This is a genomic window from Streptomyces sp. NBC_00076 (genome assembly GCF_045041235.1).
GTDB lineage: Bacteria > Actinomycetota > Actinomycetes > Streptomycetales > Streptomycetaceae > Streptomyces.
The window spans coordinates 8,447,407-8,503,654 of record NZ_CP108242.1; the positions used below are offsets into that span (position 1 = coordinate 8,447,407).

52 protein-coding genes and 1 pseudogene (1 of these 53 cut by a window edge) are annotated in these 56,248 nt (G+C 69.6%); 27 read left to right on the forward strand and 26 right to left on the reverse strand.

The window, feature by feature from the left end:
• Both OHA64_RS37875 and OHA64_RS37880 read left to right on the forward strand, forming a co-directional pair.
• Positions 1-1,210: the 3' portion of an SNF2-related protein gene (locus OHA64_RS37875; protein WP_405621096.1), read on the forward strand. The gene continues 1,619 nt to the left of window position 1, outside the view; 1,210 of the gene's 2,829 nt are visible here — the last part of the coding sequence; the start codon falls outside the window, past its left edge; its stop codon occupies positions 1,208-1,210.
• A 587-nt stretch (positions 1,211-1,797) separates the two neighbouring features.
• The gene (locus tag OHA64_RS37880; protein WP_405621098.1) at positions 1,798-3,873 is read left to right on the forward strand and encodes an SWIM zinc finger family protein; all 2,076 of its coding nucleotides are present in this window, start codon (positions 1,798-1,800) and stop codon (positions 3,871-3,873) included.
• Between the two features lie 600 nt (positions 3,874-4,473).
• On the opposite strand, the gene OHA64_RS37885 is transcribed toward OHA64_RS37880, so the two are convergent.
• From OHA64_RS37885 to OHA64_RS37895, 3 genes are read right to left on the reverse strand one after another with little or no spacing between them, the layout of a single operon-like run.
• Complete coding sequence (locus OHA64_RS37885) at positions 4,474-5,133, reverse strand: contact-dependent growth inhibition system immunity protein (RefSeq protein ID WP_405621100.1); 660 nt, start codon at positions 5,131-5,133, stop codon at positions 4,474-4,476.
• 27 nt (positions 5,134-5,160) lie between these two features.
• On the reverse strand, positions 5,161-6,438 hold the full coding sequence (locus OHA64_RS37890) for an RNase A-like domain-containing protein (protein ID WP_405621102.1): 1,278 nt from the start codon (positions 6,436-6,438) through the stop codon (positions 5,161-5,163).
• Positions 6,435-6,806, reverse strand: coding sequence for a WXG100 family type VII secretion target (locus OHA64_RS37895; RefSeq protein WP_405621104.1), 372 nt, complete (start codon positions 6,804-6,806; stop codon positions 6,435-6,437). The genes OHA64_RS37890 and OHA64_RS37895 overlap by 4 nt, the downstream gene beginning before the upstream one ends.
• Before the next feature lie 888 nt (positions 6,807-7,694).
• Between OHA64_RS37895 and OHA64_RS37900 the strand changes: the two genes are divergently transcribed.
• From OHA64_RS37900 to OHA64_RS37910, 3 genes are all read left to right on the forward strand, one after another.
• Positions 7,695-8,786, forward strand: a complete 1,092-nt coding sequence (locus tag OHA64_RS37900; RefSeq protein ID WP_405621106.1) for a transposase — start codon at positions 7,695-7,697, stop codon at positions 8,784-8,786.
• A 283-nt stretch (positions 8,787-9,069) separates the two neighbouring features.
• A complete protein-coding gene (locus OHA64_RS37905) occupies positions 9,070-9,561 on the forward strand; it encodes a nucleotidyltransferase domain-containing protein (RefSeq protein ID WP_405624278.1) in 492 nt (163 codons plus the stop codon).
• A gap of 316 nt (positions 9,562-9,877) precedes the next feature.
• Positions 9,878-10,378 carry a GNAT family N-acetyltransferase gene (locus tag OHA64_RS37910; RefSeq protein WP_405621108.1) on the forward strand — a complete coding sequence of 167 codons (501 nt, stop codon included), beginning with the start codon at positions 9,878-9,880 and terminating at the stop codon, positions 10,376-10,378.
• An 844-nt stretch (positions 10,379-11,222) separates the two neighbouring features.
• On the opposite strand, the gene OHA64_RS37915 is transcribed toward OHA64_RS37910, so the two are convergent.
• The 3 genes from OHA64_RS37915 to OHA64_RS37925 all read right to left on the reverse strand — a co-directional run bounded on the left by OHA64_RS37915 (position 11,223) and on the right by OHA64_RS37925 (position 13,516).
• Entirely contained in the window at positions 11,223-11,804 is a 582-nt protein-coding gene (locus OHA64_RS37915) for a GNAT family N-acetyltransferase (RefSeq protein ID WP_405621110.1), read from the reverse strand.
• Complete coding sequence (gene tsaD / locus OHA64_RS37920; RefSeq protein WP_405621112.1) at positions 11,804-12,865, reverse strand: tRNA (adenosine(37)-N6)-threonylcarbamoyltransferase complex transferase subunit TsaD; 1,062 nt, start codon at positions 12,863-12,865, stop codon at positions 11,804-11,806. The genes OHA64_RS37915 and tsaD overlap by 1 nt, the downstream gene beginning before the upstream one ends.
• A 198-nt stretch (positions 12,866-13,063) precedes the next feature.
• Entirely contained in the window at positions 13,064-13,516 is a 453-nt protein-coding gene (locus tag OHA64_RS37925; protein ID WP_405621114.1) for a Fur family transcriptional regulator, read from the reverse strand.
• A gap of 180 nt (positions 13,517-13,696) precedes the next feature.
• Between OHA64_RS37925 and OHA64_RS37930 the strand changes: the two genes are divergently transcribed.
• On the forward strand, positions 13,697-14,338 hold the full coding sequence (locus OHA64_RS37930) for a superoxide dismutase (protein WP_405621116.1): 642 nt from the start codon (positions 13,697-13,699) through the stop codon (positions 14,336-14,338).
• Positions 14,339-14,383: 45 nt separating this feature from the next.
• Here OHA64_RS37930 and OHA64_RS37935 read toward each other — a convergent pair whose 3' ends face one another.
• The 5 genes from OHA64_RS37935 to OHA64_RS37955 are packed head-to-tail and all read right to left on the reverse strand — an operon-like array spanning position 14,384 to position 19,621.
• A complete protein-coding gene (locus OHA64_RS37935) occupies positions 14,384-15,163 on the reverse strand; it encodes an ABC transporter ATP-binding protein (protein ID WP_405621118.1) in 780 nt (259 codons plus the stop codon).
• A complete protein-coding gene (locus tag OHA64_RS37940; RefSeq protein WP_405624280.1) occupies positions 15,156-16,094 on the reverse strand; it encodes an ABC transporter ATP-binding protein in 939 nt (312 codons plus the stop codon). The genes OHA64_RS37935 and OHA64_RS37940 overlap by 8 nt, the downstream gene beginning before the upstream one ends.
• Positions 16,095-16,150: 56 nt before the next feature.
• Positions 16,151-17,056 (reverse strand): ABC transporter permease, encoded by a 906-nt coding sequence (locus OHA64_RS37945; protein ID WP_405621120.1) that lies wholly within the window; start codon positions 17,054-17,056, stop codon positions 16,151-16,153.
• Positions 17,046-18,014 carry an ABC transporter permease gene (locus OHA64_RS37950; RefSeq protein ID WP_405621122.1) on the reverse strand — a complete coding sequence of 323 codons (969 nt, stop codon included), beginning with the start codon at positions 18,012-18,014 and terminating at the stop codon, positions 17,046-17,048. The genes OHA64_RS37945 and OHA64_RS37950 overlap by 11 nt, the downstream gene beginning before the upstream one ends.
• A 20-nt stretch (positions 18,015-18,034) precedes the next feature.
• Positions 18,035-19,621, reverse strand: a complete 1,587-nt coding sequence (locus OHA64_RS37955; protein ID WP_405621124.1) for an ABC transporter substrate-binding protein — start codon at positions 19,619-19,621, stop codon at positions 18,035-18,037.
• Between the two features lie 504 nt (positions 19,622-20,125).
• Here OHA64_RS37955 and OHA64_RS37960 point away from each other — a divergent pair.
• The 5 genes from OHA64_RS37960 (at position 20,126) to OHA64_RS37980 (ending at position 25,045) form a co-directional block, all read left to right on the forward strand.
• Entirely contained in the window at positions 20,126-20,392 is a 267-nt protein-coding gene (locus OHA64_RS37960; protein ID WP_405621126.1) for a hypothetical protein, read from the forward strand.
• On the forward strand, positions 20,392-22,671 hold the full coding sequence (locus OHA64_RS37965) for a heavy metal translocating P-type ATPase (protein WP_405621128.1): 2,280 nt from the start codon (positions 20,392-20,394) through the stop codon (positions 22,669-22,671). Before OHA64_RS37960 ends, OHA64_RS37965 begins: the two co-directional genes overlap by 1 nt.
• 44 nt (positions 22,672-22,715) lie before the next feature.
• Complete coding sequence (locus OHA64_RS37970; RefSeq protein WP_405624281.1) at positions 22,716-23,231, forward strand: copper chaperone PCu(A)C; 516 nt, start codon at positions 22,716-22,718, stop codon at positions 23,229-23,231.
• A 152-nt stretch (positions 23,232-23,383) separates the two neighbouring features.
• On the forward strand, positions 23,384-24,049 hold the full coding sequence (locus tag OHA64_RS37975; protein ID WP_405621129.1) for a hypothetical protein: 666 nt from the start codon (positions 23,384-23,386) through the stop codon (positions 24,047-24,049).
• A gap of 309 nt (positions 24,050-24,358) precedes the next feature.
• Positions 24,359-25,045: a sigma-70 family RNA polymerase sigma factor gene (locus OHA64_RS37980; protein WP_405621131.1), complete on the forward strand. Its 687-nt coding sequence runs from the start codon at positions 24,359-24,361 to the stop codon at positions 25,043-25,045.
• Between the two features lie 154 nt (positions 25,046-25,199).
• Here the strand turns inward: OHA64_RS37980 and OHA64_RS37985 are convergent, their stop codons facing one another.
• On the reverse strand, positions 25,200-25,673 hold the full coding sequence (locus OHA64_RS37985) for a copper chaperone PCu(A)C (RefSeq protein WP_405621133.1): 474 nt from the start codon (positions 25,671-25,673) through the stop codon (positions 25,200-25,202).
• A gap of 890 nt (positions 25,674-26,563) precedes the next feature.
• Between OHA64_RS37985 and OHA64_RS37990 the strand changes: the two genes are divergently transcribed.
• From OHA64_RS37990 to OHA64_RS38045, 12 genes are all read left to right on the forward strand, one after another.
• Positions 26,564-27,316 (forward strand): aspartyl/asparaginyl beta-hydroxylase domain-containing protein, encoded by a 753-nt coding sequence (locus tag OHA64_RS37990; RefSeq protein WP_405621135.1) that lies wholly within the window; start codon positions 26,564-26,566, stop codon positions 27,314-27,316.
• 242 nt (positions 27,317-27,558) lie between these two features.
• Positions 27,559-29,034: an MFS transporter gene (locus tag OHA64_RS37995; protein WP_405621137.1), complete on the forward strand. Its 1,476-nt coding sequence runs from the start codon at positions 27,559-27,561 to the stop codon at positions 29,032-29,034.
• Between the two features lie 129 nt (positions 29,035-29,163).
• A complete protein-coding gene (locus tag OHA64_RS38000; RefSeq protein ID WP_405621139.1) occupies positions 29,164-30,231 on the forward strand; it encodes a beta-ketoacyl-ACP synthase III in 1,068 nt (355 codons plus the stop codon).
• Positions 30,228-30,467, forward strand: a complete 240-nt coding sequence (locus OHA64_RS38005) for an acyl carrier protein (protein WP_405621141.1) — start codon at positions 30,228-30,230, stop codon at positions 30,465-30,467. Before OHA64_RS38000 ends, OHA64_RS38005 begins: the two co-directional genes overlap by 4 nt.
• Positions 30,468-30,529: 62 nt before the next feature.
• Positions 30,530-31,420 (forward strand): TauD/TfdA dioxygenase family protein, encoded by an 891-nt coding sequence (locus tag OHA64_RS38010; protein ID WP_405621143.1) that lies wholly within the window; start codon positions 30,530-30,532, stop codon positions 31,418-31,420.
• Positions 31,417-31,914: an FcoT family thioesterase gene (locus tag OHA64_RS38015; RefSeq protein ID WP_405621145.1), complete on the forward strand. Its 498-nt coding sequence runs from the start codon at positions 31,417-31,419 to the stop codon at positions 31,912-31,914. The genes OHA64_RS38010 and OHA64_RS38015 overlap by 4 nt, the downstream gene beginning before the upstream one ends.
• 38 nt (positions 31,915-31,952) lie before the next feature.
• Positions 31,953-33,521: a long-chain-fatty-acid--CoA ligase gene (locus tag OHA64_RS38020; protein WP_405621147.1), complete on the forward strand. Its 1,569-nt coding sequence runs from the start codon at positions 31,953-31,955 to the stop codon at positions 33,519-33,521.
• A 44-nt stretch (positions 33,522-33,565) separates the two neighbouring features.
• On the forward strand, positions 33,566-33,826 hold the full coding sequence (locus OHA64_RS38025; protein WP_405621149.1) for a phosphopantetheine-binding protein: 261 nt from the start codon (positions 33,566-33,568) through the stop codon (positions 33,824-33,826).
• On the forward strand, positions 33,813-38,219 hold the full coding sequence (locus OHA64_RS38030) for an amino acid adenylation domain-containing protein (RefSeq protein WP_405621151.1): 4,407 nt from the start codon (positions 33,813-33,815) through the stop codon (positions 38,217-38,219). Before OHA64_RS38025 ends, OHA64_RS38030 begins: the two co-directional genes overlap by 14 nt.
• Positions 38,220-38,313: 94 nt before the next feature.
• Entirely contained in the window at positions 38,314-39,354 is a 1,041-nt protein-coding gene (locus OHA64_RS38035; RefSeq protein WP_405621153.1) for an ABC transporter substrate-binding protein, read from the forward strand.
• 65 nt (positions 39,355-39,419) lie between these two features.
• Positions 39,420-40,394 (forward strand): FecCD family ABC transporter permease, encoded by a 975-nt coding sequence (locus OHA64_RS38040; RefSeq protein ID WP_405624283.1) that lies wholly within the window; start codon positions 39,420-39,422, stop codon positions 40,392-40,394.
• On the forward strand, positions 40,391-41,203 hold the full coding sequence (locus tag OHA64_RS38045; protein ID WP_405621155.1) for an ABC transporter ATP-binding protein: 813 nt from the start codon (positions 40,391-40,393) through the stop codon (positions 41,201-41,203). The genes OHA64_RS38040 and OHA64_RS38045 overlap by 4 nt, the downstream gene beginning before the upstream one ends.
• Positions 41,204-41,235: 32 nt before the next feature.
• Here the strand turns inward: OHA64_RS38045 and OHA64_RS38050 are convergent, their stop codons facing one another.
• The 4 genes from OHA64_RS38050 to OHA64_RS38065 form a co-directional block, all read right to left on the reverse strand.
• Positions 41,236-41,835: a DJ-1/PfpI family protein gene (locus OHA64_RS38050; RefSeq protein ID WP_405621157.1), complete on the reverse strand. Its 600-nt coding sequence runs from the start codon at positions 41,833-41,835 to the stop codon at positions 41,236-41,238.
• A 7-nt stretch (positions 41,836-41,842) separates the two neighbouring features.
• Positions 41,843-42,067, reverse strand: coding sequence for a hypothetical protein (locus OHA64_RS38055; RefSeq protein WP_405621159.1), 225 nt, complete (start codon positions 42,065-42,067; stop codon positions 41,843-41,845).
• A 199-nt stretch (positions 42,068-42,266) separates the two neighbouring features.
• Positions 42,267-42,656, reverse strand: coding sequence for a hypothetical protein (locus tag OHA64_RS38060; RefSeq protein ID WP_405621161.1), 390 nt, complete (start codon positions 42,654-42,656; stop codon positions 42,267-42,269).
• Positions 42,653-43,129, reverse strand: coding sequence for a hypothetical protein (locus tag OHA64_RS38065; RefSeq protein WP_405621162.1), 477 nt, complete (start codon positions 43,127-43,129; stop codon positions 42,653-42,655). Before OHA64_RS38065 ends, OHA64_RS38060 begins: the two co-directional genes overlap by 4 nt.
• Before the next feature lie 314 nt (positions 43,130-43,443).
• Here OHA64_RS38065 and OHA64_RS38070 point away from each other — a divergent pair, with 314 nt between their 5' ends.
• Positions 43,444-43,671 (forward strand): heavy-metal-associated domain-containing protein, encoded by a 228-nt coding sequence (locus OHA64_RS38070; protein ID WP_327725007.1) that lies wholly within the window; start codon positions 43,444-43,446, stop codon positions 43,669-43,671.
• Positions 43,672-43,793: 122 nt separating this feature from the next.
• Positions 43,794-44,528, forward strand: a complete 735-nt coding sequence (locus tag OHA64_RS38075; RefSeq protein ID WP_405621165.1) for a DUF1775 domain-containing protein — start codon at positions 43,794-43,796, stop codon at positions 44,526-44,528.
• Between the two features lie 494 nt (positions 44,529-45,022).
• Here OHA64_RS38075 and OHA64_RS38080 read toward each other — a convergent pair.
• From OHA64_RS38080 to OHA64_RS38100, 5 genes and pseudogenes are all read right to left on the reverse strand, one after another.
• Positions 45,023-45,325 (reverse strand): annotated as a pseudogene (locus OHA64_RS38080) (PP2C family protein-serine/threonine phosphatase); the annotation flags it as partial.
• A gap of 36 nt (positions 45,326-45,361) precedes the next feature.
• The gene (locus tag OHA64_RS38085; protein WP_405621167.1) at positions 45,362-46,534 is read right to left on the reverse strand and encodes an ROK family protein; all 1,173 of its coding nucleotides are present in this window, start codon (positions 46,532-46,534) and stop codon (positions 45,362-45,364) included.
• 226 nt (positions 46,535-46,760) lie between these two features.
• Positions 46,761-46,895 carry a hypothetical protein gene (locus OHA64_RS38090; protein WP_405621169.1) on the reverse strand — a complete coding sequence of 45 codons (135 nt, stop codon included), beginning with the start codon at positions 46,893-46,895 and terminating at the stop codon, positions 46,761-46,763.
• Between the two features lie 146 nt (positions 46,896-47,041).
• Positions 47,042-48,121, reverse strand: coding sequence for a phosphotransferase (locus OHA64_RS38095; RefSeq protein WP_405621171.1), 1,080 nt, complete (start codon positions 48,119-48,121; stop codon positions 47,042-47,044).
• 27 nt (positions 48,122-48,148) lie between these two features.
• Positions 48,149-49,498 (reverse strand): aspartate aminotransferase family protein, encoded by a 1,350-nt coding sequence (locus tag OHA64_RS38100; protein WP_405621173.1) that lies wholly within the window; start codon positions 49,496-49,498, stop codon positions 48,149-48,151.
• An 893-nt stretch (positions 49,499-50,391) separates the two neighbouring features.
• Here OHA64_RS38100 and OHA64_RS38105 point away from each other — a divergent pair.
• On the forward strand, positions 50,392-50,955 hold the full coding sequence (locus tag OHA64_RS38105) for a hypothetical protein (RefSeq protein ID WP_405621175.1): 564 nt from the start codon (positions 50,392-50,394) through the stop codon (positions 50,953-50,955).
• A gap of 232 nt (positions 50,956-51,187) precedes the next feature.
• Here OHA64_RS38105 and OHA64_RS38110 read toward each other — a convergent pair whose 3' ends face one another.
• The 3 genes from OHA64_RS38110 to OHA64_RS38120 are packed head-to-tail and all read right to left on the reverse strand — an operon-like array spanning position 51,188 to position 54,072.
• Complete coding sequence (locus OHA64_RS38110) at positions 51,188-51,847, reverse strand: HisA/HisF-related TIM barrel protein (protein WP_405621177.1); 660 nt, start codon at positions 51,845-51,847, stop codon at positions 51,188-51,190.
• Positions 51,848-51,892: 45 nt separating this feature from the next.
• Positions 51,893-52,882: a 4-hydroxythreonine-4-phosphate dehydrogenase PdxA gene (gene pdxA / locus OHA64_RS38115; protein ID WP_405621179.1), complete on the reverse strand. Its 990-nt coding sequence runs from the start codon at positions 52,880-52,882 to the stop codon at positions 51,893-51,895.
• Positions 52,879-54,072, reverse strand: a complete 1,194-nt coding sequence (locus OHA64_RS38120; RefSeq protein ID WP_405621181.1) for a four-carbon acid sugar kinase family protein — start codon at positions 54,070-54,072, stop codon at positions 52,879-52,881. Before OHA64_RS38120 ends, pdxA begins: the two co-directional genes overlap by 4 nt.
• A 111-nt stretch (positions 54,073-54,183) precedes the next feature.
• Between OHA64_RS38120 and OHA64_RS38125 the strand changes: the two genes are divergently transcribed.
• Positions 54,184-55,086: a LysR substrate-binding domain-containing protein gene (locus OHA64_RS38125; RefSeq protein WP_405621183.1), complete on the forward strand. Its 903-nt coding sequence runs from the start codon at positions 54,184-54,186 to the stop codon at positions 55,084-55,086.
• Between the two features lie 402 nt (positions 55,087-55,488).
• Here the strand turns inward: OHA64_RS38125 and OHA64_RS38130 are convergent, their stop codons facing one another.
• Entirely contained in the window at positions 55,489-55,638 is a 150-nt protein-coding gene (locus tag OHA64_RS38130; RefSeq protein WP_405621185.1) for a hypothetical protein, read from the reverse strand.
• A gap of 64 nt (positions 55,639-55,702) precedes the next feature.
• Entirely contained in the window at positions 55,703-56,008 is a 306-nt protein-coding gene (locus tag OHA64_RS38135; RefSeq protein ID WP_405621187.1) for a hypothetical protein, read from the reverse strand.
• Positions 56,009-56,248: the final 240 nt, after the last annotated feature.

A 56,248-nucleotide genomic window follows, 5' to 3' on the forward strand; every position in this document is an offset into this window, starting at 1 on the left:
CACCCGGTTCGCGCCCGGCGTCCCCGTCCGCCGCTTCCACGGCCCGGACCGCAGCCTGGACGACCTCGATGCCGGCGGCTTCGTCCTCACCACATACGGCACCATGAGGTCCACGGCGCCACGACTGGTCGAGCAGCGCTGGGGCATGGTCGTCGCCGACGAGGCACAACACGTCAAGAACCCGTACTCGGCCACGGCGAAGGCCCTGCGCACGATCCCGTCCCCCGCACGCGTGGCCCTGACCGGCACACCGGTCGAGAACAACCTCTCCGAACTGTGGGCGCTGCTGGACTGGACGACACCCGGACTCCTCGGCCCCCTGAAGTCCTTCCGTGCCCGGCACGCCCGCGCGGTGGAGAACGGCGAGGACGAGGAGGCGGTCGCCCGGCTTGCCCGCCTGGTGCGCCCCTTCCTCCTGCGCCGCAAGAAGTCCGACCCCGGCATCGTCCCCGAGCTGCCCCCCAAGACCGAGACCGACCACCCCGTCCCGCTCACCCGCGAACAGGCCGCGCTGTACGAGGCGGTGGTCCGCGAGTCCCTGCTGGCCATCGAGACGGCGCAGGGCATCGCCCGCCGGGGCATGGTGCTGAAGCTGCTGGGCGCGCTGAAGCAGATCTGCGACCACCCCGCGCTGTACCTGAAGGAGGACGTCCCGCCGACGGCCGGTGATCGGCTCGCCGCCCGCTCCGGCAAGCTGGCCCTGCTGGACGAACTGCTGGACACGTTGCTGGCCGAGGACGGCTCGGCGCTCGTCTTCACGCAGTACGTGGGGATGGCCCGGCTGATCAGCTCCCACCTGGCCGCCCGAGCGGTCCCCGTCGACCTCCTGCACGGCGGCACACCGGTGCCGGAGCGCGAACGCATGGTGGACCGCTTCCAGAGCGGGGCGACTCCGGTCCTGGTGCTGTCGCTGAAGGCGGCCGGCACGGGTCTGAACCTCACCCGCGCGGGACATGTCGTCCACTTCGACCGCTGGTGGAACCCCGCCGTCGAGGAACAGGCCACCGACCGCGCCTACCGCATCGGCCAGACCCAGCCGGTTCAGGTCCACCGTCTCATCACCGAGGGCACGGTCGAGGACCGCATCGCGGAGATGCTGGAGGCCAAGCGAGCCCTCGCCGACGCGATCCTCGGCTCCGGCGAGTCGGCCCTCACGGAACTGACCGACCGCGAGCTCACCGACCTGGTCTCGCTCCGGAGAACGTCATGATGTCCGGCCCCGCCGACGCGGCGCGCCGGGCCCTGCGGGAGGCGCGGGAGAACGCCGACCGGGAGACGGCGGCGCACACCGACGGGTCGTCGACACCGTTCGCAGGGGACGAGGAACCGGCGGTGCACGAGGGGGCGACGGCTCTGGGGGTGCCGGGGGTGCGGGGAGTGCCTGGGGCTCCGGGGGTGCCGGGGGTGCCGGGGATGTCTGGGCCGTCCGGACGGTGTTCGGCGTCGGGGGAGCCTGCGGCGCCCGAAGCCGCGGAGGCGTCCGACGGGGCCGAGGTGACCGAGGCGGCTGAACTGACCGAGGTGGCGACCCCGACCGACGAATCCGGTGCGGGCAACAACATCACGGCGTCCGAGACGCCAGTCGAAGCCGCGAAGCCCGAAGGGCCCGCCGGTCCTGTCGGTCCTGTCGGTCCTGCCGGACCCGGCGGTCCTGCCGGACCCGGCGGTCCTGCCGGACCCGGCGGTCCCGGGAAGCCCTCATCGTCCCGAGCCCGTCCCGCAGACGCCGCGCGCGCGGCCCTCCGACAGGCCGTTGCCGCTCGACGCGATGCGGGTCCGGCCGCAGAGGAACATCCAGTGGCGAAGGACGCCGTCGGCGGGGCGACGGACGGCACCGGGGGTACAGCACAGCCCCGCCCCGAGGCATCAGAGGCGTCAGAGACATCCGAGGTGCCAGAGGTGGAGGCCGAGGCCGAAGGGTCCCGGCCACGGGACGCGCGCCCCGCGGATGTCGTGCGCGAGGCATTGCGCGCCGCGCGCAGTGAGGCTCGGCAGGCTCATGGCGATGCGATGCCTTCCGAGCGCAAGGCCGCACGCTTCCGGGGCGATACCGCGCGCCGACCGGGGCGAACCTCGGCCACCGGCCGGGCACGTACAGGCGCGGCCGAGGCCGAACAGGTCGCCGAGCAGCGAGCGCGCGACATACGGGCGCTGCTGGCAGACGCTTTCCGGATGCCCGACACCGCGGACCCGGGGGAGGAGGACTCCGGTGTTGACTCCGGTGGCGACTCCGGCTCGGGGTCGGCGGGTTCGCCCGCCGGAGCGCAGGGACCGGACGCCGACGGCGACTGCGGTGACGGCTCTCGTTCGCCGTGGGCGGGTTCGCATCGTGGGATGCAGGCGTCCGAGGGCTTCCGGCTGTCCGACACCGCGGCCTCACCGAAGCCGGACCGCGACGGTGACCCCGGTACGAGGCAGGCAGGTCCGCCCGCCGGAACGCCGACGCCTGACCCGATCACCGGAAACACCGACGCCGCCCGCACCAGTCCGACCCCAGGCCCGCCTCCGTCGCCCGCAAGCACGGCTTCCTCGCCCCCGCCTCCGTCGCCCGCAAGCACGGCTTCCTCGCCCCCGCCCGCCCCACCCCGCCATCCCCGCTCCATGGCGGCCCCCGCCCGTGACAACGAACTGCGGCGTACGTTCCCCGCGTTCCCGCCCCGGCCCTCGGACGGCGCCGGGTTCGCCGAGACCTGGTGGGGCAACGCCTGGGTAGCCGCGCTGGAAGAGGGCGCGCTGGACGCCAAACGGCTGGCGCGGGGTCGTGCGTACGCCGAGCAGGGGCACGTGGACGCCATCACGGTCACGCCGGGGCTCGTGCTCGCCTACGTGCAGGGCAGCCGCCCCAGGCCGTACCGCGTCCAGGTACGGCTGCGCACGCTCGACGACGCCGACTGGGACAGTTTCCTGCACCGAGCCGCCGCACGCTCCGCGGACATCGCCGCGCTCCTCGACAAGGAGATGCCCCACACCCTGGCCGACGCCGACGTGCCGCTGCTCCCGGGCCCGGGCGACCTGGACCCCCGTTGCAGCTGCCCCGACTCCGGTCACCCCTGCAAACACGCCGCCGCCCTCTGCTATCAGACCGCCCGTCTGCTGGACGCAGATCCCTTCGTCCTGCTTCTGCTGCGCGGACGCGGCGAACGCGGACTGCTCGACGCCCTGTCCCGTCTCAGCGCCGCCAGCGCGGCCCGCGCCGCCCAGGAACAGGGACCGGCACCCGTGCCCGGCGTGCGGGCCACGGAAGCCCTCGCGCCCCGTCGCCTCCCGCCGCTTCCGATGCCGCCGCCGGTGCCCCCGCACCCGGGCCAGCCGCCGGTGTACCCCGCGACCTCCGGCGGCCCGGACCCCTTCGCCCTGGACCAACTGGCGACCGACGCGGCGGCCAGAGCCCACGCGATGCTCGCCACCGGCCGTGACCCGGTCGGCGACCTGACCCTGTGGCAGGACGCCGTACGACTCGCCGCGGCCCGCCCCGGTTCCGGGCTCACCGCGGGCACCCGCACCCTCTACTCCTCGCTGGCCACCGCCGCCGGCCGCGCTCCCGCCGACCTGGCACGCGCGGTCGCCGCCTGGCGTCAGGGCGGCCTGGAAGGACTCAGCGTCCTCGAAGAGCCCTGGGACCCGCCGGCCGGCCGCTTCGACCGGGCCCGCCCGCTCCTCCTCGCCGCCGATCTCCCGGCCTTCCGGCCCTGGCACAACCACCTCACCCACCCCCGCGGCCACGTCCAGCTCCGCCTGGGCCGCGACGGACTCTGGTACGCCTACGAATCGGAACCGGGTCACGACGACTGGTGGCCCCGTGGCACCCCCGACCTGGACCCGGTCGGCGCCTTGACGGGCCTGGGAGCACCGGGCGAACTCGGCGAACTCTGAGACGGATGCCGCCGTCACCTCGACCCCTTTGTCCGGCATTCGGTGAAGGCGGTGTGAGAGTTTCCCGGCGATGTCCGGGGGGCGGGTGTGAGGACTGGGGGCCCAGGGGCCGGAAGGCAAGAAGCGGCGGTTAGCGTGGAGCGGTGAGCGAGACGAAGACCCCTGCCCTCCAGTACCGGTTCGACGGCCCGGACGACGCCCCGGTGCTCATCCTCGGCCCGTCGCTCGGCACGACGTGGCACAGGTAGTCGGAACCGTCTTCTGACGTCCACGTGGTCCGAAACGATGCCGGTTGCGTAGGCGGGGTCCTTGCGGTCCGGGTGCGTCGATGGTGTTCGTGACACGCGTGTGACAGGACAGGCGATGCAGAACCCCGGTTGGCGCGCGTCAGCCGGGGCTCTGGGGGACACGGCGGTGGGCGCGTTCGCGGTTGTGCGCTCCGTTCGGTTGCAAGCCCTCGCGAGGGCGGAACAGGGAGCGACGGACGCTGGCGGGTGACGGGCCCGCCTGGCCAGCGGTGACTTGAGCGGATCATGGGGGGTAGAGATCCGTTGGGGGGCGAGTACCGGGGCACCACGCTGACGGCCGCGCCGGGCGGGATCAGGCGGCAGTGTGGTGAGTGAGGATGTCCCTGATGTCGATGAGCCACTGGCGCAGCGGAACTCCCTTTGGAGGCGCGATGCGCAGACCGAGTACACGGGCGGCTTCGGTCAGGTCGTCGTCGTTCGGGTTGGCTGCGATGAACGCGTCGATGTCCGTGGCCGCGGCTCGGTGGTCCTCCGGGGACTCCAGGGCCAGGTAGTCGTCGACGGCCTCAGCGTGCGACTGGTATTCGGCGGAGAAGTCCTGGTGGAAGTAGGACCCCAGAAGGTGGGCGAGTGCGGGGAACCGCTCACGCCACTCCCAGACAGTCTGCGGGCGGTGGGTGGAACCGTCGGCCGGCGGCTTCGCGAGGAAGTGGCTGAGGTGATGGCGGATGACCCGCAGGCAGTCCTCGACGCTCACGCCTGACGGCGGTTCGATGTGCGGAAGGAGGTCGACGTCGTCGGCTACCTCGTCGCTGAACAGGCCGACGGCAAGCAGATCGTCGAGCTCGCGTACTGCGGCTTCCGCACGCTGGGGTTTGGCCGCGACGACACGCAGGTACGAGGTGAGCGCTGCGCCGGGTGCTTCCATCGTGTCGTCGAATGTGTTGCCGCTCCATTCGTACGCCTGCAGGAGGTTGTGCAGTTCCGTGAAGCGGTCGTGGATGGGCGCCATGGGCTGTGGACCTGTCTGGTTGCGGTCTTACGAGGTGGCTTCGGGGTAGGAGGTCAGGACGCGGTAGCCCAGAGGGACGGTCGGGTCCTTCTTGAGGACGACTTTCGCCCCCGTCACCCATTCTGGGGGCAGTCCGTTCTTGAAGTGGGTGCGGGACAAGCTCATTCCGGTGGGCTCTCCCAGCTCGGCCGAGAAGTCCTTCTTCCCCGCCGGCTTTCCGTTGTTCAACCAGTCCTCGATCTGCTTCTGCCGCTTGAGGACTACCGCCTGGGTGTGCTTCTGGGCCGAGGCGTGGTCGATGTACCGGGAGGCGGCGTCCAGTTCGGGGTCCCCGCGCAGGCGGGCCCGGAGGTCCCGGGTGGTGACCTCGACGTGACGGGCGCCGGTATGCGCGCCGTTCTTGCCTTCGTCCGCTGCGAGGTCTGTCGTGTACTTCGGCTTCTGCGCACCCTTGCGTTTGTTGCGTGGCCAGGCGTTGGGTTCGCCGTCGCCCTTCATGAGCAGGCCGAGGTCGTCGGCACTTGCCGTCAGTCCGCCGGGCAGTGCGACCTGGGGTTCGAGCCCGGGGACGCGGACGCCACCCAGCAGTTCTGTCCATCCGCCGGCGCCCCGCACGGCCCTCACGGTGGCGCCCGCGCCACCGAAAGCGCCGCCGGTGAGGGCTCCGTAGAGCGTGGCTTGGCGTGCCTCGTCAAGGCTGAGGCCGTTGCTCTCGCCCAGGGCGATGGACATCGGCTGGGTGAGGGCCAGGTCGACGGTGACAGACTCGATGCCCGCGAAGGCGGCGGTGGCGAGGGTCGTAGCGGCGATGGTGGCGATCTCGGTGGAGACGGTGACGCCGAGGGTCGCGGCGAGTTCCACGATGGTGGCGGTGGCCGCCGCCGCGGCGGCCTCGGAGATGCCGAAGGTGGAGACGGCCAGTGCCGTGCCGGCGATGATCGTCGCGCCGACGATCTCCAGCTCGTGCTCCAGGCGCTTGACGGCGGCATGGACGACGTCGGCGTACTTGTCCAGCGCTTTGGCCATGTCACGGGCGCCGTCGATCACGTCCTGGAGCCAGCCGTGGCCGTCGTAGTAGTAGCGACGCCAATACGGGTCGTCGAAGGCGGAGATCGCCTCGCCCTTGTTGTGCTCGATGATGCCGCGGGCGGACTTGTTCGCCGCGGCCGTCACCTCTTCGATGTCGTCGGCGAAGTCTCGCCACGCCTTGGCCGCGTCGCGCAGCCCACCCTCGTCGGCATCCGGCCACCACATGCCGGTGACGTCCTGGACGATCTCCTTGGCCTTGTCGGCGGCACCACTCACTGCTGGGCGCCGTTTCCGTCGTGCGGGGTGGCCTTGATCTTGCTGAACATCGAGCGGACGAGTTCTTCGTTGTCGATGTGGCCGTCCGCCATGTCCGTCATCGCCTTGTGGATGCTGGCCAGGCCCTGGGCGAGGATGTCGGAGGCGTTCTCGATCTTCTTCACGTTCGGGCCGTACGCCTTGTGGAAGGCGTGGCCCTGATCGTCGTCGCCCCACGGCGAACCGGCCGCCGACAGTGCCAGTTTGAGCTTGGTCAGGGCCTTGGCGAGATCGGTGCTGTGCGTGTGGAAATGCGGGGCCGTCTTCTTCAGCTCGGCGATCTTGATGTCGAGTATCTCGCCGTCGCCGCCACTGCCCTTGTCGCCCATGGTGTTGCCCCCCGTCCCCTCAGTTGGCTCACCAGCCCAAAAACCCTAAGTGGAGGGCAGGTTCCGCAGCTGAGAGCAGCGTCAAGCGGCAGTAAAGATCCGTTCAAGATTCCGCAGGGCAGGGCGGAGGGCGGGGCCGAGAGAGCAAACAGGCTCCGCCGGTGACGAGCCCCGTTCCCCTGAACCCGCACCCGAGCGCCCACCCGGATGACTCGGCCTTCCGTGATCCGGTGGCGCTGGCCGCGTCGTTGGCGGGGCAGGCGCCGCTGGCTGGTCCATGACCGGCTTGAAGCCCGGCGCGAGGAGATGATCTGCGTCCGGTGGCACGGCACCTTGGTGGCGACTGGCAGGCGAATGCGGGGTCGTCGGGGCCTGTCGCTCCGGGCTTGATCGGACCATCGCGGCGCCGCCATAGCAGGCCGCGCTCTCACCTTGGCGTCGTGAACCTGGTTTTGAACGCGCCGCTTGTCTGCTTGCGCTGTTGTGGCCGGTTGGGATCAGGTTCCGGGGTGTTGCGTGAGGGGGATTGAGCATCTTCTGCGGCCCCTGGGCGCGGGGGAGATGGCAGCGGGAGGATGGGCGGGTGCTGTCCCGGGCCCAGGGCCTGACTCATGATATTTCTGACCGAAGTGTCCCGCTGTCACAGTGTCGGCCGTTGGCCGGGGATGGTGCGTTGTCGGTACCGGACTGGCGGGGCGTGTCCCGATAGGGGCCTGCCGATCGCTGTGGCGTCCTCACGATTCTGACCGCCCGACGCGGTCCGGTACCGGCAACGCACCATGTCATAAGACCGGGAAGGGATCGAGTATGGCGAATTCGACCACGTCCAGTACGTCGCCTGCTCCGAAGTCTCGCCGTCGCCGCCCTGCGGGGGAAGTGGTGTTGGGAGTGGATGCACATCGTGATGCCCATGTGGCTTCGGTGCTTTCCTTGACGGGGGCAGTCCTGGCCACCGACGAGTTCCGTGCCACCGCTGCCGGATATCGGGATCTGCTGAAGTGGGCCAGGAGGTCGGGAGCCGTGAGGCGGGCCGGGGTGGAGGGGACCGGCTCCTACGGGGCATCCCTGTCGCGCTATCTGCTGGCCCAGGGCGTGGACGTGTTTGATGTGAACTGGATGGACCGGGCGGATCGCCGTCGGCGCGGCAAATCGGATCCGCTCGATGCCCAGAACGCGGCGCGAGCCGTATTGAGCGGGCGGGCCTGCGCGCGGGCCAAATCGGGCGACGGGCCGGTGCAGATCGCCAGGATGTACAAACTCACGAAGGCGTCGGCTGTCAAAGCCCGAACCCAGACCATCAACCAGCTCAAGGCCGTTCTCGTCATCGCCGATCCCGCCTTTGGAGAAGAGCTGGTCGGCCTGGGCAATGCCGAACTCTTCCGTACCTGTGCACGGTTCACCGACGTGAGCGGTCGCGAGGATGTCGGCGAAGAGTCGGTGCTGCAGGCCACTCGGATCACGCTGGGTCTGCTGGCTCACCGGATCGGGCAGCTCTCCGAGCAGATCCGGGATGTGGACGCTCGTCTGGCTCGCCTCGTGAAATGTCATGCCCCGCAGCTGCTCGATGTGGTGGGGATCGGTCCGGACACGGCCGTCGCCTTGCTGATCACGGTGGGGGACAATCCGGAACGCCTGGACAGTGAGGCGTCCTTCGCCGCTTTGTGCGGGGTCAGTCCTGTCGAGCGTTCCTCGGGACGCCGGCAGTTCCGCGCCGTCAGGCAAATGCCGCGCTCCATCGCATCGTGTTCACCCGGCTGCGGGTTGATCCGCGCACTCAGGTCTACTACGAGCGTCGGATCAAGGAGGGCAAGACCCGGCGTGAAATCGTCCGTTGCCTCAAGCGCTATGCGGCCCGGGAGGTCTTCCACCTGGTCAAACAGCTGCAACCAGCACCCCGCCATAGGGGCTGTGACACCTGAGGACCCCGTCGGCTTGCTCCGGCGCGGGTCCGGCGTAGACGGGGCCGCGTCCGTACGCTGATGGCAGGCGAGCCACGGGCATGCGCTGTCCCCCCGTCATAGGGGCGTCTGGGAGGTCGTCTCAGCTACCGCTTCACGGGTTCCGGGGACGCGTCTCGTCGATCATGTCGGGGTCGGTGGGCCCTGAGCTGGCTCCGTCAGGATGCTGAGACGCTGGCCTCCAGCGTTCTCAGTGAAGGTGGCAGTTTCCTTGTTGGCTCGGGAGGACGGTCCTGACCGGGCTTGGCAGCCGTTGAGGAATTCGTTCGCTGTCCCAGGTGATCGGCTCTAGCCTGCGTCGCGTGATGACGGCTGAAGACGTGTTGTCTGTCCTGGCCCTGCTGCGACGGGCAGAGGTAGAGGTCTGGATCGGTGGAGGATGGGGGATCGATGCTCTGATCGGCGAACAGACCCGAGACCATCGCGACTTGGACCTGATGCACCGGCAGGACCAGGAGGCTGCTGTGGTGGCAGCTCTCTTTGAGGCGGGTTTCGTGGAGAGCCTGAGCTGGAGGCCCATTCGATTCGTCGTCACGGCTCCGGATGGCCGTGAGATCGACCTTCATCCTCTCGTCTTTGGAGGTGACGGCTCGGCGGTGCAGGCGTCACCCGAACCGGAACGTCCTTTCGCCTATCCCCCCTCGTGCTTCGTGACGGGGACCATTGAGGGGATGGATGTCCCGTGTCTGTCTGCCGAGCAGCAGGTCTACTTCCATCAGGGATACGAGCCCACGGACCGCGATCGACATGACATGGCTCAACTACGCCGAGTCTTCGGGGTCGCCACCCACTTCTGAGGAGCCAGATGTATTGCCCTGTGAGTTTGGGGACGCGGCCGGCGGGTGGTTTGCTGCGAGGGCGTCCGCTCGGGTCGAGGACGTGTGTCCGGTGCGGGAGTTCCCCTCGTACCGCGGGCAGCTGAATTATCCGGCCTGTACTGGTCGGCGACGGTGGGCACTCACGACGGCTACGAATTCAACCCGCTTCCTTTTGATGCGTCCCGCTGACCTGCGTGAACTGGATTTGGTGAGGTGCGTGGGCTCGGTTGAGACAGACCACAGCTGTCCGTCTCAGTTGCTCCGGCTCGGGGAGGGGCGTCGATAGAGTGTCGTCATGCCGTATTCGCCGATGACGCTTCAACTCGATACCGCTCGGCTGACGTTGCGTCCGTGGACCGAGGCTGATGTCGACGCCCATCGTGTGCTCGTAGCCGAACGGGGTGGTGGCATGCCGTCGATCGAGGACAACCGGCGGATGATAGAGGATCAGCGCGCTGCGTCGGCACTGACAGGGATTGCTCTGCTGCCCGTCATCCGCCGCGATGTGGGCGACTTCATCGGGTATTGCGGGCTCACTGTCGGTCGAGCTTCGGTTGACGAGCCGGAGATCGCCTATGAGCTGTTCCGGCGCGTGCACGGACAGGGCTATGCCACCGAGGCGGCGTCCGCGGTGCTCGACGCGGCGATCGCGACTGGGCGGAAACGGCTCTGGTCGACGGTGCGTCCCTGGAACGCGCCATCGTTTCGCGTCCTCGAAAAGCTTGGGTTCCAGCGCGACCACGTCTCGACCGAAGACAGTGGCGAACTGGTGTGGCTCACCCGTTCCCTGCCGTAGGAGACGCGCTGCGGTAAGTTCGAAGTGGCTCCGCCTGTCCGACGGCGCGGACGTGACGGTTCTTTGCTGCGGAACGCGAGGGCTTCGAGGACGCGCTCAGCGACTACGAGTACGACCTGGTGGCCCTGGCTCCCTCCACCGGCGTACGCGTGATGCGCCACGGCGAATACCCTCCGCCCCGCGGCACCTGCGTCAGCCTTGGCGACCATCGTTACCTCTACACGACCGGATACGTGCCGTCACTCGGCCGCTACCCGCACGGGCACGTGGCGGCACCGGTTCAGATCACCGACCATGTTCGCGACTCCAGCGCCCGGGACCTGCTCCGCGAGGTCCTGCTGCTGACGAAAATGAACTGGAACTCCGCGCGCTTCGCCGAACGGCTACCTGTCACGGTGCGATTTCGCCGGCGAAGTCGGAGCCACCCTGCGCGACCTTCCGGACACGTACGAACCCGAAGCGCGGTACGCGTTCTACATGTAGGTGCGGATCCGGGTGACCCACTGTTGCCGCTCATTCCGCGAGATTCTTGTGGCGAGGGTGTGCCCACGACAGAGTGCTGAGGCCCTCTGGACTGCAGGTCGGCGACGACATTGGGGAGCGGTCGCGAGAGTGCCGCTGAGAATGGCGAAGTCGGACGATGCTCTACGCGAGTCGAGACTCGGTGGGGAGGAAGTCGGGCCGGTGTTCATCGTCTCTTCGGCCGCGTGGGAGGGCAGTGCGATGCGTCCGGCCTGGCGGGCGGGGGAGACGACGAGGGTGCTGGAGGGTGTCACGTCCAGGTGGCTGCTCTTGAGACGCGGCGGCGGATCTCGGCGGTGCGCAAGACGGGACTCGGTGATGTCTACAGGGGCAGGGCGGCCAGGGAACGGGCCGGGTGGCCGGGGCCGAGGAAGACGGCGATGCCCTTGCCGTCGGGGGAGGGGTGGGTGGCCTGGGTCCAGCCCTGGTTGCGGTAGAAGGACATGGCTCGCGGTGACTGGATCGAGGTGAGTAGCCAGGAGCGGCCGTCGGGAGCGTCCTCGGCTACGGTCCTTAGGAGGTCGGCGGCGAGACCGGTGCCCCGGGCGTCGGCATGGACGGCCAGCTCGTCTATCTCGCGGGCCCCGCACAGCCAGTCGACGGTGCGTTCGGGGCCGAGACCCGCGCCGGCCTGGGGGTAACAGCGGTCGGTGGGGAAGGGGGCGAGGGTGGTCCAGGCGGTGGCGAAGCCGATGACCTGCGGACCAGTGGTCTCCATCGCGGCGAAGGCGAGCGCGGCGGTGAAGCCCGGCCGCTGTACGTTGGGCACCAAGCGCTCCATGAACTCGGCCGCCTTCGCCTCGTCCTCGTTCCAGGGCGGGGCGCAGAAGGCGTCGACGTAGACGGCGTACAGGGCGTCGGAGTGAGCGAGGAGATCAGCGCCCTTGAAGAGCCGGATGGTCATCACACCGCCACCGCCCTCGTGATGGTCGCGACGGGATGCAGGGCCGCGTACTCCAGGGGCGCCGACGTGTTGATGGACACGTCCAGCGGCGCGGGCTCGGCTCCGGCGTGTACGAGGAGGTCGCCGACGGCGGCGATCATCGCGCCGTTGTCCGTGCACAGCCTGAGGGGCGGCACGCGCAGCGTGATGCCGGCGGCGCGGCAGCGTTCCTCGGCCAGCGACTGCACCCGCGAGTTCGCGGCGACTGCGCCGACCACGACCAGCGTGCCGGCCCCGTGTTCGACGCAGGCGGCGACCGCCTTGCGGGTCAGTACGTCGGCGATGGCCTCCTGGAGTGAGGCGGCCCCGCCGGCGACCGGCAGTTCCCGGCCGACATGTCCTTCGGCCCAGCGGGCGGCGGCCGTCTTCAGTCCGGAGAAGGAGAAGTCGTACGAGCCGGGTAGCGGGCGAGGAAGGGGGACGGCCCTCGTATCTCCCGTGCGCGCTGCCCGGTCGATGGCCGGACCGCCCGGGTACGACAGTCCGAAGACCCGCGCGACCTTGTCGAAGCACTCTCCGGCGGCGTCGTCGAGGGTGTCGCCGAGGTGGGTGATCGGGTCGCGGGCCAGGTCGCGGACGAGGATGAGGGAGGTGTGGCCGCCGGAGACGATCAGGACCATGGAGGGGTCGGGCAGCGGACCGTGCTCCAAGGTGTCGGCGGCGACGTGCCCGGCGAGGTGGTGCACACCGTACAGCGGGACCCCGAGCGCGTACGCGATGCCCTTGGCCCCGGCGAGCCCGAACTGGAGCGCGCCCGGCAGGCCCGGTCCGGTGGTGACTGCGACCGCGCCGATGTCGGACAGCGCGAGTCCCGCCTGGTTCACCCGCTGGATGACAGGGCGTACGGAGTGGACGTGGGCGCGGGCGGCGATCTCGGGGACGACGCCGCTGTAGCGGGCGTGTTCGTCCATGCTCGACGCGATCGCGTGGCCGAGCAGCCGGCCGTCCCGGACGAGACCCGCGCCGGTCTCGTCACAGGACGACTCGATGCCCAGCACGATCGGGGATGCCGTGCGTCCCATGCCCACCTCTTCTCCCTCTCTTCCTGCACTGGAAAAGTTGTTGCAAGTAGTGTGCAATAAGGCGCGGGTGATGTGTACCCGAGCGCGCGAAGGCGGCTGGTCGAATCCCAACGCCGCTGCCGACGCGTCACGGGTGCGGGGCGTCGTCCCGCCTGACAGCGTCCGTTCCAGGGCGGCGCCCCGCACCCCTTCAGGCGGTCATCCATAGCAGCTGGCGCATCGGCCGTAGACCAGCAGTGATCTCGAGGAGTCGGGCCGCAGCCCGGTCAGCTCCTCGATGCTTCTCGTCGCCTCCGCCAGGTGCTCGCTCGCGAGCGCCGCGACGTGCCCGCACTGCTGACACGCCGTGTGATGGTGAGGATCCCCGGTGCTGCCGTATCGCGTCGGGCCGGGGCCGTGCACCGCGTGCGTCAGGCCGGCCACCGTGAGGGTCTCCAGGGTTCGGTACACCGTGGTCGGGTGCACGGCACCCCCGGGGCACGTCAGTTGCTCGCAGACCTCCGTGACGGGCAGATGGAGATCCGACGCGGAAAGCAGGGTCGGTACGCGCAACCGGCTCGGCGTGCACCTCGGTCCGTGTCGGCGCAGCAGCGCCCGAGGCCCCTGCGGAGTCGTCGTGTCGTGGTGCGTTGCCTGCGGGGACCTGCTCACACCGTCGTCCTTCTCGCGGCCGGCGATGGGTCTTCGGGTGTGAACGGGCCCGCCCGCCCGCCGGCCGCCGCTCCGCGATACCGCAGAGGTCCTAGGTCCAATGCCTGATCGAAAAGATATCGCTACTACTGCTAGCGTGCAGCTGCACACTATTCGCAATAACGTCGGAGGACGTTGGACATGGCGGTTTACACGCTCCCGGAGCTTCCGTACGACTACACGGCGTTGGCGCCGGTGATCAGCCCCGAGATCATCGAGCTGCACCACGACAAGCACCACGCGGCGTACGTCAAGGGGGCGAACGACACGCTGGAGCAGCTCGCGGAGGCGCGGGACAAGGAGACGTGGGGGTCGATCAACGGCCTGGAGAAGAACCTGGCCTTCCACCTCTCCGGCCACATCCTGCACTCCATCTACTGGCAGAACATGACCGGCGACGGCGGTGGCGAGCCCCTGGAGAAGGACGGTGTGGGCGAGTTGGCCGACGCGATCGCCGAGTCCTTCGGCTCCTTCGCCGGCTTCAAGGCGCAGCTGACCAAGGCGTCGGCGACGACGCAGGGCTCCGGCTGGGGCGTGCTGGCGTACGAGCCGCTCAGCGGGCGCCTCATCGTCGAGCAGGTCTACGACCACCAGGGCAACGTCGGCCAGGGCTCGACCCCGATCCTCGTCTTCGACGCCTGGGAGCACGCCTTCTACCTCCAGTACAAGAACCAGAAGGTCGACTTCATCGACGCCATGTGGGCCGTCGTCAACTGGCAGGACGTGGCTCGGCGTTACGCCGCCGCCAAGGAGCGCGGCGACAGCCTGCTGCTCGCGCCGTGACGCCGTAGTCGCGTCCGCACAGACGTCCTGCTCGTGATCGTCTTCTCAACCTTCACTCGCAGGCGGCACAACGAAGGGCTCCCGCAAGGACGTGACTTGTGGGAGCCCTTCCGTCGTCGGTGGGGTCCGGCCGGTGACGTCGTTCCAGTGGAGCGTGCGGTCGCACCAGCGGTCCAGGAGGATCTGGTCGTGGCCCACGGCCAGCAGGGCGGCGCCGGTGGTGGCGCGGTAGTCCTCGACGGCCGTCACCAGCGCGGCGGTGGTGGACGCGTCCAGCATCGCGGTCATCTCGTCGCAGATCAGCCAGCGCGGGCGCAGGGCCATGGCCCGGGCGAGGCAGGCGCGTTGGAGCTGGCCGTCGCTGACCTCGTGGGGTCGGCGGCCGAGGAGATCCGGCGTCAGGCCGACGGTCGTGGCCAGTTCGGCCACCCGGTCCGGTATCTCCTCGCGGCGGCCGGTGGCGCGCAGGGGTTCGGTGATCAGTTCGGTGAGCCGCAGCCGGGGGTCGGCGGAGAGCCTGGGCTGCTGGAAGACGACGCCGAAGGCGGTGCGGTGGGTGCGCGGGGCGCGGTGGCGCCAGCGTCGTACGGGTTCACCGTCGAGGATGAGGTCGCCGGAGTCGGGGCGGTGCAGCAGGGCTGCGACCCGGGCGAGCGTGGACTTGCCGCAGCCGCTGGGGCCGAGGAGACCGACCGCCTCACCGGGGGCGACGGCCAGGGAGGCGCCTCGTACCACCGGGGACTTCCTGTCGTATCCGGCGGTGATGGCGCGCAGTTCAAGCGCGGATGTCCCCTGGCCAAGCTCAGATGTCCATTGGTCAAGCACGGATGTCCTCCTCCGGTCTGGCACGGATGCCCTCCGGCACGTGCGGATGGTGGCAGGCGACCGTGCCGGTGATCGGTGGCAGGGCGGCGCAGGCGTTGGTGACCCGCTCGCAGCGCGGGGCGAAGGCGCAGCCGTCGGGGAGGTCGCCGAGTTCGGGCGGCATGCCCGGGATGGGGACGAAGTCGCGGTCGGGGAGGGCGCGCAGGAGACCGCGGCTGTAGGGGTGGCGGGGGCCGGTGGCGCCGAAGAAGGCGTCCGCGTCGGCGAGTTCGACGATGCGGCCCGCGTACATCACGGCTACGCGGTCGGCGACGCGTTCGGCGGCGGCCAGGTCGTGGGTGATCATCAGCAGGGCGCGTCCGCTCCCGCCGTCGACGTGACGTCGTAGCTCGTCCACGGTGTGCTCCACCAGGTCGCGGTCGAGCCCGGTGGTGGGCTCGTCGGCGAGCAGCAGGGGCGTGTCACCGACGAGGGCGAGTGCGGTGGCGGCTCGCTGGGCGAGTCCGCCGGAGAGCTGGTGCGGGTGGCGGTCGAGATGGCCGAGGGGAAACGCGGCGCGTACGGCGGCCGACTCGGTCGCGGCCCGTACGGCGGCACGCCCGCGAACGCCGGTCAACGCGCTGATGGTCTCCGCCAGTTGGGCCCTGACAGTCCGTACCGGCGTGAGATGCGCGGCGGGGCTCTGCGGGATGAGCCCGATCAGGCGGCCCCGCACGGTCCGGGCGAGGGTCCGCTCGTCGGCGGAGACCAGATCCAGGTCACCGAGGCTCGCCCGGCCCGTGGCCTGGGCGTTGGCGGGAAGGAGGCCGAGGAGGGCGGAGGCGAGGACGGACTTGCCGCAGCCGCTCTCACCCACCAGGGCCAGGCACTCGCCCGCCGTCACGTCGAAGTGCGCGTCGGTGACGGCGGCGATCCGGCGCCCGCCCGGCATCAGGAAACGCACCGACAGCCCGCGTACAGAGAGGACGGGAGGTCGCTCAGCGGGAGTCACAGCATCAGCTCCGATCGGCGACGGGGGTTGATCCGCTCCCGCCAGGCGCCGGCGAGACCGGCGATGGCGAGCGTGGGCACGATGATGAACAGCCCGGGGAAGAGGGTCGGCCACCACTGACCGGCGAGCAGGGAGCCCCGGGCGCTCTGGATGAGGGTGCCGAGGCTGGGCGTATGGGTGGGCAGGCCGAGTCCGAGGAAGGACAGGGCGGACTCGTGCCACATGGCGTGCGGCACCATCAGTACGGCGGCCAGCGCCGCCTGGGGCAGCACGGCGGGCAGCAGATGCCGTACCACCACCCGCCACCTCGACGCACCCCCGGAGACGGCGGCGTCGATGTACGGTCGCGAGCGCAGGGAGAGCACCTCGGCGCGCACGATCCGGGCGGTCGACAGCCAGTGGGTGAGTGCGACCGAGACCACCACCGGCCAGACACCGGGCCGGAACATCGCCACGATGAAGATGCCCATCAGCAGATGGGGCACGGACGAGAACGTGTCGACCAGCCGCATGACGAGGCGGTCGACCCAGCCGCCCAGTGCCCCGGCGGTGGCCCCGACGGCCGTACCGATCACGGTCGCCGTGAGAGCCGCCGCGACCCCGACCAGCAGGGAGACCCGCAGGCCGTAGACGCAGCGCAGGAGCAGGTCGCGCCCGAGGTCGTCGGTGCCGAAGGGGTGCGACCAGCTCGGTGGCAGCAGTTTCGCGGCCAGGTCGACGGCTTGCTGGTCGAGCCGCACCAGTGGCGGTACGAGGAGCACGGCGAGGACGGTCACAGCCACCAGCACCGCCGAGACGCGCACGCGCGCCGCCCGGGTGGAACGGCGGTTGGTGCCGTACGACCGCCAGGCTGTCTTGGCAGGGGAGGAGGTACGGGAGTCGGCCGGGGAATCACATGTCACTGAACTTCACCCTCGGGTCGAAGAGGCCGTAGAGCAGGTCCGCGAGCAGGTTCCCGACGAGTACGGCGGCGGTGGCCAGGGTGGTCAGGGCGGCGAGCAGCGGGAAGTCGACGGCGGTGGCCGCCTCCACCGTGGCCGCCGCGATGCCCGGCCAGCTGAAGACGCTCTCCACCAGCAGGGCACCGGTGATGAGTTCGGGCACGCGGGAGCCGACCAGGGTGAGGACCGGCAGCAGTCCGGAGCGCAGGGCGTGGCCGAGCAGGACGGTCTGCTCGCTCAACCCCCTTGCCCGGGCCCCGCGTACGGGGTCCTCGGCTAGCGCGTCGCCGACGCCCTGGCGTACGTAGAGGGCGAACCAGGGGAGTTGGGAGAGCGCGAGCACCCCGGCGGGCAGCACGAGATGGCTCGCCACCTGGCCCGCGGTGACCTGCTCGCTGGCGGTGTCGGTGAGACCGCCGGCCGGGAGTACACCCCACTGGAGGGCGAACAGCCAGATCACGAGCAGGGCGACCCAGAAGACGGGGGCGGCTTCCAGGGAGTAGGAGAGCGAGGTGACGGCCCGGTCCACCAGGGACCCGGGGCGGCGGGCGGCGAGCACTCCGAGGACCGTGCCGGTCAGCACGGCCGCCACGAAGGCGACCGCGCACAACAGGCTGGACCAGACGAGGCGTTCGCCGATGACCTCGGCGACCGGCTGCCGCATTACGCTCGACTGCCCGAGGTCACCGCCGAGCGCGGAGGTCAGCCAGTCCCACCACCGAGAGGTGAACGGCCGGTCCACGCCGAGGTTCTCACGCAGCCGCTCCAGGGTCTGCTCGTCGGCGCCGAGGGCGGCCGTGCCCGCGTACGCCTTGACCGGGTCGAAGGGGGAGGCGGCGGCGACCGCGAAGACGCCGAAGGTGACGACGAGGAGGACGGGGACGGCGAACAGGGCCCGCCGTCCCGCCAGTCGTGCCATCGCTCCCCAGGGGAGTCGGGTCACTTCTTCGGCTGCCAGGTTTCGAGGTTCCACCACGGGCCGCTGGCGAAGCCGTGCTCGTGCGGTTCGACCTGCGTGGTCAGACCGTTCCAGCGGTCGGCGAGTACGTAGACGTGGTCGATGTGGGTGAGGAAGGTGTAGCCGGGGTCCTTCACCAGCTCACGCTGGAGCGTGTCGTAGGCGGCCTCGCGTGCGGCCCGGTCCTGGCTGCGGCGGCCGGTGTCGAGCGCCTTGTCCACGGCCGTGTTGTCGTAACGGCCCATGTTGTTGAAGCCGTCCCCGGCGAGGGAGGAGTGCAGCAGGGTGTAGAGACCGAAGTCGGGGTCGCCGTTGCTGCCGAAGCCCGCGAGGACCGCGTCGTCCTTCATCCGCGGCTCGATGACCTCCCAGGTGGCGCTCTCCACCTTCACCTCGATACCGGCCTTCTTGGCGTCGGAGGCGTAGGCGAGGGCGTGGTCCTGGCGGACCTTGTCGCCCGAGGGATAGAGGAGGGTGAAGGAGGCTCGTCGGCCGTCCTTGGCACGGATGCCGCCGTCACCGGCCCTCCAGCCCGCCCGGTCCAGGATCCGCTCGGCCTTGGCGAGGTCCTGCTCGCGCTCGATTCCCTGGGCGAACCAGGGGTCGTCGACCGGCAGCGGCCCGTACGCCGGCCGCCCGGCCCCGTCGAGGATCTTGTCGACCATGGCCTGCCGGTCCACGGCGGCGTCGAGAGCCTGCCGGACGGCTCGGTCGCCGGTGACCTTGTTCTCCTGGGGAAGGGTGACGGTACGGAAGTCGTACGTCTTCGCGTCGTACGTCTTCCTCGCCTTGTCGTCCTTGAAGGTGGAGGCCAGGTTGGGCGGCAGTACTGCCCCGTCGAGGTCGCCCGAGCGCATCCGGGTGGCACGCACGTCGTCGTCCTCGATGACCGCCATCGTCACCTTCTTCACCTTCGGCGCGCCGCCCCAGTAGTTGGGGTTGGCCTTGAAGGTGAGCTTCTCGCCCTTGCTCCAGGAGGCGAGGAGGTACGGGCCGGTGCCGATGGGCTCGGTGTTGAAGGAGCCGGTGTTGGGGTCCTGTTTGCCGGCGATGTGCTCGGGGACGACGGGCAGGACCGTGCGGCCCGCGAACGGCGCGTACGGGTACTTGAGGGTGAAGACGACCTTGTCGTCGCCGTCCGCACGCACCTCCTTGATGGTGTCCAGTTCGCTGCGGGCGGTGTTGTTCGTCTTCTCGTCGAGGATCGTCTCGTACGTGAAGACCACATCGGCGGCGGTCAGCGGCTCACCGTCACTGAACTCCACGCCGTCGCGCAGGGTGTAGGTGTACGTGAGGCCGTCGCCGGCGACCTCGGGCAGCGCCTTCGCCAGGGCCGGTCTGAGCTTCAGGTCGGCGTCCAGGGCGAGCAGCCCGTCGAAGATCTTCGAGTTGCCGTCCTTGCCGTAGCCGAGCAGCGGACTGAGGGTGTCCGGCTCGGACGCCACCCCGATCACGACGGAGTCGGCCGAGGCGCTGTCGCCACCGGTGTCGCCGGGGGCCGAGCAGGCGGCGACACCGGTGAGTATCGCCGCAGCGGTTGCGGCTGTCCGTATCCGTCGGACCGTCATGGACCTCACACCCTTATTGCTGATGAAACGCTGTTGCATATTAATTGCAGATAAGGGTTACCCGGGTCGTCCCGAGGTCAGTCCGGCACGGCCAACGGGACTACGGAGGGCGCGCGCAGTGGAACCGTGACTGCCGCGTCGGCGAGGCCGAAGTCTCCGACAGCTCCGAGGAGACCGTGGCCTGGCCCACAGTGATTCCACGGCCCGCGGGCTCGGCGCCGCAGGGTTGGCCGCGGGCGTGCTGGGCCTGGTGGCGGCGGTGTTCGCCCTCGCACGGAGTCGCTCCGCCGGATCACGGGCCGGGTGAGTCGACTGGTGGCCCTGCCGATGACGACCGTCGACAGGGGCGCCAGTCGTCCGTCGGCGTGGCCTGCGGGGCGGTCGCCTCTCATGTGACGTGAGACACATGGGCGCTTCGGAACTCGGCCACCGGCTGCTCCGACTACTCCATCGGTACGGCGCGATCCGAACGACGCCCTACGACGTGACCTGGAGACGCGGTTGATGGACGAGTCCCGGCAGGCCTCCTTACCCGGTGTGGCCGCGCTCCTGCGGAAAACGACCCCGCCGCCCGCCCTCTGCGGCTTTCTCCTGCTGTTGGCCTTGATCTTCACGGCGTCCTACGCCGTCGGAGCCGCCGCCGGGCCCGTCGCGCCCGGCATGCACGGCACGGGCACAGGCACGAGCGGCGGCGCCGGCGAAGGGGCGGAAGACATGGGCGACATGGGGAGCATGGGCGGTATGGACGGCACGCACGAGGGAGGCCGGTGATGAGCGCGGAGCCGGTGACCGCCCTGGTGACCACCGATCTGACCGTCGGCGGTATGACCTGCGCGGCCTGTGTGAACCGGGTCGAGAAGAAGCTCGGCAAGCTGGAGGGGGTCACGGCGACCGTCAATCTGGCCACCGGGCGGGCCCGGGTGAGTCATCCGGCGGACATCAGTCCCGACGAACTCGTCGCGAACGTGGAGAGGGCCGGCTACACGGCGGCCCTGCCCGAGCCGCCCAAGAGCAAGAGTGAGGGGCAGGAGCCTGCGGACGGTGACGAGTCCCAGGACATGAGGCTGGAGCGTGACCGGCTGGTTGTCACGGCCCTGCTCGCGGTGCCCGTGCTCGTGCTGTCGATGGTGCCCGATCTTCAGTTCCGCAACTGGCAGTGGCTGTGCTTCGCCCTCACCGCGCCCGTCGCCGTGTGGGGTTCCTGGCCCTTCCATGTGCGGGCGGTACGAGGGCTGCGCCACTCCGCGGCGACCATGGACACCCTGGTGTCGCTGGGCGTGATGGCCTCCTTCTCCTGGTCGGCGTACGCGCTCTTCCTCGGGGGAGCGGGCGATCCCGGGATGCGGATGCCGTTCACACTTGTGCCCTCCGCCTCGGACGGGGTCGCGCACATCTATCTCGAAGCGGCCGTCGGTGTACCGCTGTTCGTGCTGGCGGGGCGGTTCCTGGAGGCGCGGGCCCGGCGCGGGACCGGGGCGGCGCTGAGGTCGCTGGCCCGGCTGGCCGCCAAGGAGGTGTCGATCCACGACACGGACGGCACCGAACGGCTCGTCCCCATCGAGGAGTTGACGGCGGGGCAGGTCTTCGTCGTGCGGCCGGGGGAGCGGGTGGCCACCGACGGTGAGGTGATGGAGGGCAGTTCCGCCGTGGATCTGTCCCTGGTAACGGGAGAGAGCGAGCCGGTCGAGGTCGGGCCGGGGTCGGCCGTCGTCGGCGGCGCCGTCAACGCCGGTGGGCTGCTGCTCGTACGGGCCATCGCTGTGGGCGCCGACACGCAACTCGCGCGCATCACCCGCCTGGTCACCGAGGCGCAGGCCGGCAAGGCGCGCGCCCAGCGGCTGGCCGACACCGTGGCCGGGGTCTTCGTGCCCGTCGTGCTGGCGCTGGCCGCCACCACGTTCGGGTTCTGGCTGGGTGCCGGGGCCGACCCGCAGGCGGCCATCACCGCGTGTGTGGCCGTTCTGGTCGTGGCCTGTCCGTGTGCGCTGGGTCTCGCGACGCCGACCGCGCTGATGGCGGCGACCGGGCGGGGTGCCCAGTTGGGTGTGCTCGTCACCGGGCCGCAGTCGTTGGAGGGGCTGCAGCACATTGACACTGTCGTCCTGGACAAGACCGGCACCCTCACCACCGGGCACATGAGTGTCGCGAAGGTCACCGCCGTACCGGACGGGCTCGGGCGCGATGCCATTCTGCGGCTGGCGGGGGCTGTCGAGCAGGGCTCGGAGCATCCGCTCGGCCGGGCCGTGGCCACCTATGCCCGGCGGGGGTCGGACGAGCGGCGGCTGCCGGAGGTGAGCGGGTTCGTCGCTCTGCCCGGGCGCGGAGTGAGCGGCCGGGTCGAGGGACGGCTCGTCGAAGTGCTCGCCCCGGACGACGAGTTGCCCACCGCGCTCGCGGACGCGCTGGCGACGGCCGAGGTCGCAGCCCGTACCCCCGTGGTGGTACGGGTGGACGGCACGGTCGAGGCCCTGATCGAGATCGGCGACGTCGTCCGGCCCGGCAGCTATCGGGCCGTCGAGCGACTGCGCAAGCTCGGAGTGCGGCCGGTCCTCGCCACCGGTGACCGCGAGGCGCCCGCCCAGGCCGTCGCGTCCGCGCTGGGCATCGAGGAGGTGCACGCCCGCCGTACCCCCGAGGACAAGGCCGATCTCGTACTGGACCTCCAGGAGCAGGGGTATCGCGTCGCGGTCGTCGGTGACGGGGTGAACGATGCCGCCGCGCTGGCCGGCGGCGACCTCGGGATCGCCATGGGCACCGGTACGGACGTGGCCATCGGAGCGGCCGACGTCACGCTCGTGCGCGGTGACATCGAGGCCCTCGCAGACGCGATCCTGCTCGCCCGGCGCACGCTGGGCACCATTCGCGTCAACCTCGTCTGGGCGTTCGGCTACAACGTCGTCACCGTGCCGCTCGCCATGGTCGGCCTGCTCAATCCGATGGTCGCCGCCGCTGCCATGTCGGCCAGCTCCGTGCTGGTCGTCGCCAACAGCCTGCGGCTGCGCACCTGGCAGCCCTCGCCCGCGGCCCCGACCCGGAGACGTACCCGATGACCAGCAGCTTCTCGGCCGCCCCCGCCCACCCGGAAGCACCCCCGATGACCGACCAGACCCTCTGGCGGCCCACGCGCAGGCGGCTCACCGACTCGCTGCTCACCGCCCTGGCCCCCGTCGTCGCCTGCGTCCTCGCCCTCGGCGGCCTGAGCCTGTGGGCCGTGTACGGCAACGCCGGAACCCCGGCCCGTATCGCCGTCACCGACGGCCGGGTGTTCCTGCCCACCGGCGACATCCCGGAGACGGCGGCCTTCTTCCGGATCACCAACAGCGGGGGCTCGGACGACCGGCTGCTGAAGGTGATCGCCGCCGAGGTCGACGGTGCCACCAGGCTCAGCCGCCACCGTATGGTCACCGCCAACACGGCATCCGACCAGACGGTGGCCTCGGTCGCCGTCCCGGCCGGTGGCACCCTCGCCATGTCTCCGACCGGCATCGTCGTGATCCTTCCGGCGAACGCGGACTGGAAGGCCGGCGACCTCGTCGACTTCACGCTGCACTTCGAGCACAGCGGGGCCGTGCGGGCCCTCGCGGTCGTGGACCGTCCGGGCGGGGCCTGACCTCCCCATCCTTGTGACGTCGGCCGGTACGTTCGTCGAGTTCCGGCACGATGGTGTGGTCCATATCACTGGCTCGGAGTTGAGTCATGGGGCCGGGTGTTGTGCGTACCCATCTGTGACGGGCGGAGCCCGGATGCGAGGATGAGGCCCTCATGACTGCTGGGTGGTGTGCGCGCACGGTACGGGCCGCGGTGTTCGCGGCCGTCTGTGTGCTGCTCGCCGCCCTCGGTCACGTACTGATGTCGGGCTCCACCGTGCCCTGGTGGACCCTGGCCGCCGGTCTCGTCGGCACGTGCGCCGTCGGCTGGTGTCTGGCGGGCCGCGAACGCGGGGTCCCGCTGGTGGTGTCCGTCGTCGTGCTCGCCCAGGGCGCGCTCCACTCGGCCTTCTCGCTGGTCCAGTCGGCGGGTTCGGCGGACTCCATGCCCTCCATGGGCTCTGTGTCCACGGATGCGATGGACATGGGCCCGATGGGTGCCATGGGGACGGGCCACTCGGCGGACGCCGGGCACCTCGGTCATGTGGCGCATGACATGGGCGGCGGCTCGTCGTCGTTCGGCATGCTTGCCGCCCACGCTCTGGCCGCTCTGCTGACCGGCTTGTGGCTGGGCCACGGCGAACGGGCCGCGTTTCGTGTGCTGCGGGCCGTCGCGGGATGGCTGGCCGCTCCGCTGCGACTGCCACTCGCCCTGAACACCCCGCCGCCGCACTGGCCGCGCCCGCGGCCGATGAGCGAGCGGGCGGAGCGGGTGCCGCGGCTGACGCTCGCCCACACGATCATCTCTCGGGGTCCTCCGGCCGGGACCGCTGTCGTCTGAGACAGCCGGTTCCCCGAGGCAGCCCCTTCCCCTCCGCACGAGCGCCGCGACGTCGGTGCCCCGGGGTGGGGACAGGGACAGGTCTTCGGATCAGGGTCGTTCACGTCGCAAGGCGTACGGCCCCATCCCACTTCCACCCCGTTCCGGGAAGTTTCCGCGATGGCGCACCACGCGCTCTGCGCGGCAGGTGTGCCGGCGTGCGGTCGAGTCCACCGCCGTGCCCCTGCCCGGCCGCGTATGCCGCTGTGTCAGTGTGCGGTCGCGTGCGTCACCGTGCCGGGTCCCGGACAACCCGAGAAGGACACACAGGTGATCACTCCTGTCCTGCCCGCCCCGCGCGCGATACGCGATGAGAGGCATCAGCGAGCATCGCGCGACGAGTCTTCCACCGCCTGGGCACTGGCCGCCCGTGGCGGTGACCCCGAAGCCGTCGACCGGTTCGTGCGAGCACTGCGTCCCGATGTCGTCCGCTACATCACCCACCTCTCCGCCGACCGTCAGCTCGCCGACGACCTCGCGCAGGACACGTTCCTGCGGGCGCTCGGCAGCCTGCACCGGTTCGAGGGCCGCTCCTCGGCACGCACCTGGCTTCTGTCCATCGCCCGCCGCACGGTGGCCGACAACCTGCGGTACGCCGCCGCGCGGCCTCGCCTGGTCGACGCGGACGACTGGACGATCTCGGCCGAGCGGGCACGGCCGACCGGGCTGCCCGGCTTCGACGAGGGCGTGGCCCTGCTCGACCTGCTGGACGCGCTGCCCGCAGAGCGCCGTCAGGCGTTCGTCCTCACCCAGCTGGCGGGGCTGCCCTACGAGGAGGCCGCCGAGATCAGTGGCTGTCCTGTCGGGACGATCCGCTCGCGGGTGGCTCGGGCCCGGGCGACCCTGATCGAGCTTCTCGCCCAGGCGGATGCCGGCGGGGACGCCGGTACCGGGGGTGGTGGCGGCGGTGGTGGCGGTCCCGAGGAACCGCGCGTTCCCGTCGCCGTGGCCGCATGACCGCGTGAGGGAAGGGTGCCGGTGCTCGCCCCTCGCGGGGGACGTCGGCACCCCTGCCGGTCCTCCGGCTGCCCCTGGTCTCCGGGGCTCACCCCACACTCTCGGTCACCGTCGCCCGGACGACTACCCTTCCGCTCTGCCGGAACCACAAGGTCTACGGCACCCACTGCCCGGCCTTCAGTACGGGCGGATCCAGGATCACGACCCCGAGTCCGCCCGGCGCCATGCGCACGGTGCCGCCCGCCGGGACGTCGACGGCCCAGGCCGGCTCCGTACGACCCGTCCCGGTCCGGCGGACGGTCCGGCGGACGACGCTGACGCCCAGTTCCGTCGACTCGGCGTACAGCAGGGTGTCCTTCGACGAACCGGTGTTGCGGATCTCGAAGTACGCGGCGGTCGAGTCGGAGCGTGCGGGTGCCGCGACGATGCGCGCGTAGCCGACCGTGACCATGGGCGGCGCGTCCCCGGCCGCACCGGTCGCGGTATAGGCCACCAGCAGTGCCAGCGCGCCGAAGGAGGCGCCCAACGGCGCCGCCACGGCCCGCAGTACGTTCGCTGATCGGGCCGCGCGGGACGGCGGGACGATTCCGGATGGTGTGCTCCGCGACCGGCGCGTCATGCGTGTCATGTGCATCGGGCTTCTCGGCTTCATGTGTCAGTGGTCGGGGCGTGGGACAAGGTGGTTCCCGGTCCGTGCGGAGGTGGCCGGTTCCTTGCCGTGGCGGCGGGGAAGAAACTCCCCCGAAGCCCGGATCGAACGTGTTTGCGGAACTGCGTGGCCGCGGCCGGCAAGGGGTGGTCACGTGCTGGGGCCTGTGCGAGAGCCGAGGGAAGAACCGTCGCGGGGATGGCCGTGGGAAGAAGAGACTGCAGCCCGGTCCGCACACCGTTGGACAGGCGTCGGTGGGGCCTGGCCCCTGACATCCGCCACCCTGGCCGTGGTGGCGGGCGGTTACGCCTGGCTGGGCTCCGTGTTCGGCGGCCTTCTGGGTGCCCTGGTGGGCTGCGCGGTTGGCCTGGTGCTGAGCGGGTTGCTCTCTCTGTTCGTGGAGTCGGTCGTCTCGGGGCCGCGGCCCGCGCATCGCAGGGTCCGTGCCACGGCGGAAGCCGGGACGCCGCTCGAACGAGAGAGCACGTGAACGACGCGCTGTGCGAGCACGGGAACTCCATGGCCCGACGGCACGACTACCTGTACATGCGGCCGGCCGGGGCAGAGGTCACTTTCGCAGGCTGCCCTGCCCCAACACGTCCGCGCCCGTCTGACATCACGGTCCGGGGCTCCCAACTGCTGCTGTCTCAAAGGAAATTGACCCGAAGTCACGGGAACTCAAGCCCTGCCGCGGCCGACTACTAGTCCGACAGTGCAGCTCAACACCCGCTGGGCCACCCGCGCCGCCAGGTCGTCGGTGGGGCGGGGTGCGGAACTTCGGGCGAAGGTGGTTCAGTGCGGGTGATACGAAGACGTCAGCCTCGTGATCGCGGATCTCTGGCCTTGGGTGCGGGGCCCCGGAGTGCCGCGTGACGCCGGAAATAGAGAGCGCCTTCGCCGCGATCAGAGCCGAGTACGGTGCGGAGTCGGTCACGCGGGTCGAGCAGATGCTGGAGCCGGGCGGGAGCGCACGGCATCCGCTGCAGAAGGCAGCCAAGTGGATCATGCCGGGACTCTCTCCGACTCCCTGGCACGATCCCTACGCCTACGCCGAACTCGCCCCCGTCGTCCACGCACTGGAGGGCGGTCATCAGGCGATCAAGAAGGAGCTGAACGCCGCGTGGGAAGCGCGTCGGGAGGCGTTCTCGGACTACGAGCACTATCTGACACGGCAGGAGAACTGGCAGGCCCTCTATCTGTTCCGCAAAGGCGGTCTCGTAACGGAGTCGGCCGCCACGGCGCCCACCGCCTATCAGGTGCTGAAGGACGTCGTCGTCGACACGGAGAAGATTTGCCCTCTCCTTGAATCCCATTTCTCCACCCTGTTGCCGGGCGCCGTCGTCGAACCCCACTGCGACCTGTGGAACTTCAGCATCAATCTGCATCTCGCCGTCGACATTCCGGACGGGTGCAGCATCACGGTCGCCGGGGAGACGCGGTACTGGGAAGAGGGCAAGTGCCTGCTCTTCGACTACTCCTTCGAGCACGAGGCGCGCAACGAGGGCGTCCGCCCACGAACATGCCTGCTCATCGACCTCTGGCACCCGGAGACCACCACTCCCGAACGCCGGGCGCTGGTCGCCCTCATCACCGAGATCCGGCGGCTCATGGGGGAAGACTGACGGCGATAGGAAATTCCCTGAGACCCGGAATACCTCTACTTCCAGGCCCGGCGGTCTGCGGCTGCCGGAAAACGGTGCTGCCCTGATATCCAATGGAAAGGCAATGCCTGTCGAGAATTTGGCCGTTCCCAAGCCCGGTGCATGCTGCTACGGTGGCTGACTGAAAACGATCAGATGCTTGAATTTCCTTCGCGCAAATTGCGGAAATTCCTGATGCTCTGATTCAGAGGGGGTGATCGAGAATGTCTGTGAAAGAGTCGACAGGGCCGGAAGAGCCCGTGGAGGCGGTGGCGAATCCGCTCCGAAAGTCGCTGGGGCTTCCGCTGTTCGTTCTGGCGCTGGGGCAGCTCGTCATCTCGCTCGACTACAACATCGTGTACGTCGCGCTGCCCGACATCGGCGCGGGGCTGGGATTCTCCGACCACGACCTGCAGTGGGTGGTGAGCGCCTACGTCGTGGCCACTGCTGGCTTCCTGCTGCTGGGGGGCCGAGCCGCCGACCTGCTCGGCCGGCGCCGGATGTTCGTCCTCGCGGCGCTGCTGTACGCGGGGTCGTCCCTCGTGGGCGGCCTGTCCGAGTCGCCCGGTGTGCTGGTAGCCGTCAGGGGGATCCAGGGCATCGGCGGCTCCTTGCTGTTCCCGGCGATGCTGTCCCTGATCAACACCCTGTACGACGAGGGGCCGGACCGGAACCGGGCCCTGGCGGTGTGGGGTGCCGCGGGCGCCGGCGGGCTCTGCTTCGGGTCCCTGCTCGGCGGGGTCCTGGTGGAGGCGTTCGGCTGGTCCTCGGTGTTCTTCGTCAACGTGCCCGTCGCGGGTGCCCTCGCGGTGGCCGGGTGGCTGCTTTTCCCTGCGGACGGGCCTTGGGACCGTTCGCGGCACTTCGACATGGCGGGTGCGCTGACCGCGACGGGCGGGATCACGCTTCTGGTGTTCCTGCTGGTGCAGGCCCCGGCGCAGGGCTGGGGCACGCCCACCGTCCTCACCAGCGCGACGCTGGCCGTCGTACTGCTGACGCTCTTCGCCCTCGTGGAGCGGCGATCGCGCGAACCGCTCGTACCGGCAAGGCTCTTCGCCCACCGTCGCCTGCTCGCGGCCATGGGGGTGACCGCCCTGTTCAGCGCCACGTTCAGTTCGGTGCCGTACTTCCTCACCCTGTACTTCCAGACCGTCCACGGTTACAGCGCGGTCGCGACCGGGCTCGCGTTCCTCGTGCCCGCCGTGGTGGTCGCGGTCGGTACCCAGGCCGGTGAACGGGCCGTGTCCGCCTTCGGGGTGCGCCGGATGCTGGTGGGTGGCATGGTGCTGGGCGCCGCCGGAGCCGGGGCGCTCGGCCTGGCGATCACCGCGGACGGCTCGTATCCGGCACTGCTGCCGGGGATCCTGCTGCTGGGCCTCGGCCAGGGGGCGGCGTGGACGGGGATGTGGATCGCCGCGTCCGCCGGGGTCGCCCCCGGTGACCAGGGCATCGCCTCCGGAATGGCGTCCACCAGCCTGCAGGTGGGCGGCGCCGTGGGCCTCGCCGTACTCGTCGCCCTCGCCGGCGGCGTCGGACAGAACGCGTCCGGCCCCGGGCTCCTCGACGGCATCCGCACCGCCGTCTTCGTCATCGCGGGCGGCATCGGCTGCGGGGCACTCGCGCTGTTCGTCCTGCGCGGGGCGGCCGGGAGCACCGGGGCCACCGGGGCTGTTGAGGCCGAGGGGGCCAGCGGCGCCTAGGTCCCCCTGCTCCTCCTGCCCCTCTCCTCCATACCCGCCCCCTCCCTGCTCCCTCTCTTTTCTCGCGACCTCTCTTCCGTCCCGTGTCCGGGCTGCCCGGCCGTCCTCCGTCATGCCAGGAGAACCTCCATGTCCACTGCCGTCGCCGGTCCTTGTGTTCCTCCGGCCGCCGTCCTGTGCGGGCTGGCCGGATGGGTGCCGTCCCGTGTGGTGACCAACGAGCACCTCGCGCGGCGGCTCGACACCGACGACGGGTGGATCCGTACCCGGACCGGAATCCGCCGACGGCACGTCGTCGACGCCGGGCAGGCGACCTCCGACCTGGCCGTCGAAGCAGGCCGCAGGGCACTCGCCTCGGCCTCGGTGAGCAGGGTCGACGCGGTCGTCGTCGCCACGACGACCCCGGACCACACCTGCCCGGCCACCGCGCCCGCGGTCGCCGCGCGGCTCGGGCTGACGGGAGCGGCCGCCTTCGACATCGGGGCGGTGTGCACGGGGTTCGTCTACGGACTCGCCTCGGCCGCCGGCCTCATCGCGGCCGGTGTCGCCGAACGGGTCCTGCTCATCGGCGCCGACACCTACTCCACGATCGTGGACCCGCTGGACCGGGCCAACGCGATCATCTTCGGAGACGGCGCCGGAGCGGTCGTCCTGCGTGCCGGGCATCCCGACGAGCCCGGCGCGGTCGGCCACTTCGACCTCGGCAGCGACGGCGCCCACGAGGACCTGGTCGCGGCCGGCGGTTCCCGACAGCGTTCCCTGCCGGGCGAACCCAGCCGCGAGGAACGGCACTTCGCGATGCGCGGCAAGGAGGTCTACCGCCACGCGGTGACCCGCATGGCGGAGTCGGCGCGCGCCACGCTGTCCCGGGCCGGCTGGAAGATCGACGACGTCGACCACTTCGTCCCGCATCAGGCCAACCTGCGGATCCTGCACTCGGTGGCCGACGACCTCGGTCTCCCGCGCGAGCGCTGCGTGACCCATGTCGACTCGGTCGGCAACACGGGTGCCGCGTCCATCCCGCTCGCCTTGGCCGACGCGGCGGCCGGACAGCAGATCCGGCCCGGCGACCGGCTGCTTCTCACCGCCTTCGGAGGTGGCCTCACCTGGGGCGCCTGCCTCCTGACCTGGCCCGCGCTGCCCGCGCCGGCCCCTGCGTACATCCCGGACGACCAAGGAGAACGGACGACGTCATGAGCACCACGTACGAGCAACTGGTCGAGATCCTCGCGAGGTTGCACGACGCCCCCGCCGACCGGATCCGCCCCGAGGCGACCCTCGGCGAACTGGACGTCGACTCGCTGACGACGGTCGAGATCAGTATCCGCATCGAACGCGATCTCGGTGTGGCGGTCGGCGACGACGAACTTCAACCCGAGCTCACCCTCGACGACCTCGCTGGACTCGTGGACGCGCGCCGGACGACCGTCTGAGGCCGCCTGAAGCGACCTGATTCCACCTGATTCCACCTGAACTCGCGGAAGGAACCACAGGAATGCAGATCAAGGAACAGCCCTGCGACGCGATGGGCGCGACGGTCGAGGGCTTCGACCACGTCACCGCGACCGACGCCGACATCACGGCACTCAAGAGCACTGTCTACACCAAGAAGATCGCTGTCCTGAAGGGCCAGCACCTCACTCCCCAGGAGTTCCTCGCGCTCGGCAAACGCCTGGGCCGACCGGAGACCTATTACGAGCCGATGTACAAGCACCCGGAGGTCCCGGAGATATTCGTCTCCTCCAACGTGCCGAAGGACGGGAAGCAGATCGGTGTACCGAAGACGGGAAAGTTTTGGCACGCCGACTACCAGTTCATGCCGGACCCCTTCGGTATCACGCTGATCCACCCCCAGGTCATTCCGGAGAAGAACCGAGGTACTTACTTCATCGACATGGGCCGGGCGTACGACCGGCTGCCCGATGACCTCAAGAAGGACATCGCGGGGACGTACTGCAGGCACTCGGTGCGCAAGTACTTCAAGATCCGGCCGCACGACGTCTACCGCCCCCTCTCGGAGATAATCCAGGAGGTCGAGCGGAAAACCCCGGCGGTCCGTCAGCCGACCACCTTCACCCACCCGATGACCGGCGAGACGGTCCTCTACATCAGCGAGGGCTTCACCGTCGGCATCGAGGACGAGGACGGCACCCCGCTCGACGAGGAGCTGCTCAAGCGGCTGTTCGACGCCACCGGCCAGCTCGACGAGACCTTCGAGGACGACGGCATCCACCTCCAGGGCTTCGAACAGGGCGACCTGCTGGTCTGGGACAACCGCAGCCTCATCCACCGCGCCCGGCACACGACCACGCCCGAGCCGACCGTTTCCTTCCGCGTCACCGTGCACGACGAGCGCAAGCTGCATGACGGGATCAGAGCTGTATGACCGACGAGCCGCTGCTCGACCGCGTGCTGCAGCCCTACAAATGGCACTGCAGGTACCTGCGTTCGGTGGAAGTGACCGACCAGGACGGACGGTCCGTCGCCCGCTGTGAATTCGCGATACCCGAGTCGTGCTACATCGACGACACCGGTCATCTGAATTCCGTGGAGGTGAACATCTGCTACAACCAGATGATGTACTACCTAGTCGCGAAGTCCGTGAAGGAAGGATGGGGGTCGGGGTTCGAATCCTGGACGCTGGACGACTTCTGGAAACACCAGCTCCCGGACATCCTGATCGCTCGCTTCACCTCCAACTTCCGGAGACCGGTCAACCCCCGCGCATTCTCCGGGGAGATGGAATTCCGTTCCGTCACCCGTCGTGCCCCGGCCGGCGGCAGCCCGTTCCTGCACGCCGACACCGCTTTCCGCTACTGGGACGCCGACTCGGGCCGGTGCGACGGCGAGGCGACCCTGGCGTTCGTCAACGTCCCCTGAGCGTCCCCTGAACGTCCCTGACCCGAGGCGAGAGATCCATGACCATGGACAGGCTCCACCACCCACAGCTCCAGACCCTCGTCCAGACCGCGAGCTTCCACGCGGAGCACCAGCCCACCACCCGCGCGGTTCTCTGCGAGGGCCGCACGCTGACGTACGGGCAACTGCACCGCGAGAGCAACCGCGTCGCCCACGCCATCCAGGCAGCTGGACTCACCCCCGGCGACCGGGTCGCGTACCTGGGCAAGGAGTCCGAGCACTACTACGAGATCCTCTTCGGCTGCGCCAAGAGCGGCACCGTCCTCGTCCCCGTCAACTGGCGGCTCACCGCGCCCGAGGTCAGCCACATCCTCCAGGACTCCGGCACCCGACTGCTGTTCCTGGAGGACGAGTTCGCGCCGATCGTCGAGAAGATGCCGACCGCGCCACCGGAGACGATCGTGGCGCTCGGCGAGCGTTTCACCGCCTGGAAGGCGGCCCGCCCCGACACCGACCCGACGACACCGGACGACGCCACCCCCGACACCCCGGTCGCCCAGCTCTACACCAGCGGTACCACCGGACCGCCCAAGGGCGTCGTGCTGGCCCACCGCAGCTTCTTCGCGATCCGTGACGCCCTGGCGAGCGAGGGCCTGGACTGGATCGACTGGCGTGCCGGGGACGTCGCGCTGATCGGCATCCCCGGATTCCACATCGGCGGCCTGTGGTGGGCGACGCAGAACTTCAACGCCGGTACGACCGTAGTCGCGATGCGTGCCTTCGCCGCCCGCCAGGCCGTCGACCTCATCCGCGACCTCGGTATCACCACCGCCTGTGTGGTCCCGGCGATGCTCCGCATGATGCTGACCGAACCCGGGGTCGGCGCGAAGGACTTCACCACCCTGCGCAAGACGGTCTACGGCGGCTCCCCGATCTCCGAGGCGCTGCTGGAGGAGAGCCTCGCCGTCCTGGAGTGCGAGTTCGCCCAGATCTACGGCCTCACCGAGACCGGCAACACCGCCGTATGCCTGCCGCCCGCCGCCCACGTTCCGGGTGGCACCCTCATGCAGGCCGCCGGCCGCCCGTATCCGGGGGTGCGGGGCAAGGTGATCGACGGGGAAGGGCGTGAACTGCCGCCGGGCGCGGTCGGGGAGGTGTGTCTGGCCACGCCCGCGCACATGGTCGAGTACTGGGGGCTGCACGAGAAGACCGCCGAGACCCTCGTCGACGGCTGGATCCACACCGGGGACGCCGGCTACATCGACGAGGACGGCTACATCTTCATCCGCGACCGGATCAAGGACGCCATCCTCGTCGCCGGGGAGAACGTGTACCCGGCCGAGATCGAGAACGTCCTGGAAGGTCACCCGAGCGTGGCCGAGGCAGTCGTCGTCGGCGCCCCCGACGAACGCTGGGGCGAGTACGTGCACGCCTTCGTCGTCCCTGTTCCCGGGCAGGAGCCCAGCCGCCGCGACCTGCACACCTTCCTCGTCCCGCAGTTGGCGAGCTTCAAGCTGCCCGCCCGCTACGAGTTCATCGACAGCGTCCCGCGCAACCCCAGCGGCAAGATCCTGCGCCGCGAACTGCGCGACCGCTTCTGGGGCGACTCCGCACGCAAGGTCAACTGACCGCTTTCGAAGCCCGGTTGAGAGCGCTACTGAGAGAGAACGACATGCCTGCTCCCCTCACGCTGGAGGACTTCCGCGCGGACCTGGCGGAGTTCCTGTACCTGCGGCCCGACGAGGTCGACCTTGAAGAGAACCCCCTCTACGCCGGACTGGACTCCCTTCGCATCGTCACCCTCATCGAGCGATGGCGGGAGACCGGAGTGGACGTGACCTTCATCGAACTCGCCGAGTGCACCTCGTTCGCCCAGTGGTGGCAGCTGCTCTCCGCACGTCACAAGGGAGCGGACCACCATGCCGGCGCGTGACGACGAGACCGAGATACGCCGTCCGCTGCTGGCCGCCCAGGAAGGCATCTGGACCGGCCAGCAGCTCGACGCGGACAGCCCCGCGTACAACACGGCCGAGTACGTGCACATCCACGGACCGGTGGAACCGGCCGTCTTCGACGCGGCCCTGCGGCACGTGGTCGCGGAGACGGAGGCCCTGAACGTCGCTTTCGTCGTCGACGACCAGGGGCACCCCTGGCAGGTGGACGCCCCGGCCGGCGACTGGCGCCCGCACTCGGCGGACCTCACCGCCGAGCCCGACCCGCACGCGGCGGCCCTGGCCTGGATGGACGAGGACATGGCCTGTCCCGTCGACCTCACGCGCGGCCCCGTCTTCGGCCACGCCCTGCTGCGGATCGCACCGGAGCAGTACCTCTGGTACCACCGCGTGCACCACATCGCCCTCGACGGCTTCGGCCTGTCGCTGGTCGCCCGCCGGGTCGCCGAGGTCTACACGGCCCTGACTGCGGGCGAGCCGGTGGGGGAGGGCGGATTCGGCACCCTGGCCTCGGTGCGGGACGAGGAGCGTGCCTACCGGGAGTCGCCCCGCTTCGCCAAGGACCGTGCCTACTGGGCGGACCGGTACGCGGACCGGCCGCCGGTGGCGACCCCGGCAGGCCGTACGGCCCTGCCCACGCGCACCTTCCACCGGCGGGTGGCCGACCTCGACGCGGCACGGACGGAGACCCTGCGCGCCGCCGCCCGTGACCTCAAGGTCACCTGGTCCGAGATTCTGCTGGCCGTCACCGCGGCCCAGCTGCACCACGTCACCGGGGCCCCGGAGATCGTCCTCAGCCTGCCGGCGATGGGACGCCTCGGCTCCGTATCGCTGCGCGTCCCCTGCATGGTCCGCAACATCCTGCCCCTGCGCATCCCCGTCACCGCCTCGGACAGCCTGCGCGACCTCGCACCCCGGATCTCCCGCGAACTCCGCGCCGGACTCCCGCACCAGCGCTACCGCTACGAACAACTGCGGCGCGACCTCAGACTCCTCGGCGGACAGCGCCGCCTGTCCGGGCCGGGCGTCAACATCATGCCCTTCGAGTACGACCTGCGGTTCGCCGGGCACCGCAGCACGGTCCACAACGTCTCCGCCGGCCCCGTCGACGACCTCTCCGTCAACGTCTACGACCGCTCCGAGGGCGCGGGACTGCGTATCGCCGTGGACGCCAATCCCGACCTCTACACCGAGGCGGAGGTCGCCGCGCTCCAGGAAGGGCTGCTCTCCCTGCTGGAGGAGGCCGTCGCCGCCCCCGACCGGGCGCTCGGTGACCTGCGTGCCCGCGAGGCCGTACCCGTTCCCGTGCTGGACGGGGGGCCGCTGCCGGGCCCGGCGCGGCCGGTGCTCGGCCTGATCGCCGACCACGCCGCCCGGCGCGGTGGTGCCGTCGCCGTCGAGCACGACGGACGCGGCATCACGTACGCGCAGCTCTACGGCTCGGCACGTGAGGTGGCCCGCCGCCTGGCCGCCCGACAGGTGGGCCGTGGTGACCTGGTGGCCGTCGCCCTGCCGCGCGGCATCGAGGCCGTGACCGCCATCCTCGGTGTGCTGCTGTCCGGTGCTGCCTACAGTCCGCTCGACCCGACGGCACCTCCGGCGCGCAGGGCGGAACTGCTGGACGACGCCCGGCCCGCGCTCGTCCTGACGACCGGCGCCCGCGCCGACGACTTCGGGGACCGAGCCGCACTCGTACTGGAGGAGCAGGGCCCCGAGCAGGGGATCCCGCAGCCAGGGGCACCCGGGCCGCCGATTACGCGGCAGCTGACGGCACCCGAGCAGGTCCCCCTACATTTGACGGCACCCGATGCCGTCCCTCGACAACCGACGGCACCCGGGCCGGAGGACCTCGCCTACGTCCTGCACACCTCCGGTTCCACCGGCCGCCCCAAGGGCGTCGAGATCGGCCACCGCGCCCTCGCCCATTTCGTCGCCGGCGCGACCCACCGCTACGGCCTCCACCACGCGGACCGTGTCCTTCAGTTCGCGCCCCTGCACTTCGACACCAGCGTCGAGGAAATCTTCCTCACCCTGTGCGCGGGCGCCACCCTCGTCGTCCGCACCGACGACATGACCGACTCGCTCCCCGGCTTCCTGAACGCCTGCGCCCGGCTGCGGATCAGCTTCCTCGATCTGCCCACGGCCTACTGGCACGAACTCGCCTACGCCGTCTCCACCGGCTCCGCCGCACTGCCCGCCGGGGTACACACCGTCGTCATCGGCGGCGAGGCGGCCCTCCCCGAGCGCGTCGACCGCTGGCGCAAGGCAGTCGGTACGTCGGTGCGGCTGCTGAACACCTACGGTCCGACCGAGGCCACCGTGGTCGCCACCGTCGCCGACCTGCACGACCCCTCCCTCGCGCCGGGAGACGTCCCCATCGGGCTGCCGCTTCCCGGCACCCGTGCCGCGGTCGTCGACGGCGAACTCCATCTCCTGGGTGACAACCTGGCCTCCGGCTACCGGGGAGACCGCGCCCCGGACGCCACCCGCTTCGCTCCCCTCGACCGCCTCTCCGGCGCACCGCGCGCCTACCGCACCGGAGACCTCGTACGCATCGGCGACGACGGGCAGCTGCGTCACCTGGGCCGGTCGGACACCGAGTTCAAGATCAGCGGACATCGGGTCCACCCCGTCGAGGTCGAGAGCGCCCTCCTGACGCACCCGGGAGTCCGCGATGCCGTCGTCGTGGGCCAGGTGCTGGACGACGGGACGCGGCGCCTGGTCGCGTACGTCGTCCCGGACGGACCCGCTCCGGACGCGGCCCTGATGCGGGACCACTTGAGAGCGACACTCCCCGCCGCGATGATCCCGTCGGCCTTGGAGTTCCTGGACCGCCTGCCCCGGACCAGCTCGGGGAAGACCGACAGGAAGACGCTGGCCACCCCTGGCAAGCAGCGAGTGACGATCCACAGCACCCTGGAGGGCACCATCTCGGCCGCCTGGCAACAGGTGCTCGGCGTGGCCACCGTCTCCGCACGGGACGACGTCTTCGACCTGGGCGCCCAGTCGCTCCAGGCCATCCAGGTCGCCAACCGCCTGGGCGTCGAACTACGCCGTGACATCAAGGTCGCCTGGCTCTTCCAACACCCCACCCCCGCCGAGCTAGCGGGATTCCTGGAACAGCAGGCGCGGCCCACCGCACCTGGTGGCCTCCCGGAGTCGCTCCTCGCCGACACCGTCCTCGCTCCGGACATCCGCCCCGGCGACGGCCCTCGAACGGCGCCCGGCGCACCCGACCGGATTCTGCTCACCGGCGCCACCGGCTTCGTCGGCGTACACCTGCTCGCGGAGCTCCTGGCCACCACCGGCCCGGAGATCGTCTGCCTCGTCCGCGCCCCGGGCCCCGCCGAGGCCACCGCCGGCCTCCACCAGGCCCTGGAGACCCACCTGATCCACCTCCCGGACGGGGCGCACACACGCATCACGGCGGTCCCAGCCGACCTTGCGCGCCCCCGCCTCGGCCTGGACGAGGAGACGTTCGCCGAACTCGCCCGCACCTGCGGCGCGATTCTCCACAACGCCGCGACCGTCAGCATCATGCGCGACTACGCCACCCTCCGCGCCGCCAACACAGAGTCCACCAGGGACCTGCTGCGCCTGGCGGCCGTACGGTCGACACCCCTGCACTTCGTGTCGACCCTCTCCGTCGCCCCGCCCCTCGCCCTCAGCCCGGAAGTCCCGGAGACGTTCCTCCCGCCCCATTCCGGACTGCGGTACGGCTACCAGCAGTCGAAGTGGGCCGCCGAGCGCCTGCTGGAACAGGCCGCCGAGCGGGGCCTGCCGGTGACCGTGCACCGGCTCGGCCGGATCGTCGGCCCGCGCACCACCGGTTACGTGAACGAGCGGGACTTCCTGTGGAGCGTGCTGCGCGCCGGGGTCCCCGCGGGCATCGTTCCCGAGCTGTTCGAGGAGGAGACCTGGACGCCGGTCGACCAGGTCGCCCAGGCTCTCGTCCACCTCTGCCTCGGACAGCGCCCGCCGAGCGCGACCGTCTTCAACCACGCCACCACGGCCCCGGTGCGGCTGAGCGACCTCTACGACTGGCTGGAGGAATACGGCTACCGGCTGCGGCGCCTACCACTGCCCCAGTGGCGAGCCGAATTGCCAGGCTCCTCCGTCGATTCGGATGCGGCGGCGACCACGCTCGCCTTCTTCGACTCCTGGGACACGGACGCCGACGGCACGAGCGGACCCGACCTGCGCCTGGGACGCGTCCGATCCGACAACGTCGTGAACGGTCTCCACAGCAGCGGCATGACCTGCCCGCCTGTCGACCGGGACCTCGTCTTCCGCTACCTCGACCACTGCGTCACCACCGGAAAACTGCCCGCCCCGGTCAGGGGAAAGGTTCATCTCGCCCTGCCTGCAAAGTAGTTGGGCACCTACGGGAACTCACGCGCACATTCCCCCGACTACTGCAACAGAACCTGTACTCACTGCATGAGCACCTCGCAGCAAGGAGCCCCGCATGTCGAAGACACGGCCGGTCGCCGTCGCCCTGGCCGGCGCCCTCTGTCTGGTCACCACGGCCTGCGCCGAGTCGACCGAGCAGACCGGCGCCACCGGCGACAAGGCGTCCGCCGCCGCGGCGACGTCGGGCTACCCGGTGACCCTCGACAACTGCGGAGTGTCCGAGAAGTTCACCAAGGCGCCCAGCCGGGTCGTCGTCATGAACGGCGCCTCGGTCGCCGAGGTCTCCACCCTGCTCTCACTCGGCCTCGAAGACACCATCGTCGCCAACCAGCAGACCTACGGGATGTCCGAGGTCGAGGGCCGCGCCGAAGCCATCAAGAAGCTGCCCACCGGCGACGTCAAGCTCAACGACGCCTATGACATCCCGCGCGAGGCGATGATCGGACTGCGCCCCGACCTGGTGCTGTCCACGACGTCGTACGGCTTCGACGAGAAGAACGGCTTCGCCACCCGCGAGCAACTCAAGGACGTGGGGGCCAACACCTACGTCTCCCCGCAGGGCTGCGACCAGGACACCTCGAAGATGACCATCGCGGACAGCTACACGCTGCTGCGCGACATGGGCAGGATCTTCGACAAGAGCGACGAGGCCGAGAAGCTGATCGCCGCGTCGGAGAAGAGCATCGCCGACGTCTCCACCAAGGTGAAGAGTGAGAAGCAGCCCAAAGTCATGGTCCTGTTCTCCAACATGGCCATGGGCGGCAACGACTTCAGCTCGGTCGTCGCCAAGGGCATCTACAACGACATCCTCGCCAAGGCCGGCGGCACCAACGCCTTCGAGAACGCGTCCAAGACCTCCTTCGCCGACCTGAGCAAGGAGAAGGTGGCCGCCACCGACGTCGACGCCCTCGTCGTCATCGGCTACAACGACCCGAACCCGGCGGCCTACGCCAAGAAACTGCTGAAGGAGTTCCCCCAGTGGCCGGCCGCGAAGAACAAGAAGTACGTGGCGCTGTCGGACTCGATGTACCTCGGCCCGAGCAACGACCTGGCGGTCGAGAAGATCGCCGAGATGCTGCACCCCGACAAGGTCTGAACGGGCTGAACGGTCTGAGGCTGTCCCTCGCCGTCGGTGCCCTGTCCGTCGTGCTCGTCGCCGTCATGGTGGTGGCGGTCAGCATCGGCGCGGTCAACATCCCGGTCGGCGACGTGTGGCGAGTCCTCCTGCACCACGTCACCGGACAGGGGGCTACCGGCGACCCGGCGCTGGACCAGATCGTATGGACGTTCCGGGCACCCCGCGTGGCCCTTGCCGCCCTGGTCGGCGCGGGCCTGGCCGTCACCGGAGCGGTCCTGCAGACCCTGGTCTCCAACCCGCTCGCCGACCCTGTCGTCCTCGGCTTCTCCTACGGCGCCTCCCTGGGCGCCGTGCTGGTCATCACCCTCGGCGGGGCCACGCTCGCGGGCCTCGGCGGTCTCGGTGTGTCGGGCGCGGCCTTCGTCGGCGCGCTGACGGCCGGGCTCCTCGCCTTCGCCCTGGGACAGCGTGGGGGCCGACTGGCCCCCACCCGGCTGGTCCTGGCTGGGGTCATCGTCGGCTACGTCTTCCTCTCACTGACCAGCTTCGTCCAGCTGATGGCGACGCCCACCGAACTGCGCACCGTGATGTTCTGGATGCTCGGTAGCGTGGCCGGCGCCCAGTGGGACCAACTGCCTGCCGTCACCGTGGTGGTCCTGACCAGCACTGTCGTCCTGACCCTGTTCGGACGGCGCCTCAACGCGCTGCTGGCCGGGGACGAGTCCGCCACCGCGCTCGGCGTGGACGTCAGCCGGCTGCGCGGCATTCTGCTGATCATCAGCGCGCTGCTCACCGGCACCGTCATCGCCGTTGCCGGCGGCATCGGCTTCGTCGGCCTGATGATCCCCCACCTGGTCCGCCTCACCGTCGGCGCCGACCACCGCAGACTGCTGCCCCTGACGGCGCTGCTAGGCGCCGTCTACCTGGTCCTCGTGGACCTGCTCTCCCGCACCCTCAACCGCCCCAACGAACTGCCGCTGGGCATCCTCACCGTCCTGCTCGGCGCCCCCTTCTTCCTTTGGCTACTGCGCCGTAACAAGGGCATGGACACCGTATGAAACTGACCGTCGACCAGCTCCACATCACCCTGGACCGCAAGCCGATCCTCCGGGCGGTCGACCTGGAGGCCGGCAAGGGAGACATCGTCGGGCTCGTGGGCCCCAACGGCAGCGGCAAGTCCACCCTGCTCCGCACGGTCTACCGCTCACTGCGCCCGACCGAAGGAGTGGTCAGGGTGGGCGGCGACGACGTGTGGGAGTTGTCCACGCGCACCGCCGCCCGCCGCACAGCGGCCGTCCTCCAGGACGCCGGCACCACCAGCGGCCTGACGGTCACCGAGATCGTCGCCCTCGGCCGCACACCCCACCACGGCCTCATGGGCCGGGACGGTACCGAGGACCGCGAGGCGGTGGCGGAGGCGGTGGCCCGCTGCGGAGTCGGCCCCTTCGCGGAACGCGACTACGCGACCCTCTCCGGCGGCGAACGCCAGCGCGTCCTCCTGGCCCGCGCCCTCGCCCAGCGTCCGCAACTCCTCGTCCTGGACGAGCTCACCAACCACCTGGACATCCGCGCCCGCTTCGAGCTCCTGGACCTGATCCGCTCCACCGGGATCACCACTCTGGCCGTCCTGCACGACCTCGATCTCGCCGCCCGGCTCTGCGATCACCTCGTGGTACTCCACGAGGGCGCGGTGGCCGCGGCGGGACCCGTGCTGGAGGTCCTGACCCCGGACCTCCTCCGCGACGTCTTCGGCGTACGGGGCACCACGGAACGGCACGCCGACGGCGTCGTCCGCATCACCTACGCCGCTCGACCGCTCGCCCTCGACAGGGAGCCCGAGCCGGAGCCTGCGGCCGCCGAGCGGTAACTACTCTCATCCGCCGTGCGGACCAGGCCCGTTCAGGAGGCTTCGTGCTGGATGCCGTGCCGGGTCTGCTCCCGCTCCTCGTCCGAGCCGAACCGGCCGACCAGGTGCAGCGCCATGTCGATGCCGGCCGACACACCGGCGGACGTGACGATGTCACCGTCGTCGACGTACCGGACGTCCGCGTGCACGTCGATCGAGCCGTCGACCTTCGCGAGCTTGTCGAGGTAGTCCCGGTGAGTTGTCGCAGCCCGGTCGGCCAGCAGTCCAGCGGCCGCGAGAACCAGAGAACCTGTGCAGACGCTCGCCAGGACGGTTCCCCGCTGGTGAAGTTCCCGCAGCCAGGACAGGTGCGGTTCGTCCTTCACCAGCGCGCGGGTGCCGCTGCCTCCGGGATGGACCAGCAGATCGAGCGGCGGTGCGGTGGACAGGCCGTGTTCCGCGACGACGCGGAGTCCTTTGGCGCACCGCACCACACCAGGCTCGGCCGAGGGCCTGAGGGTCAGGAGCCGGACCGGCCGGGTCGCGATGTGATCCGCCCAGAACCCCAGTACCTCCCAGGGACCGGCGACGTCGAGTTCCTCGACGTCCTCGAAGAGGAGGACGCCGACGGTCAGGGTGTCTTCCACGGGCATACCGGCGTCAGACCGTGACGGCGGTCGTGGTCAGCCGGTCCAGGGCGCCTGCCTTGGCCTGGGCCACGAGGTCGGCGAACTGCTCCTCGCTCATCTGCACCTGCTGCCCGAAGTCGTCGGTGATGCGTACCCGCTTCTCCACGGGCGCCTCCGGGTCCACGAAGAGCTGGGGACATCCGCAGTCGCAGTCCCCGCAGAAGGTCGCGATCGGTTCAGGGGTCGCATCAGCCATCTGTGTCACCTCGTCGCTGCCACCGCGCCGGACGGTCCGGCACGTCAACGATGCCCGGTGGTGGACTGCCGTGAAACGGAGCCAACACATGAGAAATGCACGCGAGTTGGCGGGAACTGGCCAAGTGTTCTCAACGACTCCTTGAGTGCGCGATGCGTACGGGAGCATCCGCTCGGACGGATGCGGTGCTCCGGCCCGGCTAGAGCCGCTCATGTGATGCAGGCGAGGCCCTCTTCCTTCGACGGCTGGACAGCGGGCGTACGGGCTCCGGCTCGCACGGATTCGGAGAGATCAGCGAGCGCAGCTGTTCCAGGCAGGCCCGTGGGCCGAGCTGTGCCAGTGCCAGCCGGCCGAACTCTGCTCGGTCTGCCTGCATTGTGATCAGGCAATGCCGGACGTCCCGGTCCGTGGCGTGGGCAGCGGTGGTCACGTAGCCATTCAGCACGATGGACTGGATCACGCCTTCGGTGTCGGAGCTGAAGACCTCGTGGACGGTCCGAAGAGCGGTTTGCGCCACAACCGACGTGTACAGCTCCTCGCGTTCATCTGCCGGACTTGGGACGGGCTCGATCTCGTCGCGCGTCTTCACGTACCGGTAGGCCCGAGCCGCGGGATCACGTCCGCCGGCGGCAGGTCGATCTCGACCAGCAAGTCCCCGGTGTCCGCCCGGAACAAGGCTCCATACGCTTTCGGGAAGCCGTGCGGATACACAGAGGCGGCCAAGACCTGGGTGACGAACCACTCGACAGCCTCGACGTCTCGGTCTCGGTAGGCACTTTCACGCTTGGCAAGAGCGGCGTTCGACTGCGCACTCTGCTCGGTACGCGTCTTTTCGGTGTCTGCGCCGTACAGAACCGCTGCTCTGTCGAACCGTTTGCGGGTGGCCTCAGCCTGCGCCCTGAGCCGATCGAAGGTCAGTGGCTGCCATTCCAGTACGGATGAGCGCAGAAGCCCTGCCAGTTGCTCGATCTCGTACTCGGCCAAGCTGGTACGAGTATTCGCCTCTTGGGCCCGTGCCACTTCATACGCGAGCTTCTCCTCGCGAGTCCTCCGCTTGGTCATCTCCCGTTCCCCTGCCTGTCGCCCGGGTTGCTGTGCGTATGGATCGCTCCCGCTCACCATTGTTCCCCCGGCTCAGCACGTGACCGTCGAGTCGAACAGCAGTATCCCGTACAGGCTGATGGCATCAGCCTGTACGGGCGTTCGTCCGAGGGAGACGGAGGGCGGAGGTGCGGTACGCGGCCGAGTAGCGCCGGCCACCGGCTGAACGACGGCTGTGAACATGGCGGAGTCTCGGGCCGTATCTCGTGCCACACCCCAGCGTGCGCAAGCCCCAGGAACACACGCGCTGGGAACCGAGGACAGGAGCATCCGCCATGGCTGAGAAGATCTTCACTGTGTCCGGAATGAGCTGCGGTCACTGCGCGGCGAGCGTCACCGAAGAGGTAACGCAGGTACTCGGTGTCACGGGCGTTGACGTCGACGTCCGGTCGGGCCTGGTGACCGTACGCGGAGAGTCGGTCGACGACCAGGCCGTACGGGCGTCGATCGTCGAGGCGGGCTACGAGGTCGCGGAGGTCGTACGGCAGCAGGCTGCGGCCTGAGCCGGACGGCCGGGCCCGTTTGTTGCAGATCCCGGTCGCGCAGTACACCTCACCGGCCTGGCCACAGGCTGTTCCCCACGCTTGAACGCAACCTCCACCCCATCGGCATCATGGAGCCCTCAGTGCACCGCCCGACCTTCGCACGCAGCCTGCGCCGTACCGGCGTCCTCACGGCAGCCGCGTTCGCGGTCGCCGTCGTCACCGCCGGCCCGGCCGCGGCCCACGCGGAGGTCGAGGCGGACGGGGCCCGGGCCCTGGACCAGAACGTCGAGCTGACCTTCCACGCGGAGTCGGAGTCCGGTGACGCCGGCATCAGCAAGCTGGAGGTGATCCTGCCCAAGGGCATCACTCCCGCCGACATCACCTTCGAAGAGGGCCCGGACGGCTGGAAGTTCGCCGCCACCAGCCGGGGCTACACCGTCTCGGGGCCGAAGCTCGCCGTGGGGGAGGACGCCGAGTACGTCGTCACCGTACGGCAGTTGCCCGATGCGAAGTCGCTGGTCTTCAAGACGCTGCAGTCCTACAGCGACGGCCAGGTGGACCGCTGGATCGAACTGGACGACGAGGAGAGCGCGGACGGCCACGGCCATCCCGCACCCCGCCTTGACTTGAAGGCCGCCGCCCCCGGCGCGAAGCTCGTGAGCCCCAGCCCCAGCCCCAGCTCTTCGGAAGAGCCCACTACGGGCGCTTCCTCGCCCGAGCCGAGCAACGAGACGCCTTCGGCGGAGCCCGCCGCGGACAGCGGGGAAGGGGACGACGGCATGCCCATCGCCGTTCCCCTCGGTATCGGCGCGGGCATTCTCGCGCTGGGCGGCGGGGTGTGGTGGTTCCGGAGCCGGCGAAGCGAATCTGCCTGAGCGCCGACTGCGACTGTGGCACGTCCATTGGGCGGTACTGCCCCTGACGACAGGCCGAGGCAGGCGCGGCCAGCCACGGGACACGCGCCGAGGTGGCCGCGATGACCGGGCCGATTTCGAGGCCACGAGGCCGGGGTCGGCGGCGATTTCCCGAGAATCGTCTCTCTGGCGGCTTGTGGACGACCAGCCCACGCCGCGGTGCGGCGATCTTGGCGGCCATCAAGGGGAGGTTGTCGAGCGCGGTCTTGAGCCAGAGGGCCGAACGCTCGATGGACTCGTCACCGGCAACCGTGACGCCCGACCACGCCTCGACGCGGGGCATGCCCAGGGCGCCGCGCAGGGCCTCGGCGTCGCGCTCGGGATGGGCCGTCCATGCGGAGGGCGATCTCGTCTCCCTTGAGCACACCGGTGGCGCCTACGGTGAGATCGCCCCGCTGGTCATCCTGCAGGGCGGCTACGAGGACCTGGCGACGGACCTCGCTTGCCGCCGGGCACGAGAAGGTGCGCACCGCGGTGCGCAGCCGACCCATGGTGGCCGCGGCGTGCAGCCCGTGGCCGACCACGTCGCCAACCACCAGCGCGACCCGGGCCCCGGGCAGCGGGATGATGTCGAACCAGTCGCCCACGCCGGCCCGGGCAGGAAGATAGCGATGGGCGACCTCTACGGCGGACCGGTCGGGCACGGAGCGAGGCAACAGACTGCGCTGCAGGGTTACGGCGAGGGCATGCTCACGGGTGTAGCGGCGGGCGTTGTCGATGGCCACCGCGGCCCGGGCGGCGAGCTCCTCGGCGAAGGCCGACGGCGCTCTCGTTCCTCATGCTCTCGGTCCGGATCAGAATGCCGGCGCAGTTTGCTCCTGCCGCGGTCCCTGACTGCGTGCCTTGAGCATCGCGTCCCGTAGGCGGTTGTGGGCCATGGCCAGGCAGGCGTGCGTCGCGCCGCGTGCTACCGAGAGTCCCAGAACCTGGGAGACGGTCGTGATCCGTGGGAGGGCTGGCAAGGTCTGTTCGAGTCGCTTGCGTACCTCGGGGAGCACCTCGTCCACCAAGGGGTACAACCGGCCGACGAAGTAGACGGATTCGGGATCGAGTGTCACGGCGACGATGCTCACGGCGGTCGTGACCGCCGTCGTGAACGCCTTGAGTATCTCCGTACGGGCTCGATGGTCCTGTGACGGCAGCCACAGGTCCTCGACGCGTTCGATGTCCAGCCCGTGTTCACGAGCGAGCTTCACAAGCCCTGCAGTGCTCAGCAGCTCGTTGAGTGTGCGGTCGTTGATGCCCGAGGAGAGGGAACCGATGTCGCCGAACGCAGGAGTACGTCCCCGAGCCAGTTCTCGGTCCCTGCAGGTGGCGAAATTCAAGGTGCTGCTGACGCTGAGCAGGGCAGCGTCATGGATGCTCGCGTCGTCCGTGAGCACCTGGAGCAAGGACGCGTTGGCGTCACTGTCGAAGGTCACTGGAGCACCGAGGAGCTGTTCGACGGTTCGGCGGAGGTCTCTGCCGGAGAATATTTTCATCGGATCGGCGGGCCGAAAGACCTCGGCGCCGTCGCGGACATGGGCGGGCAATGCCGCGACGACCTGGCGCAGTGGCCCTCGTGCGGAGGCGCTGGTCTGTGCGATCAGGTCGACCAGCCACCGGCCGGCGGCGGGGACGTCGTGGTGCTCGACCGTCGGAACGATCACATGTCCGATCTCACGGCCGCGTAGGTCGGTCACCAGCACGCCGGTGGTCACGGCGCCGAAGCCGACCCCCACGACGTGTCCGGCCGTCTCGGGCACATCGAGGTACGTCGACGGACGGCCACGCCCGACGATGGCGTCGACGCCCCCGTCCACGACGAACCCGTCAGAGCGCAGTTCCTCGACGGCCCGCGACACCGTCGCCTTGCTCAACCCGGTGAGCTCGATGAGCTTGTTCCGGGTCAACGGCGCATGGGAGAGAACCACGTCAAGGACATGTGCCTTGTTGTAGTCGCGTGGTGTGGGGTAGATGCTGCTCACCTCATGACCCTAGCGAGACCATACGCAGCTCGAACCTGCGGTCTCTACCGGACTTGCCGACTCCCCGTGGGCGTCAGCGAAGACGCTGATCCTTTACTCGCCTCTGCTGCTGTTGAAATCCGCCTGCTCCTCTCAGGGGAGAACCTCGCGGCCGTTTATTGCTGGAGGCGGGTTCGCAGCGCTCCGCTCTGTGTTTCTCTGTCCTGTGTCGCCGGTGTGCCGTTGGTCAGCAGCCGAGGAGCTTCGGCGGGCCCGACAGGTCGGGCAGCTCGTCGTAGGGCTGGTAGTCGGCGCTGCCCTTGCGGCCGTACTGGAAGTCGATCAGGGTGCCGTAGGCGTCGAAGGTGACGATCTCTCGCATGGGGTTCAGCCTCGATCTCGCGAGTTTACGGATCTTCCCCGGAGAGCGAGGGTTTCAGACGACCCGTTCGCCGGGGTGACGATCACGTCGAGCACGGCAACGTCGGCCGCGTCGGAAGCCGACGAGTGTCGCCTCAGGGGCGCCGCTCAAGGCGTGTCATGGCGGGTGCCGAGCAAGCGGGTCACGACCTCCTCCAGGGCGACGGCCATGGCCCGCTCCACGTTGACCCAGTCGTCTCTGGCGTGCTCGAGCAGGTAGTCGCGACGCTCTGGCACTCGCTCCGCGCGCCAATGGGTGACCAGCGCGCGAAGTGTGAGGCGTGCCAACGCGGCGACAGGCAGGAGCGGGAGTTCGGTGTCCTTGATCGGCCGGGCCCGCTCGTATCCCGCGACGAAGCTGCATGCCTCACGCCAGGGGTCCCGCGGTGTCCGGCCGAGAAGGTTCGCGAGGGACACAGCAGGGTCGAAGATCAAAGCACTGCGCATGCTGTCACCGAAGTCGATTACTCCGGTGACGAAGCTGTCTGTCCGCGGATCCACCAGGACGTTGTAGGGGCTGTAGTCACCATGGATCACTTGGGTCTCGAGATCACCCAGCCTCGGAACGATGGCCTCGTGGAAAAGGCGGAACACTTCTTGTGCCAGCCGACGGTGCGCGGCGCTGGGCGTGTACTCGATGAGCTCCCGCAGCTGGTCGAAGTACCGCAGGTCCCACACAAGGCGCCGATCGTCCGCTGGATGCCTGAATGACCGCAGAGCCAGATCCACTCGCCCGAGCATCTGCCCGACCTGGACAAGCTGGCGGGGATCGGGGTTCGTCCGCGCCAGGACGGCACCTTCGACGAAGTCGAAGACGCGCAGGACTCGAACCCCGCCGCCCTTCACCTCGATCGGTACGTTGTCGCTGCCTTCGGTGGTCTTCGTGACCCGCTGGACGGGGAGATGAGGAGCCTCGGCTTCGAGGTGACGCATCACAGCCGTCTGCAGAGCTACGACAGCCACCGCCTCGTCGGGCGGGGAAACCTTGACGAGATGGTCTGCCGTGCCGGTCCGCAGCCGGAACGTGTCGTCCTTCTCGGTTGCCAGCCGCTCGAGATGTCCGCTCAGCCGGTAGTGCCGGGCGAGGAGGGCGTCCACCACGTTCGTCTCGATGTGCTCGTGGGACGCCGCCAGACCGCTCTCCTCGAACAACTGCTGGGTGATACGCGCGCGGGGCGAGGTGTTCACCGTTCGGTCCCTTCGGCTTTCGGCCTGCTACAGGCGTATCTTCGCGATCTGAGCGAAGGTCTCGAGGAATCGCGTCACGTCGGCCGAGTCGAAGGCCAGCGGCGGTCGGATCTTGAGCACGTTGACTGCTTGCCCGGTGCCGCTGATGAGGACGCGACGCTCGCGCATGTCGTTGATGACCTGGTCGGCGCGGACACGATCGGGCTCCAGCGACTCCCGGTCCTTCACGAGTTCGACGCCCACGTACAGACCACTGCCGCGGACCTCCGCGACGTGGGGAGATTCGCGAGTGATCTCCTCAAGGCCGGCTCGAAGCGCCCTGCCGTTGTCGAGAACTCGCTGCTGCACGTTCTCCGCTTCGAAGACGTCCAGAACCGCGGCACCGGCGGCAACCGCGATCGAACTGCCGGCAAAGGTGTTGAAGTAACGGACATTCTGTCCGAACTCTTCGCACACCTCGGGCCTGAACACCACGCCGGAGATCGGCATGCCGTTGCCCATGGGCTTACCCATCGTGACGATGTCCGGAAGCACCCCATGGCGGCTGAACCCCCACATCGACTCTCCGAGCCGGGCGAAACCCGACTGGACCTCGTCGGCGATGTACACGCCGCCTGCGGCGTGCACCTCCTCGACCATGTCACGCAGGTAACCAACGGGATCGGTGAAGATGCCGTCGCTGGAGTGTGCGCAGTCGGTGATCAGCGCCGCAAGCCGGTAGCCGTGGCGCTCCAGGTCGTTGATCGCGCCGCGCACCTGGCTTTGCATGTAGTCGGGAAGCGATGAACCCGGCGGGACGAGTCGCGGATCAGGAGCATCGATGAGCCGCACGTTCGGCCCGAGCGGTGACCCCGCGCCGAGCGTCGGCGAGAAGCTCGCAACCTCTCGAGTGAGACCGTGGTAAGCCCAGCGAGTCACTACGATTCCCTCGCCGCCCGTGTGGAAGCGAGCCACGCGCACGGCCAGGTCGTTCGCCTCCGACCCGCTGCACGCGAAGCTGACCCTTGAGAGCGCTTCGGGCATGGTCGCGAGAAGGCGCTCGGCGTAGTCGACGAGTGATTCCTGCACATAGCGCGTGTTGGTGTTGACCGCCGCCATCTGGCGGGACACGGCCTCGACAACGCGCGGGTGCGCGTGACCGACGCACGGCACATTGTTGTAGGCGTCAAGATAGTCGTTGCCACCCCCGTCGAACAGGTGAGCGCCTCGACCGGAGACGAACTCGACCGGCTCCCGGTAGTTCAGCGCATAACCAGGACCCAGCACATTGTTTCGCCGCTTGACCGTCGACCGCAATCGCTCCGGCAGGCCACCGAGCGCTGCGGGGTCGAACCTGTTGGGGTAGTTGGCCAGCGCTCGACTCGGCGTGGAAGTCATCAGTGGACCCCCTCCTTCGTGGCGTGCATCTCGTCCCGGCCGCTTCCGTCGTAGATGCTAGTTTGTTTCAGTTCCAGCCTGAAACTTATCCCTCTCGCGTGGGAGCGGCAACCCTTGTGACGGCGGAGACTGCCCGATGCGGGCGGCCAGGAGAACACGACTGACTCCGTGCACCGCGCGTTGTTGCTGAGGGCGAGCTGTCGTATGGCCTCTTCGTGCACCGTCAGGGTGCGACGCACGGTGGCGGTCTCCTGCCGAAATCGGCTGAGCTTCGCCCCTTCCTTCCCGGGTGGTCCGTGTGCGTCGCGCGCCATGTTCGGCATCGCCTGCCTGCACAGCCTCACCCACCACCGCAGCGCGGCTGTGGACCGTACTGGCAAGTCCGCGGACAGGGATACGCGTTCTGCCCGGTATGCGTGCACCATGACGTCCTCGCCGTTGCGCGACGTACGCGGTGAGGTGGCTGCAGCGCTGGCGGTGGCGGTGGCGGTACCCAACGAGCCCGGGGCGACATCCGTCGTGTCCGGCCCACAGTCTTCGTCGCCGCATTCGTGCCCTGGCCGGCGGTCGGGACGCCGGTGGAGGTTTCACGCTCTGAGCGTCGATCACGTACCGGGCAGCTCCCCTCCCATGCCCTCCTTCTGCCGGAACAGCCTGCGCAGCACACGGGTGAGCTGGGTGAACACGCCATCCTTCTGCCACGTGGCGAAGTAGTGGTACACGGTCTCGGTCTCCCTAGGGGAGAGCCGTTGGACAGCGCGGTAGTGCTGGAGACAATTGGTCGGTCCTGGGCCGACACGAGCGGGCGGCCGAGTGGCTGCGGATGTGGACGGATCGGGGGGTGGGTTCCGCGGACGATTGACGCGTAGGCGCGGGGACTTGCTGAGTACCTGGTGGTCTGCGAGCGAGAGGGGATAGACCCGGTCACCGCGAATCGGCTGCGCGTCGCCGCGTTCGTGAAGCAGCTGACCGCGCGGCCGAGCCGCCGAGGAGGCAACGTCGTCGTGCTCGACTCGGGGGCCGGGCTGGCGATCTCGACACTGCAGCAGCGGCTGGTGCAGGTGTGGCTGTTCTGCGACTACCTGAACGAGGAGGGGCTGCGGGAGTCCAACCCGGTCGGTCGGCGCCGCTACACTCCCAGCCGCCGCTTCGGCGGGAACCAGCGCGGTCTGGTGCCGCGCGTGGTGAAGCTGCCCTGGATCCCCAGCGAACGGCATTGGCTTGACCTGCTGGACGTCGTGCGCGACGAACCCGCACGCAACCGCGTGATGCTCGCCCTCGCTCACGATGCGGCCCTGCGGCGCGAGGGGTTGTGCTCGCTGCGGACCGACGACCTCGCCCCGGCGCACCGCACGCTGCGGGTCCGGGCGGAGACGACCAAGACCCGGCGGCCGCGCCACCATCAGCCGGGCACGTGGGCCGCTGTTCCTGTCGGAGTCCGGCCGCAACTACGGTGAGCCGCTGAGCCTGTGGACCTGCCGTGCCGCCAGTCGCCAAGCTGCCTGGCTGCCCATCGTGCCGGTACCGACGACGAGAACACATCTCCTACTGGCCATGTGGTTCTCCTTGTTGAATGTCCTCATGCACCGGCGGATGCCGCTTCATCCCGGACAGCGAAGCGGTGACCGCTTTCGCACGCACGGGGCGCTTCGCGCCGTCCTTCTGCTGGGTTCCCGGAGGCGGCTCTTGCTACAGACCTATTACGGGGGTCAGTTGGGATCTGAGGGTGCCGGCGTGGGGTTGCAGGGAGCCGTCGAAAGCGGCGGATCCGATGGTGAAGGCGTCGGCTCCGGCTGATGCGAGCGCCTGTATCTGGTCGGTGCTGGTGATGGAGCCGGCGACGACCAGGCGGCCGGTTGTGGCGGCGCGGGCGGCGCGGACCAGGTCGAGAGGGTCGGCATCGGTGGCGCGGTAGGCGAGGAGGTCGACACCGGCGCAGCCGGCGGCCTCCGCTCGTCGGCAGTCATCGGCGATGCGGTCCGGGTTGCCGGCGAGGCGAGTGGGGTGCCCCAGGGGTTCTCCCGCGAAGGGCAGGTAGCCGATGGACGTGCCCTGCAGGACGCTGAGGGTCTCCTCGACCCATGTGCCGCCCATCAGCCAGTCGACGCCGAGTTCAGTGGCCGTCCGTACTGAGGCAAGAGCCTGCTCCCGGTGGGTGCTGACGACTTCGAGGTAGGTGGTGGCGCCCATGTTCTTGATGCGGGTGTGGAGCTTGGAGAGGGTCTCGGGGTCCACACCGATGTCCTTGAAGCCGATGTGGGTGATGCCGAGGTCCTCGATGGTGTCGAGGACCTCGAGGCAGTCGGTGACGGTGCGGTCGTCACGGGTGAGCATGAAGATGAAGTCCATGGTGTCCTTCGGCTTTCTGTTCCGGGGCTGACGGAGGTCGGTGTGTCAGTGGCTGTCCGGTGCCCCTGAGGACAGGCGGTCGGCATGGGCCAGGGCGGCGAGCAGGCTGGTGTGGTCGGCGGTGCCGAGACCGGCGATGTCGAAGGCGGTGCCGTGGTCCACGCTGGTGCGGACGAAGGGCAGGCCGATGGTGATATTGACGCCGTGTTCGATCCCGAGGTACTTGACGGGGATGAGGCCCTGGTCGTGGTACTGGGCGACCACGGCGTCGAAGGTTCCGGCGCGGGCTCGCATGAAGACGGTGTCGGCGGGCCAGGGTCCGCTGGCCTGGATGCCTTCGCTCTGCGCGATCTCGATGGCGGGGGTGATGATGTCCAGGTCCTCGCGGCCGAAAAGTCCGTTCTCCCCTGCGTGGGGGTTGAGGCCGGCGACGGCGATGCGGGGAGCGGGCAGGCCGCTGCGCTCGAGTGTCCGGTGGCTGAGACGGATGATGTCGAGCACGCGGCCTGTGGTGATCGCGTCGATCGCGGTGCGCAGTGACTGGTGCACGGTGACCAGGACGATCCGCAGTTCCTCGGTGGCCATCATCATCGCGTAGTCCGTGGTGCCGGACAGGTCGGCGAGGATCTCGGTATGCCCGGGATAGGGCACGCCGGACAGGCGCAGCGCTTCCTTGTTGATCGGCGCGGTCACCAGAGCCCGTACCTCCTGGGCCATCGCGAGCTCGATACCGCGGCGCACGTACTCGAAGGACGCCGCTCCGGCCCGGGCGTCGAGTGTGCCCCAGGGCAGGTCGACCGGAAGGCCGTTCTCCGCAAGGACGTCCACGGTGCCGGGTGCGAACTTCGCCTCGTCGACCGATGAGATGGGGCGGAGCGCGAGGTCAGTGTCGGCGACCTTGTTGGCACGGGCGAGGACGTCCATGTCGCCGATGACGACGACGGGCACGGTGCGCCGGGCATCGGCGCACGCTTTGAGGGTGATCTCGGGGCCGATGCCGCAAGGGTCGCCCATGGTGATGGCGATCGGTGTCATGCGTGCTCTCCTGGGTCGAGGGGATGTCGGATGAGGTGGCACAGGCGAAGGAGCAGGGCGTCGTCGCCGAAACCGCCTGCCTTGATCAGCACGGGAAGAGGGAGGGGGCCGGTCAGGGCTCCGCGGACGACGCCGGGTTCGGGTTCGTCGAGCAGGTCGATGCCGGTGGCGCCGAGGGGCTGGAGCACGGTGGTGGCCGTTTCTCCCCCAGTGATGACGAGTGCGTCGACCGTGTGGTCTTCGATGAGCGCCTTGACGACCGCTGCCTGAGAGCGGGCGAGTGCTTGCGCGTTCTGTGGCGTGTGGCGTTCATCGGGTGTCTGCAGGGTGAGGATGGGGGCCGTCAGGCCTCGCAGCGTCTGAACGGCCGGGGCCGGATCGATGCCGACGGTGACGCCCTGGACGTCCGCCCTGGTGTGGAGCTGGGCCAACTGCCGTCGGGTCGCCGGGTTGGTGCTGCCGACCACGATCAGTGGACGTCGGGCCCGGGCGGGCCGTGATGCGGTGCTGCCCGTAGCGCGTGCACACCTTCGGGCCAGGGCGGCCGCCAGACCCGGGGAGCCGACCCACAGCACGTCGTCAAGCCGCGGCACCGCTGCCACCAGACGGTCGAGGTCGCCGTCTTCGGCGGCGGAGCAGACGATCAGGCCACCGTTTTCGATCAGTTCGGGCAGCTCGGCTGCCCGGTCCGGCTGCGCGAGAACGGCCTCCGGGAACAGCGTGGCGAGGTCCGAGCACCGCACGGGGTGGACCGGGTCGCGGGCATAGTCGCTCTCGTGGACCGGTACGCCCCGCACGTACTGGATCCCCTCCACCGTCACTCTGCCCTCCGCGGGGAAGGCCGGAGCGATGACGACGGTCCGCCTCCGCGATCCCGCCCATGCCGCCCGGACCTCTGCCACGACATGACCGCGCAGGGTGGAATCCACCGTTTTGAAGAGCAACTCGGAGCCGGCGAACAGGCGGGCCGCCCGCCAAGTACGCGAAGCGGCGGCCTCCTCGTCCAGCACCCGGCTCCCCAGGTCGACCGAGCTCACGCCCACGGCATGCCGCGGGACGCTTGCCGGGGTAGTGAGCAGGATCCGGGCGTCGTGACCCGCCTGGCGAAACGGCCCGGCACCATCCCCAGCGCTGGTGAGGTCATCCGCCAGGATGGCGATCCCCTGCCGCACGCCGTCGCGGAATGTCATGGCCCCACCTCTCCGTCAGCCATCCCTCTCTGTGACCAGATCAATAGTCGTTCAGGTGAAAGAGCAGGACAAACGATTCATTCTCACAAAGCCTGTGAGTAGAGTTCACGCATGCGATGGTCGGCCCTTCCGCCTCTGAATACGCTGCTGCCCTTCGAAGCGACCGTCCGGCACGCGAGCATGACCGCCGCGGCGCAGGAACTGCATGTCACGCACGGCGCGGTGAGCCGACAGGTCCAGAACCTGGAACGGTCCCTTGGAACATCGCTGTTCGAGCGGCAGACACGCGCCCTGCGCCCGACCTCGCAGGCTCGCCAGCTGGCGGCCGTCGTGCGGGACGCGCTCGACCAGATCGATGCGGCAGCCCGGCAGATCTCACACCGCACAGCCGCAGGACCGCTCACCCTCTCGTGTGAGCCCACACTCCTGATGCGATGGCTCATTCCCCGGCTGCCCGAGTTGGCCGCGAACGTGCCGGACATCGCCGTCCACCTGTCCGCAGGCGGCGGCCCCGTCTTCTTCGAGCGGGACGACATCGACCTCGCGATCCGCCGAGACGACTTCCCGTTCCCCGAAGAGGCAAGCAGGACCCGCTTGTTCGCAGAGCGGATCGGCCCCGTCTGCCGGCCCGATCTCGCGACGCGCCTGACCGGCGCCGCCGGCGTATGGCAGGTAGCCCTTCTGCACACCGACACACGACCCCAGGCGTGGGACGACTGGCGACGTATCACCGGGATGAAAGCAGAGCCCGCCTCCCAGCAGACCCTGGAGCACTTCTACCTGACCCTCCAGGCTGCCGCGGCCGGCGTCGGGGTCGCAATCGCCCCGTACGCCGTCGTCCGCGACGATCTGGAGCGAGGGCAACTCGTCGCACCCTTCGGTTTCGTCCCCGACGGCACCAGCTACCACCTCCTCAGCCGTCAATCACCCGAGCAAGACGGACGCGTCCGCCAGCTGACGGCATGGCTACGGGCCAGGACGAGCCAGCTCGACAACGATTCCGAACCAGGGTGAGCGCTGGACTGTCGGACCTTCGTTGCTCAGCCACCCGTCGGGTGGTGCCCGCAGCAAACACCGGATCTCCTGCGGCAGAGCCTCTACGGTCATCATCGCTACCGGCGGCGGAGGATTCCGGCCGCCTGGGTGACGTATACGCATTCCCTGCGCCGGCAGCACCACATGGTGCTGCCGATCGACAGGTGCGGCGTAGGGACCGAGACCCCCTTCCCGCGCGGCTCTCGTACCGGCAGCCTGGAACAAACACAGGGTCGCGTGCACGCTCTGCGCATATCGGGTGCCGGTCGTTCCCGGACAGCCAGGCAGCAGGGCCACGAGCAGCGCGGCCCCGGCGAAGCGGCCGAGGCCTGCGCGCCACCGGGACGGGCGAGCTTCGGTACCGACCGACGTCACGCTCACCTACTTCAGGTGAGTGTCGACGTCGATCACGGAGCGCTCGCGGGGGTCGAGGAGCATGCCCTCGACGTCGGTGCGCAGGATCTGCGCCTCGGCGGCGGACCTGATGGCCTGGTCCGCCTTGGGGTCCTTCAGACGGGCGATGTTGTGCACGCAGTCGCTGCGCTGTTGTAGTCGCTCGCCAATGAGGCGACCGCGTCGCCGGTGTCGAGAAATGTCAGCCGGAGAAGACGAGAGCGTCGTACCCGCCGGCGAGGAGGTCGGCCTCCGTGTGTACTCGCGTACGTCCTGCTTCACGGTGAACCCGGCCTTCCCCAGCTGCTGTTGGAGGACGGTGGCGGCCTCGGGCAGTTCCGCGCGGATGGCGCAGGTGGCCAGACGCAGAGCCCTGCCCTTCGTCCTGGACCTGGCGGGACTTGTCGTCCAGCAGCTTCGCCTGGGCGGTCGGGATCCACTCGGCGATGTCGACGCCGCGTAGGGCGTCGGCGCGGGCGGTGCCGTCGCCGGTCCAGGTGACGTGCATGCCGGACGCCTTGGCCCTGCCGCCCCAGTAGCCGTTGTAACAGTCGAGCGCGGCCTTGGACTTGCCGGTGAGCTTCGTGATCCTGAAGGGACCGTTCCGGTGCCGACCGGGCCGGCGGTGAGTTCCACCCGCCGGTCGACCTGCGCGACGAGGGGAACGTGGCACTGCTACCGACCCGCCAAGCCGTCCGGTCGGTGCCCTCGGTGGCCGTCCTGACCTCCCACATCGTCTGTGCGACGA

What these genes read in the sequence shown, in the direction of transcription:
- OHA64_RS37885 (WP_405621100.1), bottom strand. Translation starts at nt 5,133, where the DNA reads ATGGCGCCCATCCACGACCGCTTCACGGAACTGCACAACCTCCTGCAG.
- OHA64_RS37895 (WP_405621104.1), bottom strand. Translation starts at nt 6,806, where the DNA reads ATGGGCGACAAGGGCAGTGGCGGCGACGGCGAGATACTCGACATCAAG.
- OHA64_RS37905 (WP_405624278.1), top strand. Translation starts at nt 9,070, where the DNA reads ATGACGGCTGAAGACGTGTTGTCTGTCCTGGCCCTGCTGCGACGGGCA.
- OHA64_RS37910 (WP_405621108.1), top strand. Translation starts at nt 9,878, where the DNA reads ATGCCGTATTCGCCGATGACGCTTCAACTCGATACCGCTCGGCTGACG.
- OHA64_RS37915 (WP_405621110.1), bottom strand. Translation starts at nt 11,804, where the DNA reads ATGACCATCCGGCTCTTCAAGGGCGCTGATCTCCTCGCTCACTCCGAC.
- tsaD (WP_405621112.1), bottom strand. Translation starts at nt 12,865, where the DNA reads ATGGGACGCACGGCATCCCCGATCGTGCTGGGCATCGAGTCGTCCTGT.
- OHA64_RS37930 (WP_405621116.1), top strand. Translation starts at nt 13,697, where the DNA reads ATGGCGGTTTACACGCTCCCGGAGCTTCCGTACGACTACACGGCGTTG.
- OHA64_RS37940 (WP_405624280.1), bottom strand. Translation starts at nt 16,094, where the DNA reads ATGCCGGGCGGGCGCCGGATCGCCGCCGTCACCGACGCGCACTTCGAC.
- OHA64_RS37950 (WP_405621122.1), bottom strand. Translation starts at nt 18,014, where the DNA reads ATGGCACGACTGGCGGGACGGCGGGCCCTGTTCGCCGTCCCCGTCCTC.
- OHA64_RS37955 (WP_405621124.1), bottom strand. Translation starts at nt 19,621, where the DNA reads ATGACGGTCCGACGGATACGGACAGCCGCAACCGCTGCGGCGATACTC.
- OHA64_RS37960 (WP_405621126.1), top strand. Translation starts at nt 20,126, where the DNA reads ATGGACGAGTCCCGGCAGGCCTCCTTACCCGGTGTGGCCGCGCTCCTG.
- OHA64_RS37965 (WP_405621128.1), top strand. Translation starts at nt 20,392, where the DNA reads ATGAGCGCGGAGCCGGTGACCGCCCTGGTGACCACCGATCTGACCGTC.
- OHA64_RS37970 (WP_405624281.1), top strand. Translation starts at nt 22,716, where the DNA reads ATGACCGACCAGACCCTCTGGCGGCCCACGCGCAGGCGGCTCACCGAC.
- OHA64_RS37975 (WP_405621129.1), top strand. Translation starts at nt 23,384, where the DNA reads ATGACTGCTGGGTGGTGTGCGCGCACGGTACGGGCCGCGGTGTTCGCG.
- OHA64_RS37985 (WP_405621133.1), bottom strand. Translation starts at nt 25,673, where the DNA reads ATGACACGCATGACGCGCCGGTCGCGGAGCACACCATCCGGAATCGTC.
- OHA64_RS37995 (WP_405621137.1), top strand. Translation starts at nt 27,559, where the DNA reads ATGTCTGTGAAAGAGTCGACAGGGCCGGAAGAGCCCGTGGAGGCGGTG.
- OHA64_RS38000 (WP_405621139.1), top strand. Translation starts at nt 29,164, where the DNA reads ATGTCCACTGCCGTCGCCGGTCCTTGTGTTCCTCCGGCCGCCGTCCTG.
- OHA64_RS38005 (WP_405621141.1), top strand. Translation starts at nt 30,228, where the DNA reads ATGAGCACCACGTACGAGCAACTGGTCGAGATCCTCGCGAGGTTGCAC.
- OHA64_RS38010 (WP_405621143.1), top strand. Translation starts at nt 30,530, where the DNA reads ATGCAGATCAAGGAACAGCCCTGCGACGCGATGGGCGCGACGGTCGAG.
- OHA64_RS38015 (WP_405621145.1), top strand. Translation starts at nt 31,417, where the DNA reads ATGACCGACGAGCCGCTGCTCGACCGCGTGCTGCAGCCCTACAAATGG.
- OHA64_RS38020 (WP_405621147.1), top strand. Translation starts at nt 31,953, where the DNA reads ATGACCATGGACAGGCTCCACCACCCACAGCTCCAGACCCTCGTCCAG.
- OHA64_RS38025 (WP_405621149.1), top strand. Translation starts at nt 33,566, where the DNA reads ATGCCTGCTCCCCTCACGCTGGAGGACTTCCGCGCGGACCTGGCGGAG.
- OHA64_RS38030 (WP_405621151.1), top strand. Translation starts at nt 33,813, where the DNA reads ATGCCGGCGCGTGACGACGAGACCGAGATACGCCGTCCGCTGCTGGCC.
- OHA64_RS38035 (WP_405621153.1), top strand. Translation starts at nt 38,314, where the DNA reads ATGTCGAAGACACGGCCGGTCGCCGTCGCCCTGGCCGGCGCCCTCTGT.
- OHA64_RS38040 (WP_405624283.1), top strand. Translation starts at nt 39,420, where the DNA reads ATGGTGGTGGCGGTCAGCATCGGCGCGGTCAACATCCCGGTCGGCGAC.
- OHA64_RS38045 (WP_405621155.1), top strand. Translation starts at nt 40,391, where the DNA reads ATGAAACTGACCGTCGACCAGCTCCACATCACCCTGGACCGCAAGCCG.
- OHA64_RS38050 (WP_405621157.1), bottom strand. Translation starts at nt 41,835, where the DNA reads ATGCCCGTGGAAGACACCCTGACCGTCGGCGTCCTCCTCTTCGAGGAC.
- OHA64_RS38055 (WP_405621159.1), bottom strand. Translation starts at nt 42,067, where the DNA reads ATGGCTGATGCGACCCCTGAACCGATCGCGACCTTCTGCGGGGACTGC.
- OHA64_RS38065 (WP_405621162.1), bottom strand. Translation starts at nt 43,129, where the DNA reads ATGACCAAGCGGAGGACTCGCGAGGAGAAGCTCGCGTATGAAGTGGCA.
- OHA64_RS38070 (WP_327725007.1), top strand. Translation starts at nt 43,444, where the DNA reads ATGGCTGAGAAGATCTTCACTGTGTCCGGAATGAGCTGCGGTCACTGC.
- OHA64_RS38090 (WP_405621169.1), bottom strand. Translation starts at nt 46,895, where the DNA reads ATGCGAGAGATCGTCACCTTCGACGCCTACGGCACCCTGATCGACTTC.
- OHA64_RS38100 (WP_405621173.1), bottom strand. Translation starts at nt 49,498, where the DNA reads ATGACTTCCACGCCGAGTCGAGCGCTGGCCAACTACCCCAACAGGTTC.
- OHA64_RS38110 (WP_405621177.1), bottom strand. Translation starts at nt 51,847, where the DNA reads ATGGACTTCATCTTCATGCTCACCCGTGACGACCGCACCGTCACCGAC.
- pdxA (WP_405621179.1), bottom strand. Translation starts at nt 52,882, where the DNA reads ATGACACCGATCGCCATCACCATGGGCGACCCTTGCGGCATCGGCCCC.
- OHA64_RS38120 (WP_405621181.1), bottom strand. Translation starts at nt 54,072, where the DNA reads ATGACATTCCGCGACGGCGTGCGGCAGGGGATCGCCATCCTGGCGGAT.
- OHA64_RS38125 (WP_405621183.1), top strand. Translation starts at nt 54,184, where the DNA reads ATGCGATGGTCGGCCCTTCCGCCTCTGAATACGCTGCTGCCCTTCGAA.
- OHA64_RS38135 (WP_405621187.1), bottom strand. Translation starts at nt 56,008, where the DNA reads ATGCACGTCACCTGGACCGGCGACGGCACCGCCCGCGCCGACGCCCTA.